The sequence below is a fragment of the Endozoicomonas sp. G2_2 genome (genome assembly GCF_017744135.1).
Lineage (GTDB): Bacteria > Pseudomonadota > Gammaproteobacteria > Nevskiales > Salinisphaeraceae > Salinisphaera.
This window is the reverse complement of the sequence record NZ_JAGHQU010000001.1, coordinates 403,120-459,872: the sequence shown is the minus strand read 5'-3', so window position 1 is coordinate 459,872 and position 56,753 is coordinate 403,120. Positions and strand designations below refer to the sequence as shown.

The following is a 56,753-nucleotide window of genomic DNA, read 5'->3' as shown; positions in this document are numbered from 1 at the left end:
CGAGTCCACGAAGTGATCCCAGCCCTGGCTGAACTCGGCCTGGAACTGCGCCATGGACATGCCGGAGTCGTCACCGCCTTCTGGCGACGACTCGTCACCGGCCGCTTCGCCGTCGGGCTGGAACTCGCCGGGCACGTTGGACGCCAGCGGCAGCTTGGGCACCTGTTCGATCATCGCCGCGAGCGTGAGCGACATGCCTTCGACATCGGGGTTCGGCAGCGCATCGAGCGCGGCGATTTCGTTGACGATCTCGCCACGCAGATCGAACAGACGCGGGTCGTTCTTGCGCCGGATCGCGTCGCTGGCGAGTTCGAGCGCCTGGCGCGCACCTTCCGGATCGTCGTACAGCTGCAGACGCTGATTCGCAGCGCGCAGCAGCGACTCGATCTGATTGAGATCCCAACGGTTATTGCTGCCCGCGACCTTGTCGGCCACGTCGGCCATCTGGGTCTGAGTCTGCTGCACCGACTGCTGCAGCGACGACAGGGTGTCGCTCTGTTGCGCCACGTCGCCGCTGACCGATTGCAGGCGGGAGTCGAAACGCTTCAGACGCGGCATGACCACGTCCTGCACGTTCGATTCCATGCCGTTTTCCACCGTGTTCAGGCGCGAATCCAGTGACGCCAGGCGGCTCTGGCCGCGCGAAAACAGCCAGCCCGACAGGATCAGCGCGATGATCGCGATCACCACGGCGACGATAGCTATGATCTTGCTCGCGCCGCTGCCGCCATTGCCACCGCCGGTCGACGGCGCGGCCCGGTTCGGCGTGCCGGCACTGCCGCCGCTGGATGCCCGCGACGCGGACGCGGCAGCGCCCGTGCTCTTGTCGGTTTCCGAGGCCGACGACTTGTCGGCCGGCTTCGATGCCGGCTTGCCGGTTCCGCCAGTCGAGGCCGGCTTCGCACCGCCCTTGCCCGAGCCGGCTGCATTCTTGCTCGACCCGTTCTTGGACTTGCCGCCCGCGGCCGCGTTCTTGTCGGCCGCCTTGGCCGGCGCGGGATCGGTCGCCGGCGCGGATGCCGCACCCGACGATGCCGCGGATGACGTCTTGCTCGGCGTGCCGCTGGTCTGGTCCGGTTTCGAGGCGGATGCCGCGCTCTTGTCCTTGTCGGCGCCCGTTCTGGACGGCGCGTCGTTACGCTTTTCTTCGCTCATGTGATGGCGGATTCCCCCGGTACCGATAGCCGCTATTGTCGGTCGCCCTTCCAGACCCGCGCAAGCGAGGCGACGATGGCGTCGCCACCGATTCTCTCGACGATTACTGGCGTGTGGGTCCAGCTCAGGCGCTGATTGGCCTGTTTTACCACACGGGCGCTCGGCGCCACCAACCGACATTCGGCCAATCGCGCCGCGAGCGCGTCTGCATTCGTGGCAAACACCTGGTCGAGCAGATGCGTGAGCGCCTCGCCGCTGGTCACGATCACTGCATCGACGGCGTCGATCGACGCGGCCAGCCGTTCAGGGTCGATCTGCAACCATTTGCGGCGATAAAGCGCGACCTTGTGTACTTCTGCGCCCCGCTCGGCCAACGCGGCCGCAAGCGTCGTGCGCCCGCCCTCGCCTGCGAGAATCACGACCCGCCGACCGGCGATGTCCGAAAGCGACGGCATTGCCAGCAGACCTTCGGTGGAAAAACCACCGTGGGGACGCGCGACCGGCCGCCCGCTCGCGGTCTCGAATGCCGCGCCCGTGGCCGCGCCGACCGCGTAAAGATGCCCCGTCGGCGCAAAGCCGGGGTCGAGCCGCCACGCGGCCTGCACCGCGTTGCTGCTGGTTGCAAAAACGATGTCTGCATCGGCCGCCACCGCCAGGCCACGCCGGGCCGCATCGCGATCCGCAGGCGGCTCGATCGCCATGAGCGGTTCACGCAGGACTTTCGCGCCCGCGTTCTCCAGCGCACGCGCCCAGGGTTCGGCCTGGTGTGCCGCCCGCGTGAGCCAGATGCAGCGGCCGGACAGCGGCGCGCTCATCCGGCTCTAGCTCAGATCCGCGAGGATCTTGTCGGCACCGGCGGCCAGCAACCGATCGGCCAGACGATGACCCAGTTCGGCGGCCTCGCCGGTCGGGCCCGAGATCTCGTCGCGCACCATGACGCTGCCATCCGGCTTGCCGACACAGGCGCGCAGGCGCAGCGTCTGGCCGTCGTGGGTCGCATGGGCCGCGATCGGCAGGTGGCAGCTGCCTTCCAGCCGAGCGTTGACGGCGCGTTCCGCATCGATACGAATATGCGTGTACTCGTCATCGAGTGCGGCGATGTGTGCTGCGGTCTCGTCGTCGTCGGCACGGATCTCGATGCCCAGCACCCCCTGGCCGATCGCGGGCAGACTCTGCTCTACCGTGAGCTCGCTGGCGATACGCGAGGCCAGTTCCAGCCGTTCCAGGCCCGCACAGGCGAGCACGATGGCGTCGAAATCGCCGCGATCGAGCTTGGCGAGCCGGGTCTGCACATTGCCGCGCAGACTCAGGATTTCCAGGTCCGGACGCAGGTGCTTGATCATTGCCGCCCGACGCAGGCTGGAGGTGCCGACCCGCGCCCCATCGGGCAGGGATTCGAGGGTGTCGTAATCGTTGGATACAAAGGCATCCAGCGGACTGCCGGGGGCGAGCACGGTCGGCAGCGCAAAGCCCGGCGGCAGCTCGGCGGGCACGTCCTTCATCGAATGCACGGCCAGATCGGCTTCGCCGGCTTCGATCGCCGCTTCCAACTCCTTGAGAAACAAGCCCTTGCCGCCGATCTCCGCGAGCGGTCGGTCGAGCACGCGATCGCCCAGGGTTCGGATCGGCAACAACACCACCTCGACTTCCGGCAGTGCCGTCTGCAGGCGAACCTGGACATGCTCGGCCTGCCACATCGCAAGCTGCGACTGGCGGGTGGCGATACGAAGCGTTTTGGACATGTACGAAGCCTTGTGTCGGTAATTCGGATGCGGTGTCGATGCGTGCGGTCGCGCCGGGCGCGATTCTACTTTTCGAGCAGCGCGCGCACGTCGGCCAGCCGTCGCCGGCTGACCGGCACACCATCGCGCACGTGGCGCAGCGTGAGGCTCGCGCCGTCCGGGCCATCCAGGCGCAGGCCGGTGATATGGCGGCACGCAACCAGCGCCTTGCGGTGCACGCGCATGAACGCCCCGCCCAGCGATTGCTCCAGCGTGAGCAACGACTGCTCGATCAGCAGTTCGCCCTGCATATGATAGACCGTGGTGTATTTCTGGTCGGCCCAGAAGTAGAGAATGTCGGCGACCGCGACGCGCTCGATGCCGTCGCGGGTCCGCGCGCTGACGAACGCCGGGCGATCGGTTGAGGCATTGTCTTCGAGCGCGGCCAGCTGGGCGCGGCTCGGTCGGCGCGCGCGCGACAGCGCCGCCGCCAGATCGTCGCGGCGCACGGGCTTGAGCAGATAACCCGCGGCGTGGCTGTTGTGCGCCGACAGCGCATGCTCGCTGTGTGCGGTGATGAAGATCACGGCCGGCGGCACGTCGGATTCGGCCAGAGCGCGCGCCACCTGAAGCCCGTCCATGCCGGGCATGTGCACGTCGAGCAGCACCGTATCGGCGGCGGTATTGTGCAAGCAGCGCAACGCGCTTTCGCCGTCGCCCGCCTCGCCGACCACCTCGTAGCCGGGAAACGGTTCGATCATGCGGCGCAGGCGTTCGCGCGCCAGCGGCTCGTCGTCGACGATCACGATTTTCATGCCGGTGCTGCCATCGTCTTGAAACCGTTCACGTTCAGGTCGTTCACGAAACGGACTCTGCCCGCTGCGGCACGACCATGTCGACCGTGAACCGCGCGGTCTGCGCGTGCACCCGCAGCTCGGCCGCGCCCTCGTACCGCAGCGCCAGGCGATGGCGGATGTTGGCCAACGCCTGGCGATTGCCCGGAACGGGCGGCGCGTCTCCCGCCAGCGGATTGGCTACCTGCAGCACCAGCGCATCGCGCTCGCGGCGCGCCTGCAGCGTTACCGTGCCCCCCTCCGGCAGGCGGGCAACGCCATGACCGATCGCGTTCTCCACCAAGGGCTGCAGCGACAGCGCCGGCAGCCGACACGAACGCGCGCCGTCCTCGATCTGCACGTCCACGTGCAAACGCTCGCCCAGGCGCAGCGATTCGATACGCACATAGGCGTCGACCATCGTCATTTCCTCGTCGAGCGTCACGCTTTCCGGCGTGCTCGTGGCCAGGCGCGCGCGCAGCAACACGGCCAGGTCCTCGAGCGCGTTTTCGGCATCGTCGGGGCGAACGGCGATCAGCGCAGCGATGCTGTTGAGGCTATTGAATAAAAAGTGCGGTTCGATACGCGCCTGGAGCGCTTCCAGACGCGCGCGCATCTCGGCCTGCGCCTGGTTCTGCCAGGCCGAGCGCAGCCAGAAATAGCGCAGGGCCAGTGCGGACACCACCGCACAGATCCCCAGGCTGCGCGCCACGAAGCCGTCGTGCGACGCGTCCTCGAGCAGCAGCGCGAAACCGGAATAACGGCCCGCCACATAGGTGATTTCGGTAATGGCGAAGGTGACCGCCAGCAGCGTCAGGTAAGCCAGCAATGCCACGCCGCGCGCCGAAAGCCGGCTGGCATAGCGCTTGATCAGGCACAGTGCCGCAGCGCTGCAGATGCCGATCCACTGCAGATAGATCGACAGCAACAGGAAACGCTCGCCCAGTGCCGTCGTAAGCGAGCCGCCCAGGGCCAACACCACGGCCACCGCCTCGCAGACCACGAGCACGCGCAAGACCCGCGCGCCGGTACAGAAATCCGGCAGGAATTCGACGGGTTCGCGCTCGGGCTGCATCGGGGAATCTCTGATGGTGAATCCTCGCGGATCGCGTTCCTGTCCCAAAGATGTTGATACCGGGCGCCGCGTGAAGCGCCCGGCGCATCGCCGATTCGAAGCCGGTATCACCGTCGCTCATGTTCGGCCGAACGCTTCCGGCAAAGCGACAAGGAGCAACGCCTGGCGCCGGCCAAGACAGCCTCAGCCCTCGCTACCGTACAACAAGCACGCCGCGCCCGCCCTTCGTTGCCGGCCGCCCCGATCGCATGCCGACACAATAGCGACGATTCATGAACGACGAGGTCTTCGTGTTCGAGGCCAGCTGCCCCGCGGCAAGCACGAGCCGGGGCGTTGCTATACTCGCGCGCCCGGGCGGCATCCACCGCACAGGTTTCGAGGCAACAACGAGCGATCATCATGAGCAGCGACGCCAGCAACGCATCCGGCCACCAGACCTGGGGCGGCCGATTCTCCGAAGGTCCGGACGCACGCGTGGCCGCCTTTACGGAATCCGTTTCCTTCGACGCGCGTCTGTACGCCCACGACATCCGCGGTTCGATCGCCCATGCCCGGATGCTGGCGAAGGTCGGCGTGCTCAGCAACGACGAGTTCGCCCGGATCGAGGCCGGGCTGACCGCCATCGGCGAGCGTATCGCCGCGGGTGATTTCGCCTGGGACGAAGCGCTCGAAGACGTGCACATGAACATCGAGGCGCGCCTGACCGACGACATCGGCGCGCTTGGCAAAAAGCTGCATACGGGCCGTAGCCGCAACGACCAGATCGCCACCGATATCCGCCTGTGGCTGCGGGATGCCATCGACGCGCTGATCGGCGAGCTGGAACGCCTGCGCGGCGCGCTGATCGGGCTCGCCGAGCGCGAGGCCGACACGATCATGCCCGGCTTCACCCACATGCAGGTGGCCCAGCCGGTGACCTTCGGCCATCACATGCTGGCTTGGGAGGCGATGCTCGCCCGCGATACCGAGCGCCTGCGCGATATCCGCCGGCGCGTGAACCGCCTGCCGCTGGGCTCGGCCGCACTTGCCGGCACAACCTTTCCCATCGACCGCGAAATGGTCGCCGCCGAACTGGGTTTCGACAGCGTGATCGACAACTCGCTCGATGCGGTATCGGATCGCGACTTCGCCATTGAGTTCGTCTCCGCGGCCGCACTGGTGATGACGCATCTGTCGCGCCATTCCGAGGAACTGGTGCTGTGGATGAGCCCGGCCTTCGGCTTTGTCGACCTGCCCGATCGCTACTGCACCGGCAGCTCGATCATGCCGCAGAAGAAGAACCCCGACGTGGCCGAACTGGTGCGCGGCAAGACCGCGCGCGTGAACGGGCATCTGGTATCGCTGCTCACGCTCATGAAAGGCCAGCCGCTGGCCTACAACCGCGACAATCAGGAAGACAAGGAACCGATCTTCGACGTGGTCGACACGGTTATGAACAGCGTCGCCCTCTATGCCGACATGATGCCGCACGTGACCGTGCATGCCGAAACCTGCCGCGAGGCGGCGCGCAAGGGCTTCTCCACTGCAACCGATCTCGCCGATTATCTCGTACGTCATGACGTGGCGTTTCGCGATGCCCATGAAATCGTCGGCAAGAGCGTGCAGCACGCGATCGGCGCCGGCTGTGATCTGGCCGAGCTCGATCTGGACACCCTGCGCGGGTTTTCGGATGCGATCGGCGAGGATGTCTACGAGGTGCTCACGCTGGAAGGCTCTGTCGCCGCGCGTGACCACATCGGCGGCACCGCGCCTAACCAGGTACGCGCCGCGGCCGCCCGCGCTAGATCTGCGCTCGGCTAGGCGCCGCGCGAACCCGGCGGCACCGGCGTGTATCGGAACATCGGCATCGCGTGACGGTCACAGTCAACAACGTGTAACTGACAATAAAGGTCATCATGCAACGTCGTCTTTACTTTCTGCTTCCGGATATCGATACGGCCCATCAGGTCGTGGACACGCTTAAACGAAACAAGGTCTCGGAAGACGACATGTCTGTCGTCGCCCGCGACGAAACCCAGACCCGCGATCTGCCGGAGCCGAGCGTGACCGAAACCTCCGATCTGGTCGGTTCGGCGGAGCGCGGCGCGGCTGCGGGCGGCGTGACCGGCGTGGTGGCCGGCCTCGCGGCGATGGCTTTTCCGCCGGCGGGACTCGCGATCGGCGGCGGGCTGGTCGCGGCCACCGGCGTGGCCGGCGCCGGCTTTGGTGCCTGGGCATCGAGCATGATCGGTATCCGCCACGACAACTCGCAGATCGAGGCCTACGAAAACGCGATCGAGCAGGGTCAGGTGCTCATGATGGTCGATGCCGAGGCGGAACGCGTGGCCGAGATGGAGCGCGTAATCCGCGAAGCGGCACCCGACACGCAAATCGAGGGCACCGAGGCGCAGAAGTAGCGGCCTGCAGACAGCGCCGCTTTCGCACGCCGAATCGCGCATAAAAAAGGCCGGCATCGATGCCGGCCTTTTTTGTGGACGCCGCGGGGCGTGTCAGCGGTCGAACAGATCACGCCGGGCGCGATACAGCGCCGAAATATCCTCCTCGCCGTGGCCTTCGGCCATGAGCGTTTCGTATTCCTCGCGCGTCTGCGCCGACAACGGCAGCTTACCGCCGTTGAGCTCGGCCATATGCAGGCAGATGCCGAGATCCTTGTGGTGATGCTTCATCTTGAAGCCGGGATCGAAGATGTCCTTCACCATGGTCTTGCCGCGGTGATTGACGAACCAGTTGCCGGCCGCACCGGAACCGACCACGTCGACCACCTTGTCCAGCGGCAGATCCAGCGCGGCCGCGAAGCGCATGCCCTCACAAACCGCCTGGTTGATACCGGCGCACAGGATCTGGTTGACCGCCTTGGTGGCCTGGCCGGTGCCGACCTCGCCCATATGGGTGATGCTCTTGCCCATCGCATCGAGTACCGGCCCGGCCCGCTCGAAATCCGACTCGCTACCGCCGGCCATGATCGAGAGCGTGCCGTTCTTGGCGCCTTCCGTGCCGCCGGACACCGGCGCATCCACGAAGCCCGCACCCTTTACACCAACGCGCTTGGCCGCTTCGCGTGCGGTATCGCTGGCGACGGTGGAGCAATCGATCACGACATGACGATCGGTCAGTTCCGGCGTGATCGCGTCGATCATCGCGAGCACGTCTTCGTCGGCGCTCACGCAAATCACGATCGCCTCGGCTTCGGCAACAGTGGCCGCCGGCGAGTCGACGGCCTTGACCCCGTACTCGCTGGCGAAGGCCTCGGCCTTTGCCGCCGTGCGGTTGTAGACCGCGGTGAGCAGCCCGGCGGCCTGCAGGTTGGCGGCCATGCCGTGGCCCATGCCGCCGAGGCCGATGAATGCTGTTTTCATGTCGTGCGTTTGTCGGGAAACGAAGACCCGATGATAAAGTCTGGAGCCTGTTTTCCAAATACGCGTGCGAAGCGCCGAACGGCGCGGCCGTATGGGCGCACACCGCGGCGGCGCACGCCACGATGGCGCCCGCACGGTGCCGGGGCACGCCTGTTGCGGAAAACGGGCCTATTGGGGTGGCCGGTCGTATGTCGCTATGAATCTTTCCCGCCGCGCGAAACGCGCAATCGTGGCGCTCGGCGTGCTGGCCGCGCTCGTCGGTCTCGCGCTGCTGTGGCTTCCTGAAGTGGCGGCCCGACAGCTGACGCGCCGCTACCTCGCCCAAGCCGGTGTAACGGCCTCTTTCGGCAACGTCGATGTCGACGTATTCAGCGGCACCGTGGTGTTCGAGGATGCCGAAGGCCAGGGCGAAGCGGGCGACGGTTTTTCGGTCGGCCGACTGCTCGTATCCATCGACTACGCCCCGCTGCTGTCCAAGCGCCTGCATGTCTCGCGCCTGGTGCTCGAAGACGCGGCCGCGGACATACGACGCACGGCCGACAACACTCTGCGGGTGGCCGGCGTGCCGGTGGCCCCGAACGACGCAGACGATTCGCAGCCGCTTGAATGGGGGCTGGCACTCCAGCAGCTCACGCTCGGCAAGCTGCGTCTGCACTACCGGCAGCCGGCCAACGGCGACCAGCCGGCGGTCGATCGCGAACTGGTGCTCAACGAATCCAGCGCGCGCGACGTGGTGACCTGGCAGAAGGACAACGACGTGCCGCTCGACGCCGACATGCGCGTGGACGACAGCCATCTCCGCGTCCAAGGCCGCATCACGCCATTCGGCGATACCGTCTCGGGCCACTTCGAGATCGAGACCACGAATTTCGAACTCGACCTGCTCTCGCCCATCACGCGCGCCGGCGGCCTGCAGCGCCTGACCGGCACCGTCGACAGCAAGCAGCAGATCGACCTGCGTTACGACCCGGCCCGGGATCTGACCCTCGCCATCGACGGCAAGGCGGATTGGCGCCAATCCGCCCTGGCGCTGGCCAACGGCCTGACGCTTTCCGGCGAGCGCTTCAACTGGCAGGGCGCCCTGCAATTCGCGCTGCTGCGTCCCGACGGTCAACCCGGCACGCTCACCAGCGATGGCCAGCTACAGGCCACCGCGATGGCGCTGAAGCACGGCGATGCGTTCAGCCTCACCCAGGCCAGCGGCGACTGGCAGGGGCGCACCGCGCTTACCCTCGCCGCCGACGCCACCCGTATCGACACCGATGGCACGCTGATCGCGAAAGACCTTGACCTGAACAGCAACGCCAGCGAAACACGGCTGCAGACGCCGCGCCTCGACTGGCAGGGGCAGACGAACGTTCGCGTCGCAAGCCGCGATACCACCATCACGGGAGACGGCGCGCTCGACGCCGATCACCTGACGATGAGCCTCGCGGGCGACACGCGCATCGACGGCCGCGATCTGCATTGGCAGGGCGTAAACGAAACCACGCTCGGCAATACCGTCGCCGTCGACAACGATGGCCGCCTGCGTGCGCAGACGCTGGACGTCGCCCTGGCCGGCGACAGCCGTTTCCAGGCCCGTGCGCTGGACTGGCAGGGTACCGTCACCACGACCGCAGCCGACGACCTGCAGATCGATAGCGACGGCACGCTCAAAGCCGACGACGCCGATCTGCGCGTGCCCGGCAGCCTCGGCCTGAATATGGCGCCTCTGAGCTGGAACGGCGCGATCGACGTGACGGCTAATCAGCGTATTCGCGTGCGCAGCGACGGCGGCCTCGATAGCGGCGCGCTGACCTTCGCCGTGCCGGCCACCGCCACGTTCGAGGCCGACGCCGCACGCTACAACGGCACGATGGCTTTCGACATCGGCGCCCGGTTCGCCCGGCGCATGCAGGGGCGCCTCATCGCAAACCATGCCCGCCTCGCCCTGCCCGGCCAACCGCTCGCCCTGTCGTCGGAGCGCATCGTGTTCAACGGCGATTACAGCGAACAGCCCGTCGATGGCACCGGCCTTCGGTTGCGCGTCGCCGGCGATATCGCCAGCCAGGCATTCGCGCTCACAAATACCGCGATCGGCGCGCCCTGGATCGCGCTGCGCGACGCCGAACTGGACAATCTCGCCATCGACGGTCTGAACGCCATCGCCTTCGACACACTTCAGGCCACCGGCGTGCGCTTTCTGGGCGACAACGACACCAGCGCGGCTGTGCTCGACGCCACCAACGCGACCGCGCGCGGTTTTGCGCTAGACGACCTGCGCGCCTATCGGCTGTCGAATCTCGATATCGACGGCGCCGACATTCACGTTCGGCGCGACGCATCCGGCATGGGCGTCATGGCACTCTATTTCGGCGGCGAGAACGCATCGGGCGCCGATGCGGCGGGGGCGTCCGACACCGCCGGTGCGCCGTCGACCTATGCCATCGATCATCTGACCCTGACCGGGCCCTCGATCGGCTTCACGGATGTCGCGGTCCGCCCGCCCGTGCAACTCAGCGGCTCGGCGCTGGAACTCACGATCGACGGTCTCGACACGGCCAGCCCCGAACAGGACGCGAACTATCGACTGGCGCTGGACGTGGGCGAGTACGGCCACCTGGACAGCCGCGGCACGATCGCGCCGCTGGCAAGCGGCGGCATGAACATGGATCTGGACGCCTGGATGCGTTCACTCGCGCTGGCGCCGATGTCAGGCTATCTCAACGCGGCCATGGGCCGGCGGATCGCACGCGGCGTGGCCGACGGCACGCTGAATCTGGAAGCCACCGATGGCCAGCTCGATGGCAATCTAGATACCACGCTGTCGAATTTCCGGCTGGTGGACACGCCGGGCGAGGAGACCGAAATCGTATTCGGCATTTCCATGGATACCGCGTTAAGCCTGGTGCGCGGCCAGGACGACACCATCCAGTTCGAGACCGCCATCCTGGGCGACGTAACCAACCCCTACTTCTCGATCCGCAACCTCGTACGCGAGGCGGTGCTTGCCGGTCTGCGCACCACGATCATGAGCGATTACTCGCCGCTCGGCCTGCTCAACAAGGCCAAGAACGCGCTGCTCAATCTGGGGCGCTCGCTGGTGTCCAAGCCGGTGGTGTTCGTCGCCGGCAAGCATTACATCCAGCCCGACGATCGCGGCTATCTGGGCAACATCGCGCAATCCATGCGCGAGAAACCGGGACTGCGCCTGACCGTCCAGGCCAACGCGACGCCGCAGGATGCCGATGCGATGTCGCTGTTCGGCGGCGACACGATCGACAACGGCAATATCCCCGCGCTACGCCAGCTCGCCGACAGCCGCGCGTCCGCGGTGCGCGACTATCTCGCCGCGCGCGATGTGCCGCCGGATCGCATTACCCTCGCCGATTCGGTCATCGACCGTGCCGCCGATGCCCAGCCCCGGGCGACGTTTTCGCTCACCGGCAAGTAGCGTCGACGCAAGTAAAAGGCGCCTACTCCAGCAGGTAGGTATAGCCCGACAGACCGGCCTCGAGCAGTGTTTCGGTCTCGCGCTTCGTTCGGGTATCGAGCTTCGATGCCGCCAGCTTGCGCCGATAGGCCGCGCGCAGGTCATCCGGCTCGAAGTGGACATAGCGCAGCAGTTCGTCGGCGCGGTCGCCCTGCTCGGCATCGGCCAGGCGCCAGCCGCCCCGGTGGTCGATCTCGACGTTGACCACGTCGGTATCGCCGAACAGGTTGTGCATGTCGCCCAGATTCTCCTGATAGGCGCCGACCATGAAGATGCCCAGTCGATAGGATTCGCCCGCGCGCAGCGCATGCAACGGCAGCGTGCTGTCGACGCCGTTTTCGTCGACATAGCGGTCCAGGCGCCCGTCGGAGTCGCAGGTCAGGTCGCACAGGCGCGCGCGTTCGTCCGGCCGCTCGTTGAGCCGTGCCAGCGGCATGACGGGAAAGATCTGGTCCAGCGCCCAGACATCCGGCACCGACTGAAACACCGAGAAATTCACGAAATATTTCGAGGCGAGCTTTTCCTGCGCCAAGACAATCGCCGCGCGTTCGTCGTCGTTGTCGGGCGCGTGGGCGGCGAGCGCGCGATAGATGGCCGACACCTCGGCCTCGGCGGCCGCACGTTCTGCCAGGCCGACATCGCCCGCCAGAAACCGCGCCTGCACGTCGGCCATATGCCGCTCGGCGCGGTCCAGCGTGGCGCTCGGCGACATACTGCCCTCCAGCGCGGCGAGGCTGTCGTCGCCCGCGGATTCGCTGTCGATGACCTGGGTGAGCAGCACGGCGTGATGCGCAGTCAGCGCCCGGCCAGATTCGCTGATCACGTCGGGCATGGGCAGCTCGAAGCTGCGACAGACCCGCGCCAGTGCGCCGATCACGACGTCGGCATAGTCCGGCACACCGTAGTTCATGGAACAGAACGAACGCGCGCCGCGGCCTTCATAGTCCACGGCCAGCCCGCCGCCGACATCGACCACGCTCACCGGCGCGCCAAGCGCGCGCAGGCCGCGATAGAGATGAGCGGTTTCATCCATCGCGCGCGCCAGGGCCGCATGATCGGCTACCTGCGAGCCGACATGCACGTGCAGCATCTGCACGCAGTCGGCAAAGCCCAGTCGTTCCAGGCACGCCAGCGCGTCGACCACCTGCGACGCGGTCAGGCCGAACTTGGATTTTTCGCCGCCGGTGTTCTGCCAGTGGCCGGCGGCCACACTGGCCAGGCGCACGCGTAGCCCGATGTTCGGGCGCAGCCCCAGATCGTCGGCGATCTCGGCGATCGGCTCCAGCTCGGAAGGCTTCTCGACCACGATATGCACGCGATGGCCGAGCTGCTGGCCGATCATCGCCAGCCGCAGGAACGCGCGGTCCTTGTAGCCGTTGCACACGATAATGCTGCCCGGCGCGGCGAGTGCGAGCACGGCCATCAGCTCCGGCTTGCTGCCGGCTTCCAGGCCCGCACGCTCACCGCCGACAGCGACCAGTTGTTCGACCACGGCCCGCTGCTGATTGACCTTGACCGGGTAGACGACCGTATAGCGCCCACCGTAGTCGTGGCGCTCGCGGGCGGCCTCGAACGCATCGCAGAGCCGGTTGATGCGATCACCGAGGATATCGGTGAAGCGCGCCAGTACCGGCAGCCGCAGGCCCGCGCGCTGAATCTCGTCGGTGAGCGCGTCGAGATCGATGGCCGGGCCGCCAGCCTTCGGGATGACCGTGACCGCGCCGCGCTCGTTGATATCGAAATAACCCTCGCCCCAGGTCTTCACACGATAGAGTGCGCGGGCATCGTCGATCTGCCAGGCCGGCACGCTGGCCGTGCGTTGATTGTGTTGCGACATGGATATTTATACTGCGTGACTGGGCGATATACTGCGTGGCCTGTTTGGCTCGACGGCTGCGCTTGAGCGCGCACAAGGGAAACGCATGGTACTCGACGGCAACTGGTATACCGAAGCAAGCGACACGCTGGGGCTGGGCTTTTCGCTCCGAATCAAGGCCAGGCTGCACGAGGAAACCTCGCCCTACCAGGAGATCGCGGTCTACGAGACCGACACCTTCGGCCGGCTGCTCACCATCGACGGGCTGGTGATGCTCACCGACCGCGACAACTTCGTCTACCACGAGATGATGACCCACCCTGCCCTGTTCGCCCACGGCGCAGCCAGGAACGTGGTGATCATCGGCGGCGGCGATTGCGGCACCCTGCGCGAAGTGCTCAAGCATGACAGCGTCGAGTCCGCCACCCAGATCGAGATCGATGAACGGGTCACCCGCATCGCCGAGGCATACTTCCCGGCGCTGTGCGATTCGAACGACGATCCGCGCGCGACCCTGGCCTTCGAGGACGGCGTGGCCTGGATGAAGAATGCGCCGGACGCCAGCGTCGACCTGATCATCATCGACAGTACCGACCCCATCGGCCCGGCCGAGGGGCTGTTCAACGAAGCGTTCTACAAGCAGTGCCACCGCGTGCTCGGCAATGGCGGCCTGCTGGTGCAGCAGAGCGAATCCCCGCTGGTGCACAGCGAACTGATCGGCGAGATGCACGACGGCCTGCGCAACAGCGGTTTTGCCGATACGCAGCTGTTGAGTTTCCCACAGCCGAGCTACCCGACCGGCTGGTGGTCCGCCACGCTGGCAGCGCGCGATACGCGCACGCTGTATGCGCCGCAGGGCGAGCTGGATTTCGAAACCTTCTACTACACGCCGGCCATGCACAACGCGGCCTTCGCCCAGCCGGCCTTCATGGCCCGTATTCTCGGCGGCTGAAGGCACCGGAAGGGTAGCGCGGCGCCGATCGCGGGCGCCGCGCACGCCAATCGCTACTCGGTGGCTTCGCCCAGCGCCTTCTCGAACACCTTGGACGAATAGAACGCAGCCAGGCGTCGACGCACCAGGTCTTCCAGCAACCCGCTTTCCGACAGCCCCTCGATGACCACCGGCGCGAGCGTCTCGGCCTCCTGGTGCAGCAGATCGAGATCCACGCCCACGTCGCCGAGTACGTCGGTGAGCGAGCGGCTGCCGTTGCGCTCGAAATAGGACACCACGGCGGCATCGACCAGGTCACCGATGCACTGGGTCTCGCGCAGTTCCTGCCAGACACGCAGGCCATAGTCGACGAGCTTCTGGAGTTCGTCCGTGTCGACAACGTCGTCGATCGACAGCTTCTTGTCGTGCACCTCGGCCCAGATCTCGGCGGCGATGGCGCGGATGCGTTCCTCGTCGAGCGACTCGATCAGCAGCTCCTGGCTGCGCGCGAGCGTCTTGGCCGTGTTGTTCTCGATATAAGCACGCACGCGCTTTTCCACCTGCGCTTCCAGGCCCGGCATGCGTTTGCTGATCGCGCTGCTCGAGCCCTTGATCAGCGACGACACGCCCGGAATCGATTTGATTGCGCCGGTATCGGAGAAGATGTAGTCCTTGATGCCCTGATAGAGCACGTCCGAGGCGAGCGCGGTATAGACCGGGCTGTCCAGCAGCCGCTCGATCAGGCGCGCCCGAAGCGCCTCGAGCTCCACGAACAGGTTCACGCCCTCCTCGAACAGGCTCTCGTCGATGACGTCCTGTACGCGGGTCTTCTTGTTCAGCTCCAGCCGGATGAGGTCGTCGGCGATGCTGCCGATCACGCCGGCGAGATCGTCCGGCAGGCGCATGTCCAGGGCCAGGCGTTCGGCCGCACCCCGCACCGTATCCACCGAAACCAGCGACTCGAGCGTCGTGTCGCCGGCCCACTGCCAGATCGCGTCGACTTCGGCCTTGAGACGTTTGGCCGCGCCCTTGCCGCGCCACTGGTCGAGCTCGAACGCGACATGGGCCTCGAATAGCGCCTGTGCGGACTTGTTCATCGTCTTGGACTGTGTCATGCGCGAATGTGAAGGTTTGAGCCAGACCGCGAGCTTACACGTTAAGCCGGGCAAGGCGAGACGTCTGCTTAGGTATTAGCCCGTATTGAGGGCGTCCCGTGTCGCGCTTACGTTCTCGACTGTCACGACACAAACCGACAGAGGACAGAACGTCATGAACGAAGATCAATTCGAAGGCAAATGGGATCGCATGAAGGGCAAGGTCCGCGAGCACTGGGGCCGCCTGACGGATGACGATGTTGAACAGGTCCACGGCAAACGCCAGAACATGCTGGCGAAAATCCAGGAAAAATACGGCGACACCAAGGAAGCCGCCGAAGAGAAACTCAAGGACTTCGAACGCAAGTTCTAAAAGCGCGACCGGCCCGGCGCCATTGCGGCGCCGGGCACTCGCGACTGGACGAGCGAACCCGACAGAGGAGGTCATATGCGACACGACGATTATGTGACGCGTACGAGCAAACCTGCAGAACGCTTCATGCGCCGCGACCCGGTGGTGCATGCCGCACCGGACAACCGCTGGAACGGCCCGCTGGGCGAAGTCGCCCTCTCCAACTTCGAACGCGACGGTTACCTGTGGTTCGAGGGGTTCTTCTCCCAGGAACGCATGGCGCCGTTCTTCGAGGAACTCGAGGACATGAGTCATGACCAGGACCTGCTCAAGCAGGACGGCGTGATTCGCGACCCGAAATCCGGCGCGATCCGTTCGGTGTTCGACATGCACCGCATTTCGAGCCGTTTCGCCGAGCTCACGCGTGATCCGCGTATTCTCGGCATGGTGCGCCAGCTGCTGGGTGGCGATGTCTATATCCACCAGTCACGCATCAACGACAAGTACGGCTTCCAGGGCGCCGGCTTCGACTGGCACTCGGACTTCGAGACCTGGCACGCCGAGGACGGCATGCCGCGCATGCGCGCCATCAGCGCGTCGATCATGCTCACCGACAACAACGAGTTCAACGGCCCGTTGATGTTGATTCCGGGCTCGCACCATCAGTTCGTGCCCTGCCAGGGCGCCACGCCGGACGACAACTGGAAGAGCTCGCTCAAGGCCCAGGAAGCCGGCGTACCGAGCCAGAAGAACCTGCAGGATCTGGTCAACCGGGGCGGCATCCAGGCGCCGAAGGGGCCGGCCGGCTCGCTGCTGTTGTTCGAGTGCAACGTGCTGCACGCATCCAACTCGAACATGTCGCCGTGGCCGCGCTCGAACCTGTTCTTCGTCTACAACAGTGTCGAGAACGCACTCGGCGCGCCCTACGCCGCCGATAACCCGCGGCCGTCGTTTCTGGCTAACCGGGACACACCCCGGGCGCTGGAGATGCACGACCCGTACACCGAGTATCAGTACGCGAAATCGGCGTAGCTCACGTTCGTCAGCCCGCGGCCCTTTCGAGCCGCGACGGCTGTCATCCATAGTGATCGGGTCATCCCGAAAGGAAGAATGTCATGAGCAATCAATGGATCGTTGTCAGCGACGCCGCGCGTGCGCGGCTGTTCTCCCGAGACGCCGAACACAAGCTGACCCTCGTCGATACGCTCAAGCACAGTGAAAGCGAAGCCCATGAAGGCGACCTGCGCACCGGCGGCAAGGGCGAAATTCACGACAGTGGCGGCTCGGGTCAGCATCAGGCGGATCCGCAGACCACCACCAGCGAAAAGCACGCCGACATCTTTGCCAAGCAGGTGACCGAACGGCTCAAGAGCGGGCTCAACGACGACGCCTTCAAGGAACTGGTCATTGTGGCCGACCCGTCGTTTCTGGGGCGTCTTCGTGACCATATGGACAACCCGCTACGGGACACGGTGCGCAAGACGTTGGACAAGAACTGGGCGCAGCACGACCAGCAGCAGATCGAGAAACAGCTGGACAATCAGCTGTAACAGAGACTGCGACGAGCACAGCATTGGCACCCGCGATTTTCCGTTCATACTGCAGGTAGCGAGTTGAGTGCTTCTACGGATAGGCAGCGTCACGTACCTGCCATAGCCTTGAAGCATAAGGTTGCGAACCAGAGCACACCGCTACAAGGAGTACGCCATGCTGGGTTGGGCTATTACGTTTTTCATCGTCGCAATCGTCGCGGCGCTGTTTGGCTTCGGCGGCATCGCCTCCGGCGCTGCGGGTATCGCGAAGATACTGTTCTTCATCTTCCTCGTGCTGTTCGTGATCGCACTGGTCTCGAACGCGGTCAGAGGCAGAGGCCCGAAAATCTAGCGTCGGGGTGCCGACAACCTGAAGTTTTGGATGGCGTCGTCGGTTTCCCCCTTTTCCGGCGGCGCCTTTTTTCGCTTCAGTATTCCGGGACTTCGATCAAATTACCGGCTGAAATCCAGATTCTGACGAGATGCGGCAGCGACTCGGCATTGAGCTTTTGCATAATATGCACCCGATGCGTCTCCACCGTGCGTGCGCTGATACCGAGCTGGCCGGCGACCTGTTTGTTGGCCAAGCCGTCGACAATCATCGACAGAACCTGCTTTTCACGCGGCGTAAGCAGTTCGATCAGAGCCGCATGCTGCCGAGCCTCGCGCATCGACGTGTCGTCGCTGTCGGTGGCCTTGGCCAGGCGATCGATCTTTTCGAGCATGTTCTCCGGCGAGAACGGCTTCTGCACGAAATCGACCGCGCCGAGACGCATCGCGGTCACGGCATGTTCGATATCACCATAGGCACTCATCATGATCACGCTGAGCGCGGCGTTGCTGGCAATCAGCTCTTTCTGCAACGTGATACCGTCAGTTCCCTTGAGCCACAGATCGATCAACGCACAGCCGCGGCGTGGCGCACGGACCTGCAGAAATGCCTCGGCGCTGGAGTAGCAGTCGACCTCATACCCCGCGTCGCACAAAAGCGCCTTTAGCGATTCGCGGATCGCAGGATCATCATCGACAACGTGAACGACAAAAGGCACCTGGCGCTGATTCCTCTTCGCAGGACACATAAAGGGCTTTAACGCCCATCTTTTTAGTTTATTGCACTCTGTTTGACAAGGCGCTTTGGCCGATAACCTTTCGGTGGCCCGCCTTTCCCAAAGATCCAGGACCCGTCAAATGAGCGACCGCGATCCAGAAAATCTCGACAACACGCGCCCCGAGACACTGGAGGCAGCCCACTCGCGTATCGAACAGCTCGAACGTCGACTGGCTGAAGAAAACGAACTACGCTGTCGCGCCGAGAACAACGAGCGCTGTTTTCGCGAGCTGGCCGAGCATATTCGCGAAGTGTTCTGGATGACCAATCCGCTCGGCGACGAACTGGTCTATATCAGCCCGGCCTACGAGCAGATCTGGGGCCAGACCTGCCAGAGTCTTTACGACGATCCGGGTCGGCGCCTGGCGTGGGTGCACGACGCCGATCGTGAAGAAGTCCTCAAGGCCTTCAAGCGCGACGCCGCCGACGGCGAGTACGACAAGACCTTCCGCATCAACCGGCCGGACGGCGAAATCCGCTGGATTCGGGATCGCGCCTTTCCGGTGCTCGACGACGAAGGCGAGCTCTATCGCCTGGCGGGCTTTGCGCTCGACGTGACCGACCGCATCGAGTTCAACGATCGGATCGCCAAGCTGCATACCAGCATCGATACCCACGACCGGGTCAGCGTATTCGCCGCGCTGGGCACCGGTCTCGCGCACGACCTGAGCCAGCCGCTGACCGCGGCACGCAATTTCATCGCGCGTGCGCGCATGGGCTTCACCGCCAGCGGCGACGAGGTACGAACGACGCTCGAGCGCGCCGATCACGAGATCTCGCGCGCCGTCTCGGTGATTCATCATCTGCGCGACTTCGCGCGCCAGGGCAAGCCCACCTGCAAGTCACAGTCAGTGCAGCCGATCATCGACGACGTGCATCAGCTGCTCGACCCGGCGCTGCGCGGGGCCAACGTGCGCTACAACGGCCCCGCCATCGACACAGTCGAGCATCTCGAATTGCCGGTGGACGAGATCTTCGTGCAGCAGATCCTGCGCAATCTTGTGACCAATGCCATGGATGCCTTTGGCGACAGCGAGGCCGACGACGAGCTGCACGAGGTCTTCGTTCGCGTGAACGCCGACCACGACGAGTATGTCGATATCGAAGTCAGCGACAACGGGCCGGGCATCGCCGAAGACGTGGAAATCTTCGAACCGTTCATGACCACCAAGTCCGAAGGCGTCGGTCTCGGGCTGGCCGTGAGCCGAACACTGGCCCGCAGCCACGGCGGCGATCTGCTGCTACTCGACCGCGGGCGCGCGGCCAACAGCGACGACCGCGATGCGCGCACGACATTCGCACTGCGCCTGCCGCGCGGTTAGAGGACCGCGCGCACGGGGCAACGCATTCCGGGCTAGCGCGGCGGGTGCATCACCCGCATCAGGATGGCCACGCCGAGCCCCCAGGTGCCGTTGAGCGCCAGGCCAAGACCCACACCGTGCAGGCTCAGGCCGTCGAGAATCGCGGGCATTGGCTGACCCTTGAGCCACTGAACGACGAACAGATACGCCAGCGTCGGACCGACGGCGCCGAGAATGAACGCGCCCACGTAGTAGCCTGCAGCGAGCGCGCGCCGGATAAGCAGCCACAGCAGCACACCCCAGAGACCACCCCAGAACGCCAGCGACACCACCGCCGGCACGCCCAGCGGCGGCACCGGCGCCATATTCCATACGCTCGCCGCGCGCAGCCCGGCATTGTCGAACACCCAGAGCAGGCCTTGGTGAAACGTGAGCGTGGAAACGAAGCCGGCGACGAATGCCTTGATGTACGCGAACATGAACAGCCTTGTGTGAATTGAACGAGATATGCGGCGCGTCTAGCGCCCGCGTGCGGTGTCGGCGGTCTGGTTGAACAGACGCTGGCGGGCCTCCTCGCTTTTCGGCTGGCCGCCCCGCCACTGCTTGCCCAGATCGACGCCGCGCTGTACGGCCGGACGTGTCTTGACCCGCTGCCGCCAGGCGGCAACATTCGGGAAATCGTCCAGCGGCTGGCCCATGGCCTTCGCGATCAGCACCCAGGGCCAGTTGACGATATCGGCGATGGTGTAGACCCCGCCCACCAGATAGTCACGCCCTTCCAGACGGCGTTCCAGCACACCCAGACAGCGATGATATTCGCCGGTGTAACGCTTGTAGGAGTACGGATGGTCGCCGGGCGCGTAATTGACGAAATGGCTCATCTGGCCGCCCATCGGGCCCAGATTGCCGACCTGCCAGAACAGCCACTCGTCGACTTCCTTTCGCTGCCGCGGATCTGCGGGCAGGAACTGGCCGGCCTTGTCGGCGAGATAGCGCGCGATCGCGCCGGACTCGAAGATCGGCAACGGTTGATCGCCGTAACCCGGCGCCGGCTCGTGGTCGACGATGGCCGGCATGCGGTTGTTCGGCGATATGGCGAGAAAGGCCGGCTCGAACTGATCGCCGGCATTGATATCCACCGGGATCAGCTTGTAGTCCAGACCCAGTTCCTCGAGCAGAATCGAGATTTTCCAGCCGTTGGGTGTCGGCCAGTAGTAGAAGTCGATCATGGCGTAGGCGCGTCCTTGCCGTCGGCGGCAGCCCCGTCGTCAAACAAGGCCTGAATGGCATCGGCATCGTAGCCGCTCTCGCGCAGCGCGGCGGCCGTGTCGGCGCCCAGCGGCGGCGCGCCACGAAAGTCCGGCTGCGGCATGGCCGAAAAGCGTGCGGCCGGGCGCGCCTGACGCAGGCGGCCGGCCTGTTCGTGATCGGTTTCGACGAGGATCGCGTTGGCCGCGATCTGCTCGTGCGACAGCAGATCCGTACGGGTCAGCACCGGCGCACAGGGCACGCCATGCGCGGTCAGCCGCTCGAGCCAGTGCTCGGCGCTGTTTTCAACAAGCTGTGCCTGGGTCATCTCCAGCCGTGCGTTGATGTTGTCCTGACGCGCGGCCGGTGTGGCGAAACGCGGGTCGTCGTTCCATTCCGGTGTGCCGAGCGCGGCGAGCAGCGCCTGCCATTCCTTGTCGGTCTGCACCGCGACGCTGATATAGCCCGTGGTTGTTTCGTAGATCAGATCGATGAAGCTGGCGGCCTTGGCCTGGTCGAACTCGTCGCCGACGAAGGTCTGGCTGTTCATGTCCGAATGCCAGAGAAAATCGATCACCGCATCGAGCATGGAGACATGCACATGCTGACCGGGCGCGCCATTGGCGCGCGCCAGCAGGGCCGCGGTGATGGCCTGGGCGGCGACATAGCCGGTGAGCTTGTCCGGCACGATCGTACGCACCAGGCGCGGGCGCGCCGTATCCGCGCCCCCCTGGATGCTCGCCAGGCTCGACAGCGCCTGCACAAGCGGGTCGTACACCGGATAGGTCGCATAGGGGCCGGCGGCCCCGAAACCGCTGATCGAGCAGTAGACGATGTCCGGCGCCACGGCCCGAATAGCCTCCTCGCCAAGGCCCATGCGCTCGACTACGCCCGGGCGGAAATTCTGTACGAACACGTCGGCGTTCTCGCACAGCCGCAACAGCGCCTCGCGGCCGGCCGGCGCCTTGAGGTCGAGCGCGACCGAGCGCTTGTTCCGGTTGTTGTTCAGATAGCTCGCCGAGAAGCCGTGGCGCTGGTTCGACGCGAGCCGGGTGTAGTCGCCCACATCGGGACGCTCGATCTTGAGTACTTCCGCGCCCTGGTCGGCGAGCTGCATGGTCGCAAGCGGGCCCGAAACCATGGCCGTAAGGTCGATGACGCGATAGCCGGACAGCGGTTGTTTCATGCGCGAGAGTTTAATGCGAGCCGTAAGGGGCGCGAAAGCGGCACGCTTTTCTCGGTGCGTCCGGGCGGCGACAATAGCCGGCCAGGTTCGCCCGCCCACCATCAAGGATCGACATGACCACGCTCGGCACCCCAGGCTCGGATTCCGCTACCCGCATCATGCTGCTGGGCAGCGGCGAACTCGGCAAGGAAGTCGCCATCGAACTGTCACGGCTCGGCTGCGAGGTGATCGCGGTCGATCGCTATGCGCGCGCGCCGGCCATGCAGGTGGCGCATCGTCATCACATCGTCGACATGACCGATGGCGCCGCGATACGCGCAATCGTCGAACAGGAACGCCCCGCGCTCATCGTGCCCGAAATCGAGGCCATCGCCACGGCGACCCTCGTCGAACTCGAATCCGAAGGGTTTCAGGTGGTCCCCACCGCGCGCGCGGCGCAGCTGACCATGGACCGCGAGGGCATCCGGCGGCTGGCGGCCGAGGAACTGGGGCTGCCCACATCGCCTTATCGTTTCGCCGAAACCGAGGCCGACTATCGCGACGCTATCCGGGCCATCGGCCTGCCCTGCGTGGTCAAGCCGGTGATGTCCTCGTCGGGCAAGGGCCAGAGCACGGTACGCGGTGACGCCGATATCGACGCGGCCTGGGCGTATTCACAGTCGGGCGGGCGCGGCCGCAGGGGCGAGAACTCGCGTGTGATCGTCGAGGGTTTCGTCGAATTCGATTACGAGATCACGCTGTTGACCGTGCGTCACGTCGGCGGCACGAGCTTCTGTGCGCCGATCGGCCACCGCCAGGTCGACGGCGACTACCATGAATCCTGGCAGCCGCAGGCGATGAGCGATGCCGCGCTGGCCGAATCCCAGCGACAGGCGCGGGCGATCACCGACGCGCTGGGCGGATACGGGTTGTTCGGGGTCGAGCTGTTCGTGGCCGGCGATCGGGTCTGGTTTTCCGAAGTCTCGCCGCGTCCGCACGACACCGGGCTCGTGACGCTCATCAGCCAGAACCTGTCCGAGTTCGCGCTCCACGCGCGGGCCATTCTCGGGCTGCCGGTGCCGCTGATCGACCCGCGCGGGCCGTCCGCGTCCGCGGTGATCCTGGGCGAAGGCCAGAGCGAGTCGATGCGCTACAACGGGCTCGAACACGCGCTGACCGCGCCGGATACCGAACTGCGCCTGTTCGGCAAGCCGACCATCGACGGCGCACGCAGGCTCGGCGTCGCGCTCGCCCGCGGCGAAAACGTCGAGCAGGCACGCGACAAGGCGCGCACGAGCGCGGCGGCGATCCAGATCGACTATTGACGAGCCTGATGTCGAGCAAGGGTCTTATGCTCGATTCAGATACGGGAAAGCTGCCTTTCCTTTATACTTTCGTCCAAGTTCTGACAGGGGGCGCGATACTCGCGCGCACGACACAGAGCTTCATTTACCGAACTCAAGGAGTCGATCATGCAAAAGAAACTGACCACCATTCTCCTGGCCATGCTGCTTGGCCTGGGCACCCTCAGCCTGGCCGCCTGTGAAGAAGACGGCCCGGCCGAGAACGCGGGCGAAAGCATCGACAACGCCACCGACAATGCCCAGGACAGCATGGAAGAAGCCGGCGACAGCATGCAGGACAGCATGGAAGAAGCCGGTGACGAGATGGAAGACGCGGCCGACGACAACAGCTAAGCTGTTTTTCCGCGCAATCTCGTATTGCCAGAAGGCCCGTCGCGATCCGCGGCGGGCCTTTTTAATGGGCGCCATGGGGTGGGCGTGGCCCGCTCAATCGGGAGAGTCGATTCAATGACGAACGATCAGGATGCTTCGTTAACCCCGCCGGTCGCGCTGGTGACCGGCGCCGCACGCGGCATCGGCCGCGCCGTCACGCGCCGGTTGCTGGGCGACGGTTATCACGTGGGCGCGCTCGACCACGACGCCAGCGCGCTGGCCGATCTGCAGACCGGCCTCGCGGCGGGTCTGCGCGCGCACTGTCAGACGCTGGTTGCCGACGTGGCCGACGAGTCGGCGGTGCAGAGTGCGATCGAGCAGCTGGTTTCGACGCACGGCCAGCTCGACGTACTGGTCAATAATGCCGGGATCGCCGATCCGTTCAACGGCCCGATCGAGTCGCTGTCGCTCGCCGACTGGAATCGTGTCATCGGCACCAATCTCACCGGCTATTTCCTGTGCACGAAACACGCCGCGCCGCTGCTGCGTCGGCGCCGGGGCTGCATCGTCAACATGGCATCGAGCCGGGCCTACCAGTCCGAAGCCGAAACCGAAGCCTATGCCGCCAGCAAGGGCGGCATCGTCGCCCTCACCCATGCGTTGTCGATAAGCCTCGGCCCGGACGTGCGCGTGAACGCGGTCGCGCCCGGCTGGATCGACGTCCGTGACCAGCAGCCGGGCGACGACACGCCGGCGCCACTACGCGCAGTCGACCATGCACAACACCCGGGCGGCCGTGTCGGCGGTGGTGACGACATCTCGGGCCTGGTGGCCTTCCTCTGCAGCCCGGACGCCGGTTTCATCACCGGCCAGACGCTGGTCGCCGACGGCGGCATGACCCGCAAGATGATCTACCAGCACTAGAAATCACGAGCCACGGATCCGATCAACCCTGCGCGCGGGCATTCGGCCCGCGGTCAGCCGGCCAAGATATCCCGGTATTCACCGCCACCAGCGCGCATTTCGATTGTGCACAATACTTGTCTTTGCCATCCAACGGCCTTACCGTCAGACATGTCATTGACAAACAAGGAGTGATGTATGCCCGTTCGCAAGGCAAATGCGCAGTGGCAAGGTGATCTGAAGTCCGGCAAGGGCAACATGGCGCTGGACAGCGGGGCCTATGAAGGCCAGTTCTCGTTCAAGACGCGTTTCGAGGAAGGCAACGGCACCAACCCGGAAGAACTCGTCGGTGCTGCCCACGCCGGCTGCTTTTCCATGCAGTTCTCGGCCATGCTCGCCGAGGAAGGCCATGCGCCGGATTCGGTCCAGACCGAGGCAAAAGTGCATTTCTCGGTCGAGAATACGCCCACGATCGAGCGCATCGAGCTCATCACCCGCGGCAAGGTGCCCGGCATGGACGACGCGCAGTTCAAGGACATCGCGGCCAAGGCGAAGGACGCCTGCCCGGTTTCCCGTCTCTACAAGGGCGCTGAAATCACGCTCGACGCCGCGCTCGAAGGCTGAACACCTTCGCGCGGTCACGCGTGTCTTCATGATAGCCGGGCCCAGCGCCCGGCTTTTTTATGCCGGCTTGTCGCGCCCGAACGCCGGCCGACCGACAGCGCACCCGCTCGCATGGGCCCGGTGAGCGGCGAAAACCATGATTTTGGCGCGGCGGGCATTGTTTTTTCACTTATCGTCGCAAGGTCTTGTCTTTCATACGCGCCAATATTCAAGCGAGAAAAGCATGCAAGCCAAGCAGGACAGCGTCGTCAGCATTCATTACGTGCTGCGCGACACCGAGGGCGAAATCATCGATCAGTCCGGCGAGGAACAGCCGCTGTCGTATCTTCACGGCCACGGCAATATCGTGCCGGGTCTCGAGAAGGCGATCGAAGGCCACGCCGAAGGCGAAGAGGTCAAGGCGACCATCGAGCCGGAAGACGGCTACGGCCCCTACCGTGAAGAACTCGTGCAGAAGGTCAGCCGCGATGCGTTCCAGGGCGTCGACGAACTGGCACCCGGCATGAGCTTTCGCGCCGAATCCGATGCCGGTCCGATGATCGTGACCGTCAAGGAAGTCGAGGGCGAAGAAGTCACGGTGGACGGCAACCACGTGCTTGCGGGCCAGACGCTCGATTTTACCGTGAACATCGCGGAAGTCCGCGAAGCCAGCAGCGAAGAGATCGAGCACGGCCACGTGCACGATGGCTCGACGCACGGCTAGCATGCGGTGACCGGCGCGAGGCAGCGCCCGGGCGCGATATGGCGCGCGGGCGCTGCTTACCTGCGCCGATCGCTGTCGATGCAGCCCCAAGGAATGTCTTCGCACGGGAGACCAGATCATGAGTGAACCGGTTCTTCTGATTACCGGCGCTTCCAGCGGGATCGGCGCCGCCACCGCGCGTCATGCGGTGGAACAGGGCTATCGCGTGGCGCTCGCCGCGCGCTCGGCCGACAAGCTCGAAGCATTGGTCGACGAGCTCGGCGGCGCCGACTTGGCGCTGGCCGTGAGTTGCGACGTGACCGACAAGACCTCTCAGCAGCAGATGGTGTCGAACACGCTCGCGCATTTCGGCCGTATCGATGCCGTGTTCGCCAATGCCGGCATCGGCGGCAAGCCGGGCGGCTTCTGCGGGGCCGATAGCGATGTCTGGAAGGACATGATCCTGACCAACGTCTACGGTGTGGGTCTGACGATTCAGGCCTGTGCCGATGCGCTCAAGCAAAGCCGCGGGCATCTGTTGATCACCGGTTCGGCTGCCGGTCGTGCCACGATCCCCGGTTCCATGTACAGCGCGACCAAATGGGCGGTCTCCGCGATCGGCTATGGCGTGCGTGAGGAACTGCGCGGTACCGGTGTACGCGTCACGCTCATAGAGCCGGGCATGGTCGATACCCCGTTCTTCGACGACAAGCCGGAACATGCGCTCACCGATCGTGACATCGCGGAGGCCATACTGTTCTCCCTGTCGCGTCCGGCGAGCGTCGATGTCAACGAGATACTCGTACGGCCGACGCCGAAGATCGAAGACTGACCGCGCGAGCGCCCGATAGCTATGCCGAGACCGGGCATGAAAAAACCCGGCGTTGTTCGCAACGCCGGGTTTTTTTGTCCCACCGTTTCGCCGGTTGCGGCTATTCCACGAGCAGGAAGGCGGCGATCCAGCCGGTGCGGCCGTCGTCGAACCGGATACGGCGCCAGTCCTTTTCACGGCCGGTGACCATCACGCGCTCGTTACGCTTGGCCTGAAACTTGACGCCGTTCCCGGTCGAGGGCCCGGAACGCACGTTGACCACATCGCCACCGATATAGCGGATCGGCCCGGTTTCGGATACCGCCTGCGGCAAGGCCTCGCCACTGTCCTGGCCACCGCCGCGCTGACCCGAGCCGGCCTGCTGGCCGCCGCCATCGTCGGCATTGCGCAACGGCGCCGTGCTGCCGGCAAGCAGGAAACCGGCGACCCAGCCCACCGTGTAGTCGTCGCGGAACACGACCTGTGCCCAGTCGCTGCGCGTGTCCAGAACCGCGACACGCGTGTTGCGATCGGCCTGGCGCAGTACGCGCCCGCGGGTACTCGGCTGGCTGCGGATGTTGACGTTGTCGCCGTCGATACGCGACTGGGGCAGATTCTGCATGATCTGCGGCAGATTGTTCTTGGCCGAGCTATTGCCGGCTTCGGCCGCCTTCGCCGCCCATTTCGCGGCCTCGCCAAGATCCTGCTTTACCCCCTGCCCGCGCACGTAAAGCACGGCGAGGTTGTTCTGGGCGGCGGGCTCGCCGTGTTCGGCGGCGCGCTTGAACCATTCCGCGGCCTTGGCGCTGCTCTTTTCCACCCCGTGTCCGGACTGGTACATGATGCCGAGGTTGTGTTCGGCCTTGGCGTAGTTCTGCGCGGCGGCCTTCTCGTACCATTGCCGCGCCTTGGCGTAGTCCTGCTCGACGCCGTAGCCCTCGTCGTAGAGCACGCCCATGTTGTACTGGGCATTGGCGTTGCCGTTGTCGGCGAGCGGGCGAGCCGTCTTGAGAACTTCCGCGGCCTCTTCTTCGCTGGGCGCCTGTGCCACGGCGCTGGTCACGCTCGCGAAGGCGGTGAACGCTATAACCGCGAGCCGTGCGATCGCTGTCTTTTTCATGCTCAATCCTTGCATTGCGGCCTTCTGACGGCCGCGAACCCCTCATTGAAAGTGCTTTTAACCAGACCCGAAGCGCACGGTCAAATAGCCGGCGCCGGCGCGTCTGTCCCCCTGCAACTACGGCCCCGCCGCCGAATCCGGGGCGTGCACGCCGTAGCGTACACGAGCCCAGCCGTACATCGCCGCACCGCCGATCATCCAGACACCGAAAATGACCCATTCCACCGGCAACAGCGCCGACGGGCTGCCCGGCAGATACAGTGCGACAAGCGCAAGCGACAGCGCGATGGCTACTATACCGACGCCCTTGCCACCCGGCACGAGAAACGGCCGCTGCATCTCCGGTTCGCGGTAGCGCAGCACCACGAACGACGCGGCGACGAACAGATAGGCGAGCACGATGCCGAGCCCGCCGGCATCCACAAGCCAGACCATGGCGCTGCGGCCGAGCAGCGGCGCCAGCGAACTGACCGCGCCAATCAGCAGAATCGCGTTCGTCGGCGTGTTGTAGCGCGGATGCAGCTCGGCAAACATGCGCGGCAGCATGTCGGCCTTGGCGAGCGCATAGATCGCGCGCGAGCCACCGATATAGAACGCATTCCAGCTGGTGAGAATACCGGCCATGCCCGCCAGCACCATGAGCTTTCCAGCCCAGTTGCTGGAAAAGGCCGCCGCCATCGCGTCCGGCACAGCCAGCGAGTCCGGATCGATCGCGTCCGGGCCAAGGGACAGGGCCGTCCCGAAGATGATCGCCGCGTACCATAACACCGCGAGCAACACCGAAAACATCAGCAGGCGGCCGATATCACGCTGTGGCAGATCGATTTCCTCGGCGGCCTGCGGAATCACGTCGAAGCCGACGAACATGAACGGCACCATCACGAGCACGCTCATGATGCCGCCCGGCACCGAGTTGTCGCCGGTGAACAGCGGGGTCAGGTTGCCGCCATCGCCGGTGAACAGCGCGCCGGTGAGAAACATCAGGCCGACGACCACGATCAACGCGGTCACCAGCTTCTGCACCAGCGCCGCGGTGCGGATGCCGATGTAGTTGATCCACATCATCAGCAGCGACCCGGCCACGCCGACCGCTACCCATGTCGCCTCGACATTCCAGCCGGCGATGGTCCAGAGATGGCCGACGCTATAGCCCGGTACGAGATTCTCCACCACCGTCGGCAGCGCCACGGCCTCGAACGACACCACGGTCATGTAACCGAGCACGATCGCCCAGGTGCATACGAACGACGCCAGATGGCCCAGCCCCCGATAGCTGTACACGTGCTCGCCGCCCGCCTGTGGCATGGCCGCCGCCAGCTCGGCGTAGGTGAGCCCGACCAAGACAATCGCCACGCCGCCAATCAGAAAGGCGCTGACCGCACCCAGACTACCCGCGGACAGAATCCAGGTGCCGGTCATCACGATCCAGCCCCAGCCGATCATCGCGCCGAAGGCGAGTGCCAGCACATCCTTGCGGGCCAGAACACGCACGAACCGTGGTGTCTCACCGCTGATCGTCATCGATTACCCCCGGCCCCGTCGGGCCGTTGCATGTTCGCGCTCTCTCCCTGAACTCAGCCTATCACCGCCCGCCTTCGGCCGGTGTAACGACCGCGTAACGGGTGACGAACACCGCCACGGCCTCGTCGACCACCGCATCCATGTCCGCGACCGCGGGCGTGATCCCCAGAAGCGCGCGAATCTGCAGGTCGCCGCGCAGGGCGCCGAGGAACTGGGCGGCGACCAGCGCGCAGTCGCAATCGCCGATCAGGCCGTGGGCGCGTGCCTGCTCGAGATAAGTGCGCACACTGGCCAGCGTACGTCCCGGCGCGCTGTCGTAGAAAATCGTTCCCAGTTCGGGAAACCGCGGCAGTTCGGCCGCCACCATGCGCAGCAGCGTCAGATTCTGTGCCGACAGGATTGCCTGCAGAAAGGCATGACCGATCGTCGACAGGGCCTGCGCGAGCGGCAGGCCGGCCACGTCCTGCGGCAGGGCCATGCGCTCGTGCACGCGCCGGCATTCCCGCTGGGTGGTGGCTGCAAACAGGGCCTGCTTGCTCGCGTAATGGGCATAGACCGTGGCCTTCGACACCCCGGCGCGGGCGGCGATGGCATCCATGCTGGTGGCCCCGAAACCGTGCTCGATGAACAACGCACGGGCGGCGTCGAGCACGAGCACGGACTTGGCCGGCGTTTCGGCTTCTATGTTGTCGCGCTCACTCACCTTCGACTCCCGTTGGATGCGGACCGGCCCGCGCCGGCGCTTGCGTGTATTTGACAGTTATTGTCATATGCATCTAAATTACCCGAACTGAACTGAACCGTACAGTTCAGCCGTTTCACCCGCCGGCCACCTGCCATGCCCGCCACGACCACGCCTTCGGGCCACTCGCGTATTGCCTTCGCGCCCGTGCGACGCCGCGCCTGCATGGGCGCACTCGTTATCGCCCTGCTTGCCGGCTGCGCCGCAGGGCCCGACTACGAGCGCCCCGCCGCGGCGCCCGACGACGCCTACGACATACCGCAGGCCACGGCAGGCCACGAGGCCTCCGCGGCGCTCACCCGTCAGATGTTCGATCGCGCCGGCGCGGTACGGGCGGACTGGTATCGCGTATTCGGCTCGGACAAGCTCGACGGCCTGATCGAGCGGGCGCTCTCCGACAGTCCGACGCTCGCCGCCGGACGCGCACGGCTCAATGCAGCACGCGAGGCCGTGAACGCCAGTCAGGGGCACTGTTCCCGCAAATCGGCGCGTCGGCCGGCGTGTCGCGTCAACGCGCCAGCGGCATCGAACTGGGCATCGACGACCCGATGTTCATCAACGTCTTCAACCTGTACAGCGGCCGGATCAGTGCCAGCTACGATCTCGACGTATTCGGCAAGAACCGCCGCCGGATCGAGCGCAGCGAAGCGCAACTCGACTTCGCGCGTTACCAGGTGCTCGACACCTACGTGACGCTGGTGAACAACCTCGTCGCCACGGCCGTCGCCGAGGCCGGTCTCAATGCGGCGATCGACACCACCCGGCAGATCATCGACAGCCAGCAGCGCACGCTCGACATCGTCGAGGAGCAGGTGCGCTACGGCGCGGCCATCGATGCCGACGCCTCCCAGATTCGTACGCGTCTGGCGCGCACGCGCGCCTCGCTCGAGCCGTTGCGCAAGCAACGCGCGATCGCGGTCAACCGCATGGCCACGCTCGTGGGCGCCGCGCCCGGCGACTTCGACGATCCGCAGTTCGTCATGGATGAACTCACGCTGCCCGACACGCTGCCGGTGAGCGTGCCGAGCGCGCTGGTGCGCCAGCGACCGGACATCCTCGCCGCCGAAGCGCTGGTACATGCCGCCAGTGCACAGATCGGCATCGCCAGTGCCAACTTGCTGCCGGATTTCTCGATCACCGGTTCCTACAGCCGCGAAGGGCTCGCCCTGGGCGATCTAACCGATCCAATGAATGCGCTCTGGCAACTGGGTGCTTCGGTGAGCGCGCCGCTGTTTGCCGGCGGGCGGCTGCGCGCACAGAAACGCGCCGCCCAGCAGCAGTACGTTGCGGCCCTGGCCGACTACCGGGCGACCGCGCTGGCCGCCTTCGGCGAGGTCTCCAACAGTCTGCGCTCGATCGAATCCGACGCCCGCGCGCTGCGCGACCAGCAGGATGCCGCCGAGCAGGCGCGCCGTAATCTCAAAACCGTGCGTGCCCGCGTGAACAACGGCGCCGCCAGCCATATCTCGCTCTACACCGCCGAGGCGCAGTACCAGCAGACGCTGCTCGACGTCGCAAGCGCGCGTGTTACCCGCTACAGCGACAGCGCCGATCTCTTCCTCGCCCTCGGCGGCGGCTGGTGGAATGCCGACACGTCGCCGCTCGCCACGCCGGACGACGCCACCACGGCATCCGTCGATTAAAGGAACGCCCATGGCCGATCAATCCAACACGCCCGCTCCCTCCCGCCGCGAGAACCGCCCCGCCCGCACGGGCAACCCGCGACGCAAGTGGTACCTGCTCGGCCTGGCCGCCGTGTTCCTTCTCATCGGCGTGGCCTACGGCGCGTATTACCTGCTCGTTGCGCAATTCTATGCCGAGACGGACGACGCCTATGTCCACGGCAACCGCATCATGCTCACGCCGCAACGTGGCGGCACCGTCACCGCGATCCATGCGGACGACACCGACCGCGTGAACGCCGGTGATACGGTCGTCGAGCTCGACGACACCGATGTCGACAACGCGCTGGAAAACGCCAGTGCCGGCCTCGCGCGGGCCGCGCGTCATGTCCACCAGCTGTTCGCCCAGGCGGACGCCCAGCGCGCCACCGTGGCCATGTACAGCACCCAGCTCGAGCAGGCGCGCCGCGACTTCAATCGCGACCAGCGCTTGGTCAAGGTCCACGGCGTGACGCAGAAGGCTTTCGAACACAGCCGCGCGACCTATCAGCAGGCACAGTCGCAGCTGGCCGCGGCAAGGCATCGCTTGACCGAACTCGAGGCCCAGACCGAGGGCACCACCCTGCGCGGTCATCCTGAAGTGCGCCAGGCAGCGGCGACCCTGCGCGCTGCCTGGCTCGACGTTCGCCGCAGCCGTGTGCCCGCGCCGGTATCCGGTTATGTCGCACAGCGCGACGTGCAACTCGGCCAGCGCGTCGACCCGAGCAAGCCGATGCTGGCGATCGTGCCCATCGACCAGGTCTGGGTGAACGCCAATTTCAAGGAGACCCAGCTCGCGGCCATGCGCATCGGTCAGCCCGCCGACGTATATTCGGATTTCTACGGCGACGAAACCCACTACCACGGCCACGTCGCCGGCATCAGCCCCGGTACCGGCGCGGCCTTCGAGCTGCTGCCGCCGCAGAACGCCTCGGGCAACTGGATCAAGATCGTGCGCCGCGTGCCGGTCCGCATCGTCATCGACGAGGACGATCTTTCGGGTCATCCGCTGCGTATCGGCCTGTCCATGCATGTCAGCGTCGATCTGCACGACACCAGCGGCAAACCGCTGGCCGAACACGCCCCCGAATCCACGCGCATGCGCACCGATGTCTATCGCCAGCGTGACGACGGCGCCGCACAGCTGATCGATCGCATCATCGCGGTCAACGACGGCGACCCCGCCACGACGGCCGCCGCACCCGCGAACACCATCGGCCGGCTTTCGCCGCAGTCATGAGCACCACCGCCGACGACAGCGCCCCGGCGCCGCTGCCGCCGGGCGCGCTGGTACTCGTCACCCTGAGTCTGGCGCTGGCGGTGTTCATGAACGTGCTGGATGTGTCGATCGCCAACGTGTCGATTCCGACCATCGCCGGCAACCTGGGCGTGTCCACCAGCAACGGGACGTGGGTGATCACGTCGTTCGCGGTGGCCAACGCGATTGCGGTACCGGTCTCCGGCTGGCTGGCCAAGCGCGTGGGCGAAGTGAAGCTGTTCGTGTGGTGCACGGTGCTGTTCACCCTGTTCTCGTTTTTGTGCGGCATTTCCGGATCGTTCGTGATGCTGCTGGTGATGCGCGCCGCGCAGGGGGTGGTCGCCGGGCCCATGATCCCGCTGTCCCAGAGCCTGCTACTGGCCAACTATTCGCCGGAAAAGCGCGGCTTCGCCAACGGCATCTGGGGGATGACCGCCGTAGTCGGGCCGGTGGCCGGGCCCATTCTCGGCGGCTGGATCACCGACAACGTGAGCTGGTCGTGGATCTTCTATATCAACGTGCCGGTGGGGATATTCGCCGCGGCCGGCACCTGGTTCATCCTGCGCAACCGCGAAACCGAAACCCAGAAGCTGCCGATCGACCTCGTGGGCCTGGCGCTTCTGATCGTCGGTGTCGGTGCGCTGCAGATCATGCTCGACAAGGGCAACGACGAGGCCTGGTTCCAGTCGCCGTTCATCGTCACGCTCGCGATCACGGCAACCGTGTTCCTGGCCTTCTTCGTGGTTTGGGAGCTGACCGACGACAACCCAGTGGTGACCTCAAACTGTTCGGCCGGCGCAATTTCACCATCGCCACGTTGTGCGTGACGCTCGGCTTCATGACCTATTTCGCGGGCGTGGTGCTGCTGCCGCTCTGGCTGCAGAATGAGCAGGGCTACACGCCGACCTGGGCCGGTATCACCACCGCCTCGCTGGGCCTGATGGGCGCCATTTTCTCGCCCATCGTCGGCCGGTTGACCGACAAGATCGATATCCGGGTGATCGTCACCTTCGGCATGCTGCTGTTCGCGGGGCTGTCGTTCGTCAAGGCCGACGCCAACACGCAGATCAGTTTCGAACAGCTGTTTCTCACCCGCCTGCCGTGGGGCATCGGGCTGGCCTGTTTCTTCATCCCGCTGATCACGCTGTCGCTGACCGGCCTGCCGAGCAGCAAGGTGGCCAGCGCCTCCGGGCTGTTCAACTTCATGCGCCTGATCGCCCTGAGTTTCGGCACCTCGCTTTCGGTGACGATGTGGGATCGACGGCAGGCCTACCACGATCATGTGCTGAGTGCGCACACGTCGATGTCCGACCCGCTGACACAGCAATGGCTCGCGCAGGCACAGGCCCAGGGCCTGACCGAACATCAGGCCTACGGCGCGCTGGCACGCACGATTTCGGAGCAGTCGTTCATGCTCGGCCTGAACGAGATGTATTTCCTTGCCGGCTGCGTGTTTCTGTCGCTTACCGTCCTGGTCTGGCTTTCGCGCCCGCGGGGCTGATCCCCCGCCGCCCGGTCGCGCCACCGGCAACCGCTGCGCTGTCACTCGCGCTGGATTTGCGCATCCACACCGCCCGCTTTACCGGCGACACGCATTGGCGCAGCACAACACACAATTCAGGCGATGCCGCACAAGTATCGCGCTAGCGCTTGTCGCGTCTGCAAAACTCTGGCCGCGCCGATGTCGCCCGCTCGGGAGCGACACGAATCGCGATCGGGCTCAAGCTTCACGCCGATCTGTTCGATGTTACTGTATAACCCGCAGTTCGCTGCGGCAGAACACGACGCCACGGTTGGGGACCGGGGCAGACGATCATGCGACTGTTACGAAACTTTTACCGCTGGCCGCCGTCGAAGGCGACTGTTGGGCAAAAGCTTTCGCTGCAAGAGCGCGAGGAACCGAGGGCAATAGATGCGTTGGTTGGATTTTTTGCGTGCCGGCTCGCACGGCGCGCTGGGAATAGGTTTGTTCGTTTGTATGGGCAGCGCCCATGCAAACCCGTTCTCGCACGGTGCGAGCGCGAACCTGCACACCAGCGGCTTCAACAGCGCCGCCGTCCTCGGCACCCATGAGTCCCGCCCCCTGCTCGCGGCCCAGCTCGCGCCGGACGAGCGCCAGGCGCTGCTTGCCAAGAGCGCGCCGGAAATCACGCCCTGGCGCCAGATCACCGTCGAACCCGGCGATTCCCTGTCCAAGATCTTCTCGCGAGCCGGTCTGCCCGCGCGCGAATGGGTCGATCTGCTGGCACTCGGCGAGACCGTCAAACCGCTGGAGAGACTGCGCCCGGGCGATACGCTCGAGCTGCGCAAGACGACCGGCGGACGGCTCGCGGAATTGCGCTTCAAGCTCAACGCGGTCGATACGCTGTCTGTCAGCCGCACCGGGCTCGGCAGCGACACGGCCACGCCCGGCGCCCTCGAGGCCGAGATCGTGCATCTCGATACCCATACCCGGCGCCTGAGTGCGCGCGGCGTGGTCGACGGCTCGCTGGCGCAGTCGTTGTCGAGTGCGGGCGTGCCCCCGAACATCGCCACCCAGCTGGCGCATATCTACCGCTATCGCGCGAACCTGTCTCGCCACATGCATCCCGGCGACACCTTCAGCGTGGTTTATGACGCCGAGTATGCCGACGGCAAGCGCGTGGCGGCCGGGCCGGTGATCGCGGCGAGCATCACCACCGGCGGGCAGAACCTCAAGGCATTCCGTGCGGTCAACGACGACGGCGAAGCCCGCTACTACGACGCCGCGGGCAAACCCTACGAACCGTCGTTGTCGCGTCATCCGGTGAACTACAAGCGCGTGAGTTCGCCGTTCAACCCGAACCGCCTGCATCCCATATTGCGGGTGCGACGCCCGCACTGGGGCGTGGACTTCGCCGCAGCACGCGGTACGCCGATTCACGCAGCCGGGGACGGCGTGGTGACGTTCGTCGGCCGCAAGCACGGCTACGGTCGCATCGTGCAGCTGCGTCACTTCGATGGCTACACCACGCGCTACGGACACATGTATCAGTTCGTCGACGATCTCAAGAAAGGCGATCGGGTGCGCAAGGGCGACGTGATCGGCTATGTGGGCGCCACGGGCGAAGCCACCGGCCCGCATCTGCACTACGAGGTGCGGCGCAACGGCACGGCCCACAATCCCCTGACCATGCGGCTGCCTGACGGCCATTCCCTGGCGCAGGACCGGCTTGCCGCATTCACCAACCGTATCCAGCCGCTGATCGCCAAGCTCGACAACGTGCCGGACATGCCGAATACCCTGATCGCGTCGAGTGCAAGCGTGGACGCGCGACACGGCTGTACCCGTGCCAGCAGCGTGAACGCAGCGTTCGCGCTCGCGCCCGAGAACACGCGCAAGCGCCATTCACTGGCCGAGCTATTCTGCGTTGCGTCCACGGATACCAACGCCTGACCGGCGCCGCGCTCGCGAACGCACGCTCATGAAAAAAGCCGGGTGGCACACCACCCGGCTTTTTTTGTTCGGGGCCCGCTGTGCATCAGCGAGGCGTGCAATCGCACGCACTCATTAATGATGCCGGTGATGCTTACCGTGGTGTTTGTGGTGCTTGCGATAGTGCTTGCCGTGACGGCGGCCGCGGTCGTAATGGCGATCATGGCCCCGGTCGTTATATTCGTTGGCGAGTACGGCGCCGCCCGCGCCGCCCAGACCGCCGCCGACGACTGCCCCGGTCGAGCCGTAAAGCGCCTGGCCGACCGCCGCGCCGGCCGCCCCGCCCAGGCCCCCGCCGATCGCCGAATTGAGCGTGTCGCCCGCCATGCCGGCCGTGCTTGCGAACGACAGTGCGGTACCGGTGGCGAGTATGGCGATGGTCTTCTTCATGTGCTGCTCCTGACAGGGTCGTTGTTACGCGCTCAATCTAGCGATCGGGCGTGAACTACCGCTGAACCAACAAAAAGGCCGCGCCGGTTTCCCGACGCGGCCCGTGCCAGCCAAACCGGAACCACCGTCAGCCGCTGGAGCGCGACCGCTTGCCTTCGTCGTCGGCGTCTTCGTAGTCGTCGTCGTCCCAGACATCGTTGAGAATGTCCCGGGCCTCGAACGCGTCGGCGCCAACGGGCATGGATTCATGCTTCTCATAGAGATCCATGAGCATGCGACGTCTGTCGTCACGCAATTCGCGCGTCAGCACGAAGACCATGAAGTACAGGATGACCAAAAACGGCAACGCCGCCAGCAGCGACCCGGTCTGAAGGCCCTTGAGACCGCCGGCCACGATCAGCGTGAGACAGATCGCCGAGATCATCAGCCCCCAGGACAGGCGCTTGTAGAGCGGCGGCTCGAGCGACCCTTCGTCGGTCATCTGGGCCACGATATAGGAGGCCGAATCCGCCGAGGTCACCAGGAACACGAAGATCAGGCACATCGCCAGGATCGAGAGCACATTGGTGAACGGCATCATCTCGAAGAAGGTGAACAGCGCGGACGTGATGTTTTCGTCCACGGCGCTGGTCAGCGTGCCGGCGGCATCGCCAAACAGCTCCATATGCAGCGCGGCGCCGCCGAATACACCGATGAAGCCGCAGGCCAGCAGCGGCGGCACGATCAGCACGCCCATGACGTATTCGCGAATGGTGCGCCCTTTCGAGATACGCGCCACGAAGGTACCCACGAACGGCGACCAGGCGATCACCCACGCCCAGTAGAACACCGTCCAGCTCGAGATCCAGTTCTCGCCGGTATCCTCGAACGGGTTCATGCGCAGACTCATGGCGATGAAGTTTTCCATGTAGTCGCCAATACCGACCACGATGGTGTTGAGAATGAAGATCGTCGGCCCGGTAGAAAGCACCCAGCCCATCAGGCCGAGACACAGCGCCAGGTTGATGTTCGACAACCACTGGATGCCCTTGTCCAGGCCCGAGTAGCTCGACATCGTGTAGCAGGCACACATCACGCCGAGGATGATGAATTTCCACAGGGTGGTGTCCGGCACGCCGAACATCTGATTGAGCCCGCCGTTGATCTGCAGTACGCCCAGCCCGAGCGAAGTGGCGACACCCATGACCGTGGCGACGACCGCGAAGATGTTGAGCGCATCGCTGGTGGGCTGACGCGCGCCGGCGGGCAGCTTGTCGGTCATGGGTTCCATGACCGTCGAAACCAGCCCCGACTTCTTCTTGCGAAACTGAAAGTAGGCAATGATCAGGCCCACGATCGAAAAGCCTGCCCACTGGCTGATGCCCCAGTGAAAGAAGCTGTACTGGATTGCGTAGCGCGCCGACTCGGGGGTGGAGCCCGGCATGTCGTTATACGGCGGATTCAGATAATGCAGTATCGGCTCGGCCAGACCGTAGAACACGAGCCCGACGCCGAAGCCCGCCGCCAGCAACATGCTGACCCAGGAGAAAAAGCTGTACTCGGGTTCGCTGTAGGGTTCGCCGAGTCGGATCTTGCCGTAACGGCTGAACGCCAGCCCCACCAGAAAGATCACGAACCCGAACACCGAAATCAGATAGAGCCAGCCAAACACATGGGAGACGGAGTCCAACGCACTGTTGGCAAACCGGCCGAAGGCCTCGGGAAATGCAGCACCGACGATCACCAGAGCGATGATCACGAGTGCGGAGCCGGTATAGACGCGTTGGCTGCGCGTTAGCAAATTACTCAAGGAACCCCCGGTATTTGAATTGACGCCCCCTGGAGCAAACGCGAGCTCAACGGGGCGAGAGAGGATGGCCGACGACATACGTCTGCCGTATGCAACATTACTAGCACTTAGCCCGAGTACCCGCAAACGCTTGCCATGCCTTGCACTGACACCGGATCGCCGCGATTCGCCATCACCGCGGCAAGCGATCAAACCCGCCTCGGCATCGGATCGCGGCGCTCGATGGGGTGACAGCCCGGGTCGTCGCCCGCCCTGTCGGTATACGCACCGGGCGCCCACGCCGGGCACTGCCCCGCGCGTGCGCCTTCACCCACCGCGGCCGCCGTACGATATTCGGCATTACTCGCGGGTATGCCCTGCGCGGCGCACGGCTGGCCCGACTCTTGCGCAAGCCTCGTCGATATTCACCCATCGACATACAGGACAACGATGAAACGCCACCTCGCCGGCGCGCTAGCACTGTGCTGCACCGCGCTTTCAGCACAAGCCGCCACCGACGACTTCGCCATTCTCCAGCCGCTGGCGGAAACCCCCCAGAAAATGACGACGGGCGATTACAGCGGCAACTACTACGTGCCGTCCACAGTCGACACCGTACGCTGGGGGTATCTGCCCAATAACAGTGCAAAGCCGGTACTGACCGTGCCGTCCGGCAGCACCGTGACCTTCGACACCGTTTCGCACGAGGGCATTCTCGAGGATCAGGGCCGCGACCCCGTGGCCTACTTCGCAACCAAGGATGTCGCCAAGGATCAGGTCCTGGCAGACGCCATTGCGATCACCGGCTCCGACATCGAGCACGACTTCTTCAACGACGGACCGCATATCGTCACCGGCCCGGTCGCCATCGAAGGCGCCGAACCGGGTGACGTTCTCAAGGTCGAGGTCGTCAAGCTCGAGCCGCGCGTTCCCTACGGCGTGATTTCCAACCGCCACGGCAAGGGCGCACTGCCCGGCGAGTACCCCAAGACCGAACCCAAGGACAATCCGAGCAGCGCCTATCCGGAACGCTATGCCAACGTGTCGACCTTCGCGCCGATCGAAGCGGAAGGCGATCAGTGGTACGGCGTGCTGGATGCCGGCAACGACCGCGAGATCCGGTTCCCGCTGCATCCGTTCATGGGCATCATGGGCGTCGCCCCCGACACCGCCGAGCCGGTGAATTCGGTGCCGCCGTCGCGTATCGGCGGCAATGCTGATATCAACGACCTCGGCGCGGGCAGCACCGTGTATTACCCGATCGAGGTCGACGGCGGCCTGTTCTATACCGGCGACAGCCACTTCACCCAGGGTGACGGCGAAGTCGCACTCACCGCACTGGAAGGCTCGCTGCGCGCCACCCTCAAGCTCACCCTGCTCGAGAGCGGCCAGGCGGAACTGCCGGGCAAGCAGGTCGACAAACTCCTCGGCGAGACGAACGACTACTGGATCACGGTCGGTCTCGACGAGGATCTGGATCTGGCAATGAAGGACGCGGTACGCGAGTCCATCCGTTTCCTGCATGCGCAGTACGATATCGACGAAGCGCTCGCGCTGGCCTATCTGAGTGCCGCGACCGACTTCGAAGTATCGCAGGTGGTCGACAAGACCAAGGGCATTCATGCGTTGATCCGAAAGGCCGACTTCCAGGACCTCGAAGCCGCCGACTAGCACGGCCCTTCCGGCCGCGGTGTCATGCCGCGGCCGGATTCCGCCGATTTCATTCAGGCTGGATTCGACAAATGCTCTAGGATGTCGGTCTGACATTCACCAATCGAATCGCCATGGATCTCATCCGCATCCTGCTTTCCATCCTGCTACCGCCGGTGGGCGTGTTCCTGCAGGTGGGCATCGGCCTGCATTTCTGGATCAACATCCTGCTCACCCTGCTCGGCTATATCCCGGGTATTGTTCACGCGGTCTATATCATCGCCAGGCGATGAGCCGCGGGCTGTAAAACACGTCATTCGTGCCCATCGTATGGGCAGGCACGACGCGCAACTCGGCAGCCAAGGCATATGAAGGCAGACCTTTCCGTACTCGATCTGGTTCCGGTGCCCAGCGGCACGGACGCATCCCAGGCCGTGCGTGCGAGTATCGACCTCGCGCGTACTGCCGAGCGTTGCGGTTACAAGCGCTACTGGATTTCCGAGCACCACAGCATGCCGAGCATCGCCAGTTCGGCACCCGAGGTGCTGCTGTCGCGCGCCGCGGCTCTCACGGAACGCATCCGCGTCGGCTCGGGCGGCATCATGCTGCCGAACCACGTGCCCTTGCGCGTCGCCGAAATCTTCCAGACGCTGGAAGCGCTCTATCCGGAGCGCATCGACCTCGGGCTCGGTCGGGCGCCGGGTTCCGACGCACGCGCCAGCCGCGCTCTGCGCGCGGCTTCCGGCGAACAGTTCGCCGATCTGCTCAACGAAATGCTGGCGCTGTCGCGCGGCACCTTGCGGCGCGGCCACCCGTATCACGGTGTCACGGTAAGCCCCAGCGACGTGGCCCTACCGCCGATATGGATACTCGGATCGAGCGGCGCCAGCGCGCATGTCGCCGGCGCGGCCGGCATGGGCTACAGCTTCGCCAGCCATTTCAGCCCGGTACCGGCCGAACCTGCGCTACGGCGCTATCGCGGTGCGTTCTCACCCTCGCCGGCATTCCCCGAGCCGCACGCCATCCTCGGCGTATCGGTGATCTGCGCACCGACCGACGAGGAAGCGGAATATCTCGCTTCGACGGTGGACCTGATGTGGCTGAGGCTGCGCAAGGGCGAATTCTCGCCGCTGCCTTCGCCAGAAGAAGCGCTGGCCTACGAATACACCGACATGGAACGCAGCGCGATTCTTGAAAACCGCGACCGCCACGTCATCGGCAGCCCGGAAACCGTTCGCGATCAGCTTCATGCGCTTTTCGCCGACGGCGAACCCGACGAAATAATGATCGTGTCGAACATCCACGATCCGGCGAAGCGACTGCAAAGTTACGAACTCGTCGCGCAGGCCATGAGGTAATGACAGTGTCCCGGCGCCAGACTATTGAATATTCGCCAACCCGGCCGCGAGTTTAGGGATTTAAATCCCGAATTGCATTTTCGGTTCGCGCTCAAGACCTAAAAGCGTCACAATGCCATTCAGCACATTTGACCGGACCCGACCGTATGGGCGTCTCCCCAGAACGTGAAACCGAAAGCCTGCCGGTACTGCACGAGCAATTGTGCTTCGCGCTTTACACGGCAACACATCGAATCATTCGCGCCTATCGGCCACTGCTAGAACCACTGGGGCTGACCTATGTGCAGTATCTCGTGATGCTCGTGCTCTGGGAGTCCGCGCCGCGCTCCGTGGGCGGCCTGGGTCAGCAGCTGCACCTGGACAGCGGCACGTTGACGCCCCTGCTCAAGCGCATGGAAAAATCCGGCCTGGTGCTGCGCGAACGCGACAGCGAGGACGAACGTCGCGTGCTGATCTCGCTGACCGACGAGGGCCGTAACCTGCGCACCAAGGCCAACGAAGTTTCGGATTCCATGCTCTGCCAGATCGAGCTTACTCGACCGGACGCCATGGAACTGCGCCAGCGAATTATGGAACTCGCCAATACACTCGGCTGAGCCTACCTCTAGACGCAGTCAGTGCTGCGCGCGCGCTCGGTGAATGTACCCATGGTGCCGCAATACCGAATTACGCAGACTTTCGCGCCTCTCCAATGCAGCAACCGAACCGCTATGTGGCAGTGGATTAACCAGAACGCGCAGGCGCTATCGTTTTTCGCCAGTCTCGGCACGCTTGCCGTCTGGCTCTTCTACGCGCACCTGCTGTTTTCCGGATTCAAACGACAACGCAAGGCCCGCATCCTGATCAATCAGGGCTGGGGCCAGCAGGTCGACTCCGTGTGCCTGATCAGCAACATGAGCCAGGAGCCGATCTACATACACAGCCTGCTAATGACGATTCGCACGCAGAGTGGCGAGTACACGGAATCGATCACCGATTTCGACACCGCCCAACCCAGCGACAGCGAGGATCATCCGCAGGAAGTCACCCGCCAGGGGCCGCTACGCGCGGGTGAGCAGATCAACCTGGGCACCTTTCGTTCGCTGATCCGGCAAACCGGCAAGCGCCACAAGAATCTCGACCACGACGACAAGAAGCCGATCCGCTCGCTCGAGGTCGAGAACTTCAAGATCACCGCGATCGCCAGTTACGGCCCGGAAGGCGGCGTGGTCGGCGCACAGCGCAAATTCATCGTTCGCGGCGACGACAACGAGTTGATGCGCCCGGTAGCCACGACCACCAAGCGCATGGCCAAACGCCGCGCACGCCATCATCTGCAGCGCTGGCTCGAGAACCAGCTGTAAGAACAGGCCCGGCCGCGGCCCCGGCGGCCGGGCGAATGCAGTTTGCCTCAGCAGCGCCCTTTCTTAGCCTGACCCGGCGGGCAATGGCCACCACCGTGATAGTCGTGCCGACCATGGTGGTCGTGGTCATCGTCGTCGGTGGTGATGGCGGCTCCGCCCGCGGCGCCGGCGGCGCCACCCAGCACGGCACCGGTACGCCCACCGACTTCATTGCCGATGGCGGCACCGGCCGCGCCGCCAAGACCACCGCCGACGGCTGCGTCGACCGTGTCGTCGTCCAGAGCCATCGCCGGCATGCTCATGCTCAGCGCCAGCGCGCCGGCCATGCAGATGTGTCCGAGTGTGCGATTTTTCATTGTTTCTCTCCCGTCGATCCTGCGCAGACACGGTCGCTGCGCGCCAGTTCGTAAGCGAATTGGAGCGCAGGAGCGCTTAATCGCGCGTGAATAATCGCAGCCACCCGGCCGCGGCTCGACCATAAAAAAGCCCGCCCGACAAACCGTCGAGCGGGCTTGGCACCGGGCACGCGTGGGCGAACGCTAGCCGAAGGCCTGGATTCCCGTCTGCGCCCGGCCGAGGATCAGCGCGTGCACGTCGTGGGTCCCTTCGTAAGTGTTTACGGCTTCCAGGTTCATCACGTGGCGGATCACGTGGTACTCGTCGGAAATGCCGTTGCCACCGTGCATGTCACGCGCCTGCCGGGCGATATCCAGCGCCTTGCCGCAGTTGTTGCGTTTCATCAGCGAGACCATTTCAGGCGCCCAGTTGCCCTCGTCCATGAGACGGCCAAGGCGCAGGCTGCCCTGCAGGCCGAGCGTGATCTCGGTCTGCATGTCGGCAAGCTTTTTCTGGATCAGCTGGGTCGCGGCGAGCGGACGCTTGAACTGCTTGCGTTCGAGCGTGTATTCGCGGGCTGCCTGCCAACAGAACTCCGCAGCACCCATGGCGCCCCAGGAGATGCCGTAGCGCGCCTTGTTGAGACAGGAGAACGGCCCCTTGAGGCCTTCCACGTCGAGGCGGTTTTCTTCGGGCACGAAGCAGTCGTCGAGCATGATCTGGCCGGTGGCCGATGCGCGCAGCGAGAACTTGCCTTCGAGCTTTGGCGTCTCCATGCCGCCGAAATCGCGTTCGATTACGAAGCCGTTGATCTTGCCGTCCAGGTTGGCCCAGACGACGGCCACATCGGCGATCGGCGAATTGGTGATCCAGGTCTTGGCGCCGTTGAGCACGTAGCCACCGTCGACCTTCTTGGCCTTGGTGCTCATCGAACCCGGATCGGAACCGTGGTCCGGCTCGGTGAGGCCGAAACAGCCGACCCATTCCCCGCTGGCGAGCTTGGGCAGGTACTTCTTGCGCACTGCTTCGCTGCCGAAGGTGTAGATCGGAAACATGACCAGCGAGGACTGTACGCTCATCGCCGAGCGGTAGCCCGAATCCACCGACTCGACCTCGCGCGCAAGCAGGCCGTAGCAGACATGGTTGAGTCCGGCGCCGCCGTATTCTTCCGGGATCGTCGCGCCGAGCATGCCCAGCTCGCCGAGCTCGGTCATGATCTCGCGATGAAAGATCTCGTGGCGATTGGCCTCGAGCACGCGCGGCATGAGGCTGTTCTGGCAGTAGTCGTGACCCGCATCGCGAATCATGCGTTCGTCTTCGGTGAGCTGTCCGTCCAGGTTCAGCGCATCCGACCAGGAGAAGTCGATCATTCCGGTGTCCTCTCGATAAGCATGGCCACGCCCTGCCCGATGCCGATGCACAGGCTGATCAGCGCGTAGCGTCCATTGATACGTTCCAGCTGACGCAGGCCGGTCAGTGCCAGCCGCGCGCCCGAGGCGCCCAGCGGGTGACCGACCGCGATCGCGCCGCCGTTCGGGTTGAGACGCGCATCGTCGCCCTTCAGGCCGAGTTCGTGACAGCAGCCCAGCACCTGGGCCGCGAACGCCTCGTTGATCTCGATCACGTCCATGTCATCCAGCGTCAGCCCGGCGCGATCGAGCACCTTCCGACAGGCGCCGACCGGACCCAGGCCCATCACCCGCGGCGGCACGCCCATCACGCCGCCAGCCAGGATACGCGCTCGTGGCGCGACCCCGGCGGCCTCGCCGGCCTTTTTCGAACCGATGATCAGCGCGCCGGCGCCGTCGTTCACGCCCGATGCGTTGCCCGCGGTGATGATGCCGTTACGCACGATCGGCGGCAGCTGGGCGAGCTTGTCGACGGTGCTGGTCGGGCGCGGATGTTCGTCGGCATCCACCGACACGAGCGGTTGCTTGCGACCCTGCGGCACCTCGATCGGCGTGATCTCGTCGTCGAAGAAACCGTCGGCCCGCGCGGCCTCGTAGCGCGCCTGCGACTGGGCGGCATAGGCATCGGCGGCCTCGCGGCTGATGCCGAAATCATCGGCCACGTTCTGGGCGGTCTCGGGCATGGCGTCGGCACCATACTGCTCGAGCACCTTCGGGTTGGGAAAACGCGCGCCGATGGTCGAATCGAACACCGAAACATTGCGCGAATACGCCTTATCGGCCTTGGCCATCACGAAAGGCGCGCGGCTCATGGATTCGACACCGCCGGCGATCACCAGCGCGCCCTCGTCGACCGTGACCGCGCGCGCCGCGTCGACGGTCGCGGCCAGGCCGCTGCCGCACAGTCGATTGACGGTCTGACCCGCCACCGAGACCGGCAGCCCGGCCAGCAGGCCGGCGTGGCGCGCGACATTGCGCGCATCCTCGCCCGCCTGGTTGGTACAGCCGGCGATCACATCCTCGTAATCGGCGGCGTCGAACGCGTTGCGCTCGACCAGCGTGCGGATGACTGCGGCGAGCATGTCATCGGGACGTACCGGCGCAAGCACGCCGCCATGGCGGCCGAAAGCGGTCCGCAGGCCGTCGTAGATATAGGCATCCAGCATGAAATCTCCATCGGGGTCGCAGCATTCGGGGTCACGCCCGATCCGATCGCGCGCGGCAACGCTGTCATTTGGACTGCGCCGCACCGCCTGCCGTTCCGATCCGCACCTCGAGTTTCGCCTGCCGGCTGGGCGTTATCCCCGCACTCGCGCGACAAACGAAATACTGTTTTAAAAATCTGCGGGCAAGAATAGGCGGTGACCCGGGCCAACGCAACCACAGTACGTTCCTTGCCTGGCGCGGGTCGCGCATGCCGCAATGCAGCATCGTGCCCGTGTTTTATCGACCTTAGATCTTAAGTCTGCCGGGATTCGAACCGGGTCGCAGCAAACACGCGGCGGTGCCTGCGCGACGCGCCCGGCGATGAATTGACCCGAACCCGGCCAGGGTCTAATTTGCTTGCACAACGAAATTGAATTCCACAGATAATCAATCGTTCGCCCCAAGGAGGAGTAGCCATGGCGACTGCCGCAACCGATCGTTCCGCCACGATGTCCGAAGCCGAGTGGGAGGTCCGCAAGGATCTAGCCGCAGCTTATCGCCTCGTCTCTCTCTATGGCTGGGATGACCTGGTGTTCACCCATTTGTCCGCGCGCGTGCCCGGACCGGAACACCATTTTCTGATCAACCCCTACGGTTGGCTGTTCGACGAAATCACCGCCTCTTCGCTGGTCAAGGTCGATGAGGACGGCCAGATCGTCGACCCGGGCGCGACCAACCGCGTCAATCCCGCCGGCTTTACCATTCACAGTGCCGTGCACATGGCCCGCGAGGAAGCCGGCGCGGTATTGCATCTGCATGCGGCCGACGGCGTTGCCGTGAGCGCACACCCCGACGGCCTGCTGCCGTTGAGCCAGACCGCGATGCTGTGTATTCCGCATATCACTTTTCATGAATATGAGGGCGTGGCGCTCAACCTCGACGAGCGCGAGCGCCTGGTCGCCGATCTCGGCGATCACGACATCATGCTGCTGCGCAACCACGGCACGCTCACCGTGGGCAAGAACGTCGGCGAAGCCTTCATCTACATGTATTTCTTGATGAAGGCCTGTCAGATTCAGGTGCGCACCCTGGCCATGGGCGCCGGTCATGTGCCGTCTCAGCAGGCACTGGATACCACGGCCGATCAGGCCCAGAGCCTGGGCGCGGCCCACAAGCTGGCCTGGCCGGCCCTCATCCGCAAGCTCGAGCGCATGGGTAGCGACTACGCGACCTGATTGCTCGGCACCACGGTGTGGGACAGCGCACGCCCCGGTTCGGCGACGAATCGGGGCTTTTTTCGCTCGCCAGGAAATGGCAGTAAAACAGTTCACGCGATGAAGCCGAACGGTGGCGGTCCGTAGTCGTTAATGTCCCCTTTTATAGGCGGGCTCCACTCACGAGTTTGTCGGACCTACGGTTTCGCACTGCAGTGCGACTCACTTTCTTTTGCTTGTCCAAAAGAAAGTAAGCAAAGGAAAAGGACACCCGGGCACAGCGCCGGCTGCGCCGGTTCACTCCGACACGCAGCGGCGACGGGATGCGTACAGAACTCGGATCGCTTTGGCGATCCTCAGACATGCTGTACGCACCGGCGCAGTGCGCCGGACACCCGTCGCCACTCCGTGTCTGCGTCGCCGTGCAACGGGTCCGAATACAAACGTCAGGCCTACAGAGAGAGTTACTTAACCTGGCTAGTGGCCACGTAGCCTCCGGCTCCGTTCTTGTCGAATTAGGCGAACGCATAATTCGACATAAAGAAGCGCGACCTTGAGCGAGCGACAGCGAGCTTGTCTGTATTGGGTCCCTTGGGCGTAGCGCCGAGCAGTGGAGGCCGCAAGCGGATTAAGACAGCCGGATGTCTGAGCGCAGCGAGTTTCCGGCTGGCCCGCTTGCGGACGGAGCCGCGCAGGGCATCGATGCGCAGCATCGACGCAAGACAGGGTGTCTTTTTGTTTGCTTACTTTCTTTTGGACAAGCAAAAGAAAGTAAGTCGCGCAGCAGCGCGAAACCCCAAGCGAAAATTCACCCCAAACGTTGATTCAAAACTTCAAGCTCTCGAGTCTACTCAGCAAACACCCGCCGAAGACGATGACCGCATTCATCAAGGCACTCGCGGGCCACGTCGAGCACCCCCGGCATATTGATGAAGCCGTGAATCATGCCCGGATAATGCAGATGCTCGGATTCGGTGCCGTGTGACAGCAGCTTTTCGTGATAGGCGATGTCTTCGTCACGCAGCGGATCGTAGCCGGCCGAAACCACCAGCGCAGGCGGCAGCCCGGACAGATCCTTGGCATGTAGCGGCGAGGCGTATGGATCATCCGGATCGGCCGGCTCCCCGCTGAAGTAATACGCCATGAACCAGGCCAGCAACGAACGCGTGAGCCGGTAACCTTCGGCCAATTCGGCATGCGACGCATGGCTGCGGCTCTTGTCGGTGCCCGGATAGATGAGCAGCTGGTAGACGAACGCAGGCCCGCCCGCGTCTCGGGCTTTCAGGCACATGACGGTGGCCAGATTGCCGCCAGCGCTGTCGCCGCCAATCGCGATGCGGTCGGCGCGCGCACCGAGCGAGACTGCGTTTTCCGCTATCCAGTTCACCGCCGCCCAGCAGTCGTCGACCGGCTGCGGGTAGGGATGCTCGGGCGCCATGCGATAGTCGACCGATACCACGATACAGTCGCCGCCGAGCGCCAGATAACGACACGGCACATCGTGGCTGTCACGACTGCCGATGACATAGCCCCCACCGTGGATATAGATCAGCAAGGGCAATGCCTCGTCACCCGGATCACGAGGCACGTAGACGCGCAGCGGGATCGCGCCGAGCGGCCCGGGCGCTTCGATATCGCGCACGGAAAAAACCGCCGGCGGCTGGCCGCCCACGATCACGGCGCCTTTCTCGTACTGGCGACGTGCCTCGGCGGGCGGCAGCGTCTCCAACGGCGGCAGACCGCTCTGTTCGGCCGCTTCCAGTACACGCGCGGCCTGGGGATCGAGTGTCATGACAGATCCTGATAACGCAGGGACACGCAGCGCGTGTTTGCCTGCCGTGGATGATGCACCGCTCAGCCGAGCCGCTCGAGAAACGATTCGATCGCAGCGTTGACCGGCGCCGGATGGGTGAGATTGGCGGCATGGCCACCGCCGGGTACGACCACCAGCTCAGCGTTCGGCAGGTTGTCCGCCAGCTGTTCCGCGCGTGTCATGGGAATCGCCATGTCGGCATCGCCGTGTACCACGAGAGACGGCTGATAGATGCGCGACAGTTGTTCGGTGATGTCGTCACGCGAAACCAGTGTCTGGAACGCAGCGATGAGATTGTGCGCCTGCCAGGCACGCCACTTGTCCTGCCATGCGCCCGTGCCTGACCAGCCATCGCCGAGAATGATGCCGGCGATGGTGTCCGCGATCTCGTCGGGCAGGCCGTGCGTGGCCCAGGTCTCGATCATCTGCTCGTAGCCGGGCATGTTGTCCGGGTTCTCGAGACCGGCCTGGGTGTCGAGCAGTATCAACGCGCGCACGCGCTGCGGGTGGGTCAACGCGCAACGCAGCGACAGGAACCCGCCCTGGCTCATGCCGGCCAGGATCGCCGTCTCGATACCCAGATGATCCAGGAGCGCCGCCAGATCGTTGGCCGAGTCGTAGTAGCTGAACGGCGCGGGCGGTTCATCGCCGGCGGTTTCGCCATGCGCCCGCTCATCCCACGTGATGCAGCGATACCGATCGCTCAGCGCCGCCACCTGCGGCGCGAACATCTCGCGATCCATGAGCAGACCGTGCGAGAACACGATCACGGGGCCGTGCCCGCCGCTGTCCTCGTAATACAGTTCCTGACCGTTGACCGCAGCGACAGGCATCGCACTCTCCTCTTTTTTATCGGGTTTTATACGTCCGGGTCGAGGTTACCACCGCGCTTGTACGCCCGCTTGCAGGCTTGACTGCAGAACCGGACCTGCGGCCAGTCACGCGCCCACTTTCGCCGCCAGGAAAACGGTCGCTCGCAGTAAAGACAGGTCTTCGACGGCAGATCCGCCTTCTTGCGCATTCGGGCCATGACAGGGTTCGTTTGTCGCCTCGCGTCTGTGCGTGCGCCGGGCGCCCGAGGCCGGGATGCCGGTCAGGACTGCGTCTGTTGCTGATAGCGCTCCTGCGCGGCCTGCATCTGATTGCGCCCGCGATCGATCAGCTGCTGGCCGGTGCGTAGTTGCGCCTCGCCTTTTTCGATATGGGCGTTGCCCCGTTCGACGCGCTCTCTGCCCTGTTTGATACGCGTTTCGCCCTCACGCCACTGATCGACCAGCCGATCGAGTTTGTCGTTGCGACGCGCCGCTTCGCGCGCCGACATGTTCGCTTCGCCGATCTGCGATAGCGACCGATACGCCTGCCGGCTGTTCTGGACGGCAGCGTTGCCGGCAGCGATCCATGCCTCGCCTTCGCGCAGTTCCGCGCGGCCTTTTTCGAGCAGACGACGCCCCTGCTTGACCTGTGCCTCGCCGCGGGTTGCCGCCGCGCTGCCTTGCTCCCACTGTTGCGCAATGTCGACGCGTGCCTGGCCGTCGGCCATGACACGATCACCGAACGTCGGTGGCGCACTCGCGCAGCCGGCAAGCAGCAAGGCCAACAGCAGCGACAGCGTGAAGATTCGGGACCGCATCGAAACTCTCCTCGACCATAGTCAGAAAATGCGTCGGCTATACGTGACGGCGCGCCGGATCCGATGCGGCAACCCGTATTTTCCGCGTCAGAACAACGCGCTATCGATGCGCGCCGCGCTTCAGGGGTGACGCAGCACGTCTTCGCCGTGAAAACGCTGGCCGGTATCCTCGAACCCGTACCGTTCGTAGAGGCGGCGCGCGGCCTCGTTCTCCGGGGTGAGGCTGATGAGAATGGGGGCGTCCTCACGCTCGCTCTTGAGCGCGTCGATGACGGCCTGCAGCGCGGCGCCACCGAAACCCGCGCCCTGCCAGTCGATGTCGATCATGAAGCGCGGAATGTTGTAGGCGCCGGTCGCGGCGATGTATTCGGTCATCACGAACCCGATCATCTGCTCACCGGCATAGACCGCCTGCGGCGTGCAGCGCGGTTGCACATAGGCTTCCGCCAAGGAATACAGATTCGACGCAACGCGCCTGGCCTGCTGCGGCGACAGGCGCAGGTGGATGCAGCGCTGCCAGTTGTCGAGCGTGACCGGTTGCAGATGGATCGGGCGCTTGTCGCTAAGGCTCATGGGGCGTCCGGCGTCTTGTCATTCCATGTCGGCGAAAGCCGAGCGGTGAAACTCGGCAATCTCGGCGACTTCCGCGACCCCGGGCTCTCGCACCCCGGCCGGTTCGCCGCCGGCCATGACCTCGAGCACCCGGCGCGTGCACTTGGCGAGCGTATCCGGGTTGTAGCCGCCTTCCAGGACCATCACCAGCCGACCGTCGCAATACTGATCGGCCAGGCGCTGGACGATACCGGTCAACGCGCTGTAACCGTCGTAGCTCATGTTCAGACACAGCTCGGTGCGATGCGCGTCCATCCCGGCGGAGACGAGGATCAACTCCGGATCGAACCATTCCACCGCGGGCACGAGGATATTCTCGAAGGCGTTGACGATCGCCAGGTCGCCAGCATCCTCGGGCAGCGGTACGTTCACCGTCGTACCCTCGCCGAGGCCTTCGCCGATTTCCTCGAGATCGCCGGTACCCGGATAGAACGGCGCCGCGCGATGGGTATCGAAGAACATCACGCTCGGGTCGGCCGCGAAGATATCCTGCGTCCCGTTGCCGTGATGCGCGTCCCAGTCGATGATCAGCACGCGTTCGATATCCCACTGGAACTGGGCGTGGGCGGCGGCCACTGCGATATTGTTGAACAGACAGAAGCCGCGAGCCCGTACGGCATTGGCGTGATGGCCCGGCGGGCGGCTGATGACGAACGCGGACCGGGCCTTCTTCTCGAACACGGCGTCCACCGCGGCGATCGCCGAGCCGGCCGCCACCTCCGCGGCATCGAGGCTGCCGGCGGAAATCGCGGTGGTGTCGACGTCCAGCCAGGCCTGCTTGCCCTCGAGATCGTAGAGACTCTCCAGATACGAGCTGGTATGTACGCGATTGAGCTGCTCGCGTGTCGCGGCCTGGCCCGCCGCCATGCGCACGCCCGGCACGGGCTCCGCCTTGAGCAGATCGTTGACCGCGATGACACGCCCCGGATGCTCCGGATAGCTCCACTTTGCTTCGAGCCCGAGGCCATCGAGAATGCCGCGGATACGCTTGTTCATGCGCCCCGGCAGGAATTCCTCTTCCGCTTCCGGCCGGTGCGACAGCACCCGCTCGTCATAGATCACCAGTACATCACGATCGCCCACCACGGCATCCGCTCCTTGGCAAACATCACGCAAGCGTAGCAGCCCGGCCCCATGCCGGGTGCAGGTCAATATTCCGCAGGGCGGGATATTTCATCCGAGTCCCTGTGCCCGCCGCTGGCTAGGCTGACTTGCTTGCCAGCACCTCGCGCATGGCCAGCGCCGCGCGCATGGTTTCCAGGCGCGGCACGGGCACCCCGTGCCGGCGCGCGATGGCGACCACGTTGCCGAGAATGGCGTCGATCTCCATCGGCCGGCCGTTGAGATAGTCCAGTGCCATGCTGTTGCGGTAGGCGGGCATCTTGCGCGTACCCGAAATGTTCTTGTCGATGGCGTCCTCGGGCATGGGGTGGCCGTCGGCGGCAGCGACCGCCATCACCTCGGCCATCATCTCGCGCGCGAGCGCTTCGCCGCCCTCGGTATCGAGCATGGTGACGGTATCCGCACCGCCGGCCAGCACCGACAACGGATTGAACGGGGTATTCCAAAGGCTCTTGCGCCAGCGTTCGGCCACCACCGACTCCGACAGCTTGATGTTGATGCCGCCGGCCTCGAACTTGGAGGCGATCTCGCGGCAGTCGTCGCTGATGCCCTCGGGCCAGGCGCCCATGGTGAGCTGGCCGAAGGCCTTGTGCTCGATCCGGCCCGGCTCGGTACGGCTGACCGCGATGAACGCCAAACAGCTGATGAGCGGATTGGACGGAAAGACGTCGGCCACCGCACGCTCGATATCGATCCCGTTCTCGATCAGCACGATGCGCGTGTTATCGCCCACCCAGGGCTTGAGCAACGCGCCGCGGTCGACATCCGGCAGCACCTTCACGCAACAGATCACGTAGTCCGGCGCCTGGTCGGGCGTGTCGCCGTCCCGGTAGACCGCATCCGGCTGATAGGACAGATCGCCCAGCGGGCTGTCGATCGCGAAGCCGTTTTCGCGCACCACATCGTATTCCGAGCGCAGCACCACGCTGACATGACAGCCGGCGCGCTTGAGAATCGCACCGTAGAAACTGCCGATCGCGCCCGCACCGACCATGACCACTCGGGTGACTTCACTCATCGCATCGTCCTTTTCCTGTTGAGCCTGCACAGGCGAGCGCTGGGCCGTGCCACCGCCCGCCGTCATCGCAAGACGGCCGACTGCAGACTACAGCAATCCGCCGTATCCCCGGCATCGCCCTGATCGTGCGCCGGGTTGCATCCATAAAAAACGGGCTGCCGGCATCTACCGACAACCCGTTGTCCGTCGCGACCCGATCACGGGATCAGGCAGCCGCGTTTTCCTCGGTGAGCTGGTCGATCAGCCGATCGAGGTGATAGTTGCGATCACCCAGATAATGATCGATCAGCACGATCCGTTTGGCGTAGTGGGAGATCGACGATTCGTCCATCATGCCCATGCCGCCGAACAGCTGGATCGCTTCCTCGGCCACGTGACGACCGGCCTTGCCGACCATGTACTTGGCCGCGGCCAGACGCTGGCGACGCTCGGCTTCCGGGGCGTCCAGCGAGCAGGCCGCCCAGAGCGTCATGGAACGCACCTTCTCCAGCGAGATGCGCATGTCGACCATGCGGTGCTGCAGCGCCTGGAAGCTGCCGATAGGCACGCCGAACTGCTTGCGTTCCTTGATGTAGTCCAGCGTCAGGTCGCAGGCCATTTCCATGGCGCCCGTGGCCTCGGCACACATCGCCACGATGCCGCGATCCAGCGCATGCTGCAGCGGCTTCGCCGCACTGCCCTCGTCGCCGACCAGCGCATCCGCGCCGACCTTCACGTTATCGAGCGTGATCTCGGCCGCACGATGACCGTCGAAAGTGGTATAGCCCTCGCGGGACACGCCCTCGGCATCGCCTTCGACGATGAACGCGCTCAAACCGCTAGCCGACGGGTTGTCGCCGCTGCTGCGCGCGATCACGAGCAGGCGATCGGCGCTGTCGCCGCCGAGCACGACCGCCTTCTGGCCGTTGAGCACGTAGCCGTCGCCGTCTTTCTTCGCGGTGGTTTCAATCCAGTGCGCGTCGTAACGGCCGGCCGGCTCGTAGCAGGCCAGCGCATAACGCTGCTCGCCGCCGATGATCGGTTCCAGCGCTTCGGCCTTGGTGTCGTCATCCAATGCTGCATCGAGGAAGGTACCGGCCAGCACCACGCTGGACAGATACGGCTCGACCACCAGCCCGCGGCCGAAGCCTTCGGCCACCACCATCAGCTCGGCGCCGCCGCCATCGAAGCCGCCGGCAGCTTCGGAGAACGGCACAGCCAGCAGGCCGAGTTCGGCGAACTGCGACCAGACCTCCGGCGAATAGCCGGCGTCCGACTTGATGATCTTCTCGCGCTGCTCGAAACCGTACTGGTCGGCCACGACGCGATCGACCATGTCCTTGAGCATCCGCTGCTCGTCGCTATAGGAAAAATCCATTGTCTATTCCTTTTCCTGCGTACCGGACTACAGTCCGAGGATCGCCTTGGAAATGATGTTCTTCTGAATCTCGTTCGAGCCGCCGAAGATCGACAGCTTGCGCAGATTGAAGTACGTCGTCGCAGCCGAACCGCTGAACTCGGGACCGATCGCATCCTCGACCACGTCCTCGTCCGGGAACGGCAGCGCGTAGGGGCCGGCCAGCTCGCGATACAGATCGGAGATCTTCTGGCGCACTTCCGTACCCATGATCTTCAAAAACGAGCTTTCCGCGCCCGGCACGCCGCCGGCTTCCGCAGCCGAAACCACACGCAGGTTGGTCATCTCGACCGCCATGAGTTCGAGTTCCAGCTCGACCAGGCGCTCGGCGACCCGCGGGTGCTCGATCAGCGGCTTGCCCTCGGCCTTCTCGGTGCGCGCGATCTGCTTGAGATGCTCCAGCGCGGCCTTGGAAATACCCACGCCGGCAATGCCGGTACGCTCGAAGGTGAGCAGGTACTTGGCACAGGTCCAGCCCTTGTTCTCTTCACCGACGAGGTTCTCGACCGGCACCTTCACGTTGTCGAAGAACACTTCGTTGACTTCGTGCGCACCGTCGAGGGTGATCAACGGGCGCACGGTCACGCCGGGCGTGTTTTCCATGTCCACCAGCAGGAACGAGATGCCTTCCTGCTTCTTGACCGTGGTGTCGGTACGCACCAGCACGAAAATCATGTTCGCGTGCTGGCCCAGCGTGGTCCAGGTCTTCTGGCCGTTGACGATGTAGTGATCGCCGTCGCGCTCGGCGCGACATTTCAGCCCGGCCAGGTCCGAACCGGCACCCGGCTCGGAATAGCCCTGGGCCCACCAGTCCTCGCTCTTGAGGATGCGCGGCAGGTAGTAGTCCTTCTGTTCCTGGGTGCCGAACTTGATGATCACCGGGGCGACCATGTTCAGGCCGAAGGGCAGGATGCGCGGCGCGCCGGCCTCGGCGGTTTCCTCCTCGAAGATATGCTTCTGGATCGGGCTCCAGCCCGGGCCGCCGTGCTCTTCCGGCCAGTTGATCGCCAGCCAGCCTTTTTCGTAGAGCGCGCGCTGCCAGGTGATCATGTCCTCCGGCGAGACATGCTCGGAGGATTTCACCTTGTCGGAAATGCTCTTGGGCAGCTTCTCGGCGACGAAGGCACGGACCTCGTCGCGGAATGCCAGTTCGGCTTCGTTGTATTGAATATCCATTGATTACTCCGTAGTGCGCAGCGTTACAGGTCGCCGAACTTGCGACCTTCGCCGGCCAGCTTTTCGAGCAGCGCCGACGGCTGCCAGGCCGCCTCGCCGGATTCGTCGTAGAACTGTTTGACCTTGGCGTGGATGGTGTCGAGCCCGACCTGGTCGGCCCAGAACATCAGACCGCCGCGATAGACCGGGAAGCCGTAGCCGTAGATCCATACGATATCCACATCCAGCGGACGCATGGCGATGCCTTCTTCGAGGATCTTGGCGCCTTCGTTGACCATCACGTACAGGCAGCGCTCCAGGATTTCCTGATCGCTGACGTCGCGGGTCTCGATGCCTTTTTCCTTGCGATACTTCTCGATCTCGGCCATCGCCGTGTCCGACGGGCGCGGGGTGCGATCGCCTTCGGCATAGTCGAACACACCACCGCCGGTCTTCTGGCCCCAGCGCTCCTGCTCCGCCAGGGCGTCCATCCAGTCGCGCTCGGGGGCGTTGTCCGGATCGTCCTCACGCAGGCCTTCACGGATACGCCAGCCCACGTCCAGACCGGCCAGATCGGCCATCGCGAACGGGCCCATCGGCAGGCCGAAGTCGAACAGCACTTTGTCGACCTGCGACGGTGTGGCGCCTTCGTTGACCAGCTGCACGGCCTGGGCCTGGCGCTTGTGCAGGATGCGGTTGCCCACAAAGCCGTTGCATACGCCGACCAGCACGCCGACCTTGCCGATGCGCTTGGACAGGTCCATGACCGTGGCGATGAC

Annotated in this window: 56 protein-coding genes (2 of these 56 only partly in view); 26 read left to right on the top strand and 30 right to left on the bottom strand. The window is 64.8% G+C overall.

Translation table 11 applies throughout. From position 1 onward, the window contains the following. From J7355_RS02045 to J7355_RS02025, 5 genes are all read right to left on the bottom strand, one after another. Window positions 1-1,155, bottom strand: partial view of a uroporphyrinogen-III C-methyltransferase gene (locus J7355_RS02045; protein ID WP_209059394.1) — the 5' portion only. 420 nt of this gene lie to the left of the window's left edge; only the first 1,155 of its 1,575 coding nucleotides appear in the window; the start codon lies at window positions 1,153-1,155; its stop codon lies beyond the left edge, outside the window. A 32-nt stretch (window positions 1,156-1,187) separates the two neighbouring features. Beyond that, the gene (locus tag J7355_RS02040) at window positions 1,188-1,970 is read right to left on the bottom strand and encodes a uroporphyrinogen-III synthase (RefSeq protein ID WP_209059392.1); all 783 of its coding nucleotides are present in this window, start codon (window positions 1,968-1,970) and stop codon (window positions 1,188-1,190) included. A 6-nt stretch (window positions 1,971-1,976) separates the two neighbouring features. Beyond that, a complete protein-coding gene (hemC, locus tag J7355_RS02035) occupies window positions 1,977-2,897 on the bottom strand; it encodes a hydroxymethylbilane synthase (protein ID WP_209059389.1) in 921 nt (306 codons plus the stop codon). A gap of 65 nt (window positions 2,898-2,962) precedes the next feature. Beyond that, window positions 2,963-3,691, bottom strand: coding sequence for a LytTR family DNA-binding domain-containing protein (locus tag J7355_RS02030; protein ID WP_209059386.1), 729 nt, complete (start codon window positions 3,689-3,691; stop codon window positions 2,963-2,965). A 43-nt stretch (window positions 3,692-3,734) separates the two neighbouring features. Beyond that, window positions 3,735-4,784, bottom strand: coding sequence for a histidine kinase (locus tag J7355_RS02025; protein WP_209059384.1), 1,050 nt, complete (start codon window positions 4,782-4,784; stop codon window positions 3,735-3,737). A gap of 399 nt (window positions 4,785-5,183) precedes the next feature. On the opposite strand from J7355_RS02025, the gene argH reads away from it, so the two are divergent. After that, the gene (gene argH / locus J7355_RS02020; protein ID WP_209059382.1) at window positions 5,184-6,584 is read left to right on the top strand and encodes an argininosuccinate lyase; all 1,401 of its coding nucleotides are present in this window, start codon (window positions 5,184-5,186) and stop codon (window positions 6,582-6,584) included. A gap of 95 nt (window positions 6,585-6,679) precedes the next feature. Then, window positions 6,680-7,180, top strand: coding sequence for a general stress protein (locus J7355_RS02015; protein ID WP_209059380.1), 501 nt, complete (start codon window positions 6,680-6,682; stop codon window positions 7,178-7,180). A 93-nt stretch (window positions 7,181-7,273) separates the two neighbouring features. Here J7355_RS02015 and J7355_RS17970 read toward each other — a convergent pair whose 3' ends face one another. Next, window positions 7,274-8,275 (bottom strand): NAD(P)-dependent oxidoreductase, encoded by a 1,002-nt coding sequence (locus tag J7355_RS17970; RefSeq protein WP_348522984.1) that lies wholly within the window; start codon window positions 8,273-8,275, stop codon window positions 7,274-7,276. 61 nt (window positions 8,276-8,336) lie between these two features. Here J7355_RS17970 and J7355_RS02005 point away from each other — a divergent pair, with 61 nt between their 5' ends. Then, on the top strand, window positions 8,337-11,576 hold the full coding sequence (locus J7355_RS02005) for a DUF748 domain-containing protein (RefSeq protein ID WP_209059376.1): 3,240 nt from the start codon (window positions 8,337-8,339) through the stop codon (window positions 11,574-11,576). A gap of 22 nt (window positions 11,577-11,598) precedes the next feature. Here the strand turns inward: J7355_RS02005 and speA are convergent, their stop codons facing one another. Beyond that, window positions 11,599-13,452, bottom strand: a complete 1,854-nt coding sequence (speA, locus tag J7355_RS02000) for a biosynthetic arginine decarboxylase (RefSeq protein WP_209059375.1) — start codon at window positions 13,450-13,452, stop codon at window positions 11,599-11,601. Window positions 13,453-13,537: 85 nt separating this feature from the next. Between speA and speE the strand changes: the two genes are divergently transcribed. After that, window positions 13,538-14,383 (top strand): polyamine aminopropyltransferase, encoded by an 846-nt coding sequence (gene speE / locus J7355_RS01995; RefSeq protein WP_209059374.1) that lies wholly within the window; start codon window positions 13,538-13,540, stop codon window positions 14,381-14,383. A gap of 53 nt (window positions 14,384-14,436) precedes the next feature. On the opposite strand, the gene J7355_RS01990 is transcribed toward speE, so the two are convergent. Then, window positions 14,437-15,477: a hypothetical protein gene (locus J7355_RS01990; RefSeq protein WP_209059373.1), complete on the bottom strand. Its 1,041-nt coding sequence runs from the start codon at window positions 15,475-15,477 to the stop codon at window positions 14,437-14,439. A 154-nt stretch (window positions 15,478-15,631) separates the two neighbouring features. Here J7355_RS01990 and J7355_RS01985 point away from each other — a divergent pair, with 154 nt between their 5' ends. The 4 genes from J7355_RS01985 (at window position 15,632) to J7355_RS01970 (ending at window position 17,692) form a co-directional block, all read left to right on the top strand. Continuing rightward, window positions 15,632-15,829, top strand: a complete 198-nt coding sequence (locus tag J7355_RS01985; RefSeq protein ID WP_209059371.1) for a CsbD family protein — start codon at window positions 15,632-15,634, stop codon at window positions 15,827-15,829. A 75-nt stretch (window positions 15,830-15,904) separates the two neighbouring features. Then, on the top strand, window positions 15,905-16,840 hold the full coding sequence (gene thpD / locus J7355_RS01980) for an ectoine hydroxylase (RefSeq protein ID WP_209059369.1): 936 nt from the start codon (window positions 15,905-15,907) through the stop codon (window positions 16,838-16,840). 83 nt (window positions 16,841-16,923) lie between these two features. Next, the gene (locus tag J7355_RS01975; protein ID WP_209059368.1) at window positions 16,924-17,358 is read left to right on the top strand and encodes a host attachment protein; all 435 of its coding nucleotides are present in this window, start codon (window positions 16,924-16,926) and stop codon (window positions 17,356-17,358) included. A 157-nt stretch (window positions 17,359-17,515) separates the two neighbouring features. After that, window positions 17,516-17,692, top strand: a complete 177-nt coding sequence (locus J7355_RS01970; protein ID WP_209059367.1) for a DUF1328 domain-containing protein — start codon at window positions 17,516-17,518, stop codon at window positions 17,690-17,692. A gap of 76 nt (window positions 17,693-17,768) precedes the next feature. On the opposite strand, the gene J7355_RS01965 is transcribed toward J7355_RS01970, so the two are convergent. Continuing rightward, window positions 17,769-18,389, bottom strand: coding sequence for a response regulator (locus J7355_RS01965; RefSeq protein ID WP_209059365.1), 621 nt, complete (start codon window positions 18,387-18,389; stop codon window positions 17,769-17,771). A gap of 139 nt (window positions 18,390-18,528) precedes the next feature. On the opposite strand from J7355_RS01965, the gene J7355_RS01960 reads away from it, so the two are divergent. Beyond that, window positions 18,529-19,770: an ATP-binding protein gene (locus J7355_RS01960; protein WP_209059364.1), complete on the top strand. Its 1,242-nt coding sequence runs from the start codon at window positions 18,529-18,531 to the stop codon at window positions 19,768-19,770. A 32-nt stretch (window positions 19,771-19,802) separates the two neighbouring features. On the opposite strand, the gene J7355_RS01955 is transcribed toward J7355_RS01960, so the two are convergent. The 3 genes from J7355_RS01955 to J7355_RS01945 are packed head-to-tail and all read right to left on the bottom strand — an operon-like array spanning window position 19,803 to window position 22,183. Beyond that, complete coding sequence (locus J7355_RS01955; RefSeq protein WP_209059363.1) at window positions 19,803-20,228, bottom strand: hypothetical protein; 426 nt, start codon at window positions 20,226-20,228, stop codon at window positions 19,803-19,805. A gap of 39 nt (window positions 20,229-20,267) precedes the next feature. Continuing rightward, on the bottom strand, window positions 20,268-20,978 hold the full coding sequence (locus J7355_RS01950; protein ID WP_209059362.1) for a glutathione binding-like protein: 711 nt from the start codon (window positions 20,976-20,978) through the stop codon (window positions 20,268-20,270). Next, the gene (locus J7355_RS01945; RefSeq protein WP_209059361.1) at window positions 20,975-22,183 is read right to left on the bottom strand and encodes a CaiB/BaiF CoA-transferase family protein; all 1,209 of its coding nucleotides are present in this window, start codon (window positions 22,181-22,183) and stop codon (window positions 20,975-20,977) included. The genes J7355_RS01950 and J7355_RS01945 overlap by 4 nt, the downstream gene beginning before the upstream one ends. A gap of 113 nt (window positions 22,184-22,296) precedes the next feature. On the opposite strand from J7355_RS01945, the gene purT reads away from it, so the two are divergent. The 6 genes from purT to J7355_RS01915 all read left to right on the top strand — a co-directional run bounded on the left by purT (window position 22,297) and on the right by J7355_RS01915 (window position 26,879). Beyond that, window positions 22,297-23,487, top strand: a complete 1,191-nt coding sequence (gene purT, locus J7355_RS01940; protein WP_209059359.1) for a formate-dependent phosphoribosylglycinamide formyltransferase — start codon at window positions 22,297-22,299, stop codon at window positions 23,485-23,487. A gap of 147 nt (window positions 23,488-23,634) precedes the next feature. Next, window positions 23,635-23,859: a hypothetical protein gene (locus J7355_RS01935; RefSeq protein WP_209059358.1), complete on the top strand. Its 225-nt coding sequence runs from the start codon at window positions 23,635-23,637 to the stop codon at window positions 23,857-23,859. 114 nt (window positions 23,860-23,973) lie between these two features. Then, a complete protein-coding gene (locus J7355_RS01930; protein ID WP_209059356.1) occupies window positions 23,974-24,762 on the top strand; it encodes an SDR family oxidoreductase in 789 nt (262 codons plus the stop codon). Between the two features lie 177 nt (window positions 24,763-24,939). After that, a complete protein-coding gene (locus J7355_RS01925) occupies window positions 24,940-25,365 on the top strand; it encodes an OsmC family protein (RefSeq protein WP_209059354.1) in 426 nt (141 codons plus the stop codon). Window positions 25,366-25,588: 223 nt separating this feature from the next. After that, on the top strand, window positions 25,589-26,068 hold the full coding sequence (locus J7355_RS01920) for a peptidylprolyl isomerase (RefSeq protein WP_209059352.1): 480 nt from the start codon (window positions 25,589-25,591) through the stop codon (window positions 26,066-26,068). Window positions 26,069-26,186: 118 nt separating this feature from the next. Then, window positions 26,187-26,879: an SDR family oxidoreductase gene (locus J7355_RS01915; protein ID WP_209059350.1), complete on the top strand. Its 693-nt coding sequence runs from the start codon at window positions 26,187-26,189 to the stop codon at window positions 26,877-26,879. Between the two features lie 100 nt (window positions 26,880-26,979). On the opposite strand, the gene J7355_RS01910 is transcribed toward J7355_RS01915, so the two are convergent. From J7355_RS01910 to J7355_RS01900, 3 genes are all read right to left on the bottom strand, one after another. Next, window positions 26,980-27,978 carry an SH3 domain-containing protein gene (locus tag J7355_RS01910; protein ID WP_209059348.1) on the bottom strand — a complete coding sequence of 333 codons (999 nt, stop codon included), beginning with the start codon at window positions 27,976-27,978 and terminating at the stop codon, window positions 26,980-26,982. Window positions 27,979-28,095: 117 nt separating this feature from the next. Further along, a complete protein-coding gene (locus J7355_RS01905) occupies window positions 28,096-29,499 on the bottom strand; it encodes an APC family permease (protein ID WP_209059345.1) in 1,404 nt (467 codons plus the stop codon). 61 nt (window positions 29,500-29,560) lie between these two features. Next, window positions 29,561-30,202, bottom strand: a complete 642-nt coding sequence (locus tag J7355_RS01900; protein WP_209059343.1) for a TetR/AcrR family transcriptional regulator — start codon at window positions 30,200-30,202, stop codon at window positions 29,561-29,563. 77 nt (window positions 30,203-30,279) lie between these two features. Here J7355_RS01900 and J7355_RS01895 point away from each other — a divergent pair, with 77 nt between their 5' ends. The 5 genes from J7355_RS01895 to J7355_RS01880 all read left to right on the top strand — a co-directional run bounded on the left by J7355_RS01895 (window position 30,280) and on the right by J7355_RS01880 (window position 36,575). Further along, a complete protein-coding gene (locus J7355_RS01895) occupies window positions 30,280-31,884 on the top strand; it encodes an efflux transporter outer membrane subunit (RefSeq protein WP_209059522.1) in 1,605 nt (534 codons plus the stop codon). 10 nt (window positions 31,885-31,894) lie between these two features. Next, window positions 31,895-33,142 carry an efflux RND transporter periplasmic adaptor subunit gene (locus J7355_RS01890; protein ID WP_209059341.1) on the top strand — a complete coding sequence of 416 codons (1,248 nt, stop codon included), beginning with the start codon at window positions 31,895-31,897 and terminating at the stop codon, window positions 33,140-33,142. Then, window positions 33,139-33,987, top strand: a complete 849-nt coding sequence (locus J7355_RS17605) for a DHA2 family efflux MFS transporter permease subunit (RefSeq protein ID WP_247739687.1) — start codon at window positions 33,139-33,141, stop codon at window positions 33,985-33,987. The genes J7355_RS01890 and J7355_RS17605 overlap by 4 nt, the downstream gene beginning before the upstream one ends. Continuing rightward, a complete protein-coding gene (locus J7355_RS17600; RefSeq protein ID WP_348522983.1) occupies window positions 33,906-34,661 on the top strand; it encodes an MFS transporter in 756 nt (251 codons plus the stop codon). The genes J7355_RS17605 and J7355_RS17600 overlap by 82 nt, the downstream gene beginning before the upstream one ends. A gap of 411 nt (window positions 34,662-35,072) precedes the next feature. Further along, complete coding sequence (locus tag J7355_RS01880) at window positions 35,073-36,575, top strand: peptidoglycan DD-metalloendopeptidase family protein (RefSeq protein WP_209059339.1); 1,503 nt, start codon at window positions 35,073-35,075, stop codon at window positions 36,573-36,575. A 114-nt stretch (window positions 36,576-36,689) separates the two neighbouring features. Here the strand turns inward: J7355_RS01880 and J7355_RS01875 are convergent, their stop codons facing one another. Both J7355_RS01875 and J7355_RS01870 read right to left on the bottom strand, forming a co-directional pair. Continuing rightward, window positions 36,690-37,004: a hypothetical protein gene (locus J7355_RS01875; RefSeq protein WP_247739685.1), complete on the bottom strand. Its 315-nt coding sequence runs from the start codon at window positions 37,002-37,004 to the stop codon at window positions 36,690-36,692. Between the two features lie 127 nt (window positions 37,005-37,131). Next, window positions 37,132-38,793: a BCCT family transporter gene (locus J7355_RS01870; RefSeq protein WP_247739684.1), complete on the bottom strand. Its 1,662-nt coding sequence runs from the start codon at window positions 38,791-38,793 to the stop codon at window positions 37,132-37,134. A gap of 429 nt (window positions 38,794-39,222) precedes the next feature. Here J7355_RS01870 and J7355_RS01865 point away from each other — a divergent pair, with 429 nt between their 5' ends. From J7355_RS01865 to J7355_RS01845, 5 genes are all read left to right on the top strand, one after another. Beyond that, a complete protein-coding gene (locus J7355_RS01865) occupies window positions 39,223-40,443 on the top strand; it encodes an acetamidase/formamidase family protein (RefSeq protein WP_209059334.1) in 1,221 nt (406 codons plus the stop codon). Between the two features lie 113 nt (window positions 40,444-40,556). Beyond that, window positions 40,557-40,715 (top strand): YqaE/Pmp3 family membrane protein, encoded by a 159-nt coding sequence (locus J7355_RS01860; protein WP_209059333.1) that lies wholly within the window; start codon window positions 40,557-40,559, stop codon window positions 40,713-40,715. A 75-nt stretch (window positions 40,716-40,790) separates the two neighbouring features. Further along, window positions 40,791-41,780 carry an LLM class flavin-dependent oxidoreductase gene (locus J7355_RS01855; protein ID WP_209059332.1) on the top strand — a complete coding sequence of 330 codons (990 nt, stop codon included), beginning with the start codon at window positions 40,791-40,793 and terminating at the stop codon, window positions 41,778-41,780. Between the two features lie 146 nt (window positions 41,781-41,926). Beyond that, window positions 41,927-42,376 carry a MarR family transcriptional regulator gene (locus J7355_RS01850; protein ID WP_209059331.1) on the top strand — a complete coding sequence of 150 codons (450 nt, stop codon included), beginning with the start codon at window positions 41,927-41,929 and terminating at the stop codon, window positions 42,374-42,376. Between the two features lie 114 nt (window positions 42,377-42,490). Next, a complete protein-coding gene (locus J7355_RS01845) occupies window positions 42,491-43,123 on the top strand; it encodes a hypothetical protein (RefSeq protein ID WP_209059329.1) in 633 nt (210 codons plus the stop codon). Window positions 43,124-43,170: 47 nt separating this feature from the next. Here J7355_RS01845 and J7355_RS01840 read toward each other — a convergent pair whose 3' ends face one another. The 3 genes from J7355_RS01840 to J7355_RS01830 form a co-directional block, all read right to left on the bottom strand. Then, window positions 43,171-43,479 carry a glycine zipper domain-containing protein gene (locus J7355_RS01840; protein WP_247739683.1) on the bottom strand — a complete coding sequence of 103 codons (309 nt, stop codon included), beginning with the start codon at window positions 43,477-43,479 and terminating at the stop codon, window positions 43,171-43,173. 183 nt (window positions 43,480-43,662) lie between these two features. Further along, window positions 43,663-44,829: an acyl-CoA dehydrogenase gene (locus J7355_RS01835; protein WP_209059327.1), complete on the bottom strand. Its 1,167-nt coding sequence runs from the start codon at window positions 44,827-44,829 to the stop codon at window positions 43,663-43,665. After that, entirely contained in the window at window positions 44,826-46,034 is a 1,209-nt protein-coding gene (locus J7355_RS01830) for a 3-oxoadipyl-CoA thiolase (protein ID WP_209059326.1), read from the bottom strand. The genes J7355_RS01835 and J7355_RS01830 overlap by 4 nt, the downstream gene beginning before the upstream one ends. Before the next feature lie 456 nt (window positions 46,035-46,490). On the opposite strand from J7355_RS01830, the gene J7355_RS01825 reads away from it, so the two are divergent. After that, window positions 46,491-47,249: a class II aldolase/adducin family protein gene (locus J7355_RS01825; RefSeq protein WP_209059324.1), complete on the top strand. Its 759-nt coding sequence runs from the start codon at window positions 46,491-46,493 to the stop codon at window positions 47,247-47,249. A gap of 826 nt (window positions 47,250-48,075) precedes the next feature. Here the strand turns inward: J7355_RS01825 and J7355_RS01820 are convergent. From J7355_RS01820 to J7355_RS01775, 10 genes are all read right to left on the bottom strand, one after another. Further along, the gene (locus J7355_RS01820; protein WP_209059323.1) at window positions 48,076-49,020 is read right to left on the bottom strand and encodes an alpha/beta hydrolase; all 945 of its coding nucleotides are present in this window, start codon (window positions 49,018-49,020) and stop codon (window positions 48,076-48,078) included. A gap of 62 nt (window positions 49,021-49,082) precedes the next feature. Continuing rightward, window positions 49,083-49,874 carry an alpha/beta hydrolase gene (locus tag J7355_RS01815; protein ID WP_209059321.1) on the bottom strand — a complete coding sequence of 264 codons (792 nt, stop codon included), beginning with the start codon at window positions 49,872-49,874 and terminating at the stop codon, window positions 49,083-49,085. A 26-nt stretch (window positions 49,875-49,900) separates the two neighbouring features. Further along, on the bottom strand, window positions 49,901-50,062 hold the full coding sequence (locus J7355_RS01810; RefSeq protein ID WP_209059516.1) for a DUF2256 domain-containing protein: 162 nt from the start codon (window positions 50,060-50,062) through the stop codon (window positions 49,901-49,903). Window positions 50,063-50,134: 72 nt separating this feature from the next. Beyond that, entirely contained in the window at window positions 50,135-50,671 is a 537-nt protein-coding gene (locus J7355_RS01805; RefSeq protein WP_209059319.1) for a hypothetical protein, read from the bottom strand. 120 nt (window positions 50,672-50,791) lie between these two features. Further along, a complete protein-coding gene (locus J7355_RS01800) occupies window positions 50,792-51,244 on the bottom strand; it encodes a GNAT family N-acetyltransferase (RefSeq protein WP_209059317.1) in 453 nt (150 codons plus the stop codon). An 18-nt stretch (window positions 51,245-51,262) separates the two neighbouring features. After that, entirely contained in the window at window positions 51,263-52,366 is a 1,104-nt protein-coding gene (locus J7355_RS01795) for a histone deacetylase (RefSeq protein ID WP_348522982.1), read from the bottom strand. Between the two features lie 118 nt (window positions 52,367-52,484). Beyond that, window positions 52,485-53,423, bottom strand: coding sequence for a 2-dehydropantoate 2-reductase (locus tag J7355_RS01790; RefSeq protein ID WP_209059314.1), 939 nt, complete (start codon window positions 53,421-53,423; stop codon window positions 52,485-52,487). A 205-nt stretch (window positions 53,424-53,628) separates the two neighbouring features. Further along, window positions 53,629-54,780: an acyl-CoA dehydrogenase gene (locus J7355_RS01785; RefSeq protein WP_209059312.1), complete on the bottom strand. Its 1,152-nt coding sequence runs from the start codon at window positions 54,778-54,780 to the stop codon at window positions 53,629-53,631. Window positions 54,781-54,807: 27 nt separating this feature from the next. After that, a complete protein-coding gene (locus tag J7355_RS01780; RefSeq protein WP_209059311.1) occupies window positions 54,808-55,995 on the bottom strand; it encodes an acyl-CoA dehydrogenase family protein in 1,188 nt (395 codons plus the stop codon). 23 nt (window positions 55,996-56,018) lie between these two features. Next, window positions 56,019-56,753, bottom strand: partial view of a 3-hydroxyacyl-CoA dehydrogenase NAD-binding domain-containing protein gene (locus J7355_RS01775; protein WP_209059310.1) — the 3' portion only. It continues 1,356 nt past the right edge of the window; the window shows 735 of its 2,091 coding nt (coding positions 1,357-2,091); the start codon falls outside the window, past its right edge — the gene reads right to left on this strand; the stop codon is at window positions 56,019-56,021.

Bases quoted from the DNA above. Each gene is read 5' to 3' on its own strand.
- J7355_RS02040 (WP_209059392.1), bottom strand. From the start codon at position 1,970: ATGAGCGCGCCGCTGTCCGGCCGCTGCATCTGGCTCACGCGGGCGGCA.
- hemC (WP_209059389.1), bottom strand. From the start codon at position 2,897: ATGTCCAAAACGCTTCGTATCGCCACCCGCCAGTCGCAGCTTGCGATG.
- J7355_RS02030 (WP_209059386.1), bottom strand. From the start codon at position 3,691: ATGAAAATCGTGATCGTCGACGACGAGCCGCTGGCGCGCGAACGCCTG.
- J7355_RS02025 (WP_209059384.1), bottom strand. From the start codon at position 4,784: ATGCAGCCCGAGCGCGAACCCGTCGAATTCCTGCCGGATTTCTGTACC.
- argH (WP_209059382.1), top strand. From the start codon at position 5,184: ATGAGCAGCGACGCCAGCAACGCATCCGGCCACCAGACCTGGGGCGGC.
- J7355_RS02015 (WP_209059380.1), top strand. From the start codon at position 6,680: ATGCAACGTCGTCTTTACTTTCTGCTTCCGGATATCGATACGGCCCAT.
- J7355_RS02005 (WP_209059376.1), top strand. From the start codon at position 8,337: ATGAATCTTTCCCGCCGCGCGAAACGCGCAATCGTGGCGCTCGGCGTG.
- speA (WP_209059375.1), bottom strand. From the start codon at position 13,452: ATGTCGCAACACAATCAACGCACGGCCAGCGTGCCGGCCTGGCAGATC.
- speE (WP_209059374.1), top strand. From the start codon at position 13,538: ATGGTACTCGACGGCAACTGGTATACCGAAGCAAGCGACACGCTGGGG.
- J7355_RS01990 (WP_209059373.1), bottom strand. From the start codon at position 15,477: ATGACACAGTCCAAGACGATGAACAAGTCCGCACAGGCGCTATTCGAG.
- J7355_RS01985 (WP_209059371.1), top strand. From the start codon at position 15,632: ATGAACGAAGATCAATTCGAAGGCAAATGGGATCGCATGAAGGGCAAG.
- thpD (WP_209059369.1), top strand. From the start codon at position 15,905: ATGCGACACGACGATTATGTGACGCGTACGAGCAAACCTGCAGAACGC.
- J7355_RS01975 (WP_209059368.1), top strand. From the start codon at position 16,924: ATGAGCAATCAATGGATCGTTGTCAGCGACGCCGCGCGTGCGCGGCTG.
- J7355_RS01970 (WP_209059367.1), top strand. From the start codon at position 17,516: ATGCTGGGTTGGGCTATTACGTTTTTCATCGTCGCAATCGTCGCGGCG.
- J7355_RS01960 (WP_209059364.1), top strand. From the start codon at position 18,529: ATGAGCGACCGCGATCCAGAAAATCTCGACAACACGCGCCCCGAGACA.
- J7355_RS01955 (WP_209059363.1), bottom strand. From the start codon at position 20,228: ATGTTCGCGTACATCAAGGCATTCGTCGCCGGCTTCGTTTCCACGCTC.
- J7355_RS01950 (WP_209059362.1), bottom strand. From the start codon at position 20,978: ATGATCGACTTCTACTACTGGCCGACACCCAACGGCTGGAAAATCTCG.
- J7355_RS01945 (WP_209059361.1), bottom strand. From the start codon at position 22,183: ATGAAACAACCGCTGTCCGGCTATCGCGTCATCGACCTTACGGCCATG.
- purT (WP_209059359.1), top strand. From the start codon at position 22,297: ATGACCACGCTCGGCACCCCAGGCTCGGATTCCGCTACCCGCATCATG.
- J7355_RS01935 (WP_209059358.1), top strand. From the start codon at position 23,635: ATGCAAAAGAAACTGACCACCATTCTCCTGGCCATGCTGCTTGGCCTG.
- J7355_RS01930 (WP_209059356.1), top strand. From the start codon at position 23,974: ATGACGAACGATCAGGATGCTTCGTTAACCCCGCCGGTCGCGCTGGTG.
- J7355_RS01925 (WP_209059354.1), top strand. From the start codon at position 24,940: ATGCCCGTTCGCAAGGCAAATGCGCAGTGGCAAGGTGATCTGAAGTCC.
- J7355_RS01920 (WP_209059352.1), top strand. From the start codon at position 25,589: ATGCAAGCCAAGCAGGACAGCGTCGTCAGCATTCATTACGTGCTGCGC.
- J7355_RS01915 (WP_209059350.1), top strand. From the start codon at position 26,187: ATGAGTGAACCGGTTCTTCTGATTACCGGCGCTTCCAGCGGGATCGGC.
- J7355_RS01910 (WP_209059348.1), bottom strand. From the start codon at position 27,978: ATGAAAAAGACAGCGATCGCACGGCTCGCGGTTATAGCGTTCACCGCC.
- J7355_RS01905 (WP_209059345.1), bottom strand. From the start codon at position 29,499: ATGACGATCAGCGGTGAGACACCACGGTTCGTGCGTGTTCTGGCCCGC.
- J7355_RS01890 (WP_209059341.1), top strand. From the start codon at position 31,895: ATGGCCGATCAATCCAACACGCCCGCTCCCTCCCGCCGCGAGAACCGC.
- J7355_RS17605 (WP_247739687.1), top strand. From the start codon at position 33,139: ATGAGCACCACCGCCGACGACAGCGCCCCGGCGCCGCTGCCGCCGGGC.
- J7355_RS01880 (WP_209059339.1), top strand. From the start codon at position 35,073: ATGCGTTGGTTGGATTTTTTGCGTGCCGGCTCGCACGGCGCGCTGGGA.
- J7355_RS01875 (WP_247739685.1), bottom strand. From the start codon at position 37,004: ATGAAGAAGACCATCGCCATACTCGCCACCGGTACCGCACTGTCGTTC.
- J7355_RS01865 (WP_209059334.1), top strand. From the start codon at position 39,223: ATGAAACGCCACCTCGCCGGCGCGCTAGCACTGTGCTGCACCGCGCTT.
- J7355_RS01860 (WP_209059333.1), top strand. From the start codon at position 40,557: ATGGATCTCATCCGCATCCTGCTTTCCATCCTGCTACCGCCGGTGGGC.
- J7355_RS01855 (WP_209059332.1), top strand. From the start codon at position 40,791: ATGAAGGCAGACCTTTCCGTACTCGATCTGGTTCCGGTGCCCAGCGGC.
- J7355_RS01850 (WP_209059331.1), top strand. From the start codon at position 41,927: ATGGGCGTCTCCCCAGAACGTGAAACCGAAAGCCTGCCGGTACTGCAC.
- J7355_RS01845 (WP_209059329.1), top strand. From the start codon at position 42,491: ATGTGGCAGTGGATTAACCAGAACGCGCAGGCGCTATCGTTTTTCGCC.
- J7355_RS01840 (WP_247739683.1), bottom strand. From the start codon at position 43,479: ATGAAAAATCGCACACTCGGACACATCTGCATGGCCGGCGCGCTGGCG.
- J7355_RS01835 (WP_209059327.1), bottom strand. From the start codon at position 44,829: ATGATCGACTTCTCCTGGTCGGATGCGCTGAACCTGGACGGACAGCTC.
- J7355_RS01830 (WP_209059326.1), bottom strand. From the start codon at position 46,034: ATGCTGGATGCCTATATCTACGACGGCCTGCGGACCGCTTTCGGCCGC.
- J7355_RS01825 (WP_209059324.1), top strand. From the start codon at position 46,491: ATGGCGACTGCCGCAACCGATCGTTCCGCCACGATGTCCGAAGCCGAG.
- J7355_RS01820 (WP_209059323.1), bottom strand. From the start codon at position 49,020: ATGACACTCGATCCCCAGGCCGCGCGTGTACTGGAAGCGGCCGAACAG.
- J7355_RS01815 (WP_209059321.1), bottom strand. From the start codon at position 49,874: ATGCCTGTCGCTGCGGTCAACGGTCAGGAACTGTATTACGAGGACAGC.
- J7355_RS01810 (WP_209059516.1), bottom strand. From the start codon at position 50,062: ATGCGCAAGAAGGCGGATCTGCCGTCGAAGACCTGTCTTTACTGCGAG.
- J7355_RS01805 (WP_209059319.1), bottom strand. From the start codon at position 50,671: ATGCGGTCCCGAATCTTCACGCTGTCGCTGCTGTTGGCCTTGCTGCTT.
- J7355_RS01800 (WP_209059317.1), bottom strand. From the start codon at position 51,244: ATGAGCCTTAGCGACAAGCGCCCGATCCATCTGCAACCGGTCACGCTC.
- J7355_RS01790 (WP_209059314.1), bottom strand. From the start codon at position 53,423: ATGAGTGAAGTCACCCGAGTGGTCATGGTCGGTGCGGGCGCGATCGGC.
- J7355_RS01785 (WP_209059312.1), bottom strand. From the start codon at position 54,780: ATGGATTTTTCCTATAGCGACGAGCAGCGGATGCTCAAGGACATGGTC.
- J7355_RS01780 (WP_209059311.1), bottom strand. From the start codon at position 55,995: ATGGATATTCAATACAACGAAGCCGAACTGGCATTCCGCGACGAGGTC.